The following is a 52,185-nucleotide window of genomic DNA, read 5'->3' on the forward strand; positions in this document are numbered from 1 at the left end:
GGCGTACGGCACTTCGCTGAGGCTCAGTGTTCCCTCGCTACGGTGTCCATCCGGGGGCATCGCCTACGGTTTGCTTCGCTGCACCTCCTCTCGATGAATGCGGCTTCGCCGCACGGCGCTGCGCGCCTACCCCCGGATGAACACCTCCGCTCGGCCTGCCGATGGGGCAAAAAATCAAAAGCCAAAGCCAAAGCCAAAGCCAAAGCCAAAGCCAAAGCCAAAGCCAAAGCCAAAGCAAGATCAAAAGCCAGATCAAGAGCCCCTCACCCTAGCCCTCTCCCGGAGGGAGAGGGGACTGATTGAGGTGTTTGGGGGGAGCTACGCCGACGTGCGATACCGCGTTGAACTCAGGCTTTGAAAAGCACCGAAATCAGCACCCTCTCCTTCCACTCCCGGAGGGAGAGGGAACTGATCGTGGTGTTTGGGGGAGATACGCCGACGTGCGATACCGCGTTGAACTCAGATTCTGAAAAGCTCACAAATCGGCTCCCTCTCCCTCGGGAGAGGGCTGGGGTGAGGGGCAGCAACAACGCAAATCAAAAGCCGAACATCCGCCCTTAACCACTCAATAGGCCGAGTGTCAGCTCGCCTGCTCTTGATCTTGATCCTCGGGCGACGTCGGAAGGCTGAGTGGAGGGATTGATCCGGGCGTGGGAGCGCAGCGACCGTTTGGCGCAGCCAAATACAGCGAGAGGAGGTGCAGCGAAGCAAACCGTAGGCGCTGCGCCCGGATCGATCCCGCAGCGAAGGAACCCCGAGCCCCAGCGAGCGGGCCGCACGTAGGAGCAAGCGTTTTTTTGCTTACTTTTTTAGGCGTTTGTAAAAAAAGTGAGTCGCCGTAAGGGCGAAACCCTAAGAAGCCGTTACCGCAGCAACGGATATGTACACAACTCTAGCCGATAACCGCCCAATAAAAATGCCCCGATCTCTCAACCGGGGCATTCAGCACAACATTTACAAAACCATCAAACCATCAATGCGAAACCGCCCCGCTCGCCCCCAACCCAGTCTGCGAACGCACAAACTGCGGGAAGAACAGCGCCCGCTCTTTGTCCGCTGCCGCCGACTTGTCAGTGATCGAGAATAACCAGATCCCCACAAAGGCAATGATCATCGAGAACAGCGCCGGGTACTCGTAAGGGAAGATCGCCTTCTCATGATGCAGAATCTGCACCCAGATGGTCGGGCCGAGGATCATCAAGCCAACCGCACTCACCAGACCCAACCAGCCGCCAATCATCGCGCCACGGGTGGTCAGCTTCTTCCAGTACATCGAAAGCAGCAGTACCGGGAAGTTACAGCTCGCCGCGATCGAGAACGCCAAGCCAACCATGAACGCAATGTTCTGGCTTTCGAACAGGATGCCCAAGCCGATCGCCAACACCGCCAAGGCAATGGTGGTGATCTTCGACACACGAATCTCGTCCTTCTCGTTCGCCTTGCCCTTCTTGATCACACTGGCATACAGGTCGTGAGAAACCGCTGAAGCACCGGCCAGCGTCAGGCCCGCCACAACCGCCAGAATGGTCGCGAACGCCACCGCCGAGATAAAGCCGAGGAAGATACTGCCACCGACCGCGTTGGCCAGGTGCACCGCCGCCATGTTGTTGCCGCCCAACAGCGCGCCAGCCGCATCTTTGAAGGCCGGGTTAGTGCTGACCAGCAGGATCGCGCCGAAGCCGATGATGAAGGTCAGGATGTAGAAGTAACCAATGAAGCCAGTTGCGTAGAGCACGCTCTTGCGGGCTTCTTTTGCGTCACTCACGGTGAAGAAGCGCATCAGAATGTGTGGCAGGCCAGCAGTACCGAACATCAACGCCAGACCCAGCGAGAAGGCCGAAATCGGGTCCTTGACCAGGCCGCCCGGGCTCATGATCGCTTCGCCCTTGGCGTGAACCTTGATCGCTTCGGAGAACAATGTGTTGAAGTCAAAGCCTACGTGCTTCATCACCATCAGCGCCATGAACGAGGCACCGGACAGCAACAGCACAGCCTTGATGATCTGCACCCAGGTGGTCGCCAGCATGCCGCCGAACAGCACGTACATGCACATCAGCACGCCAACCAGAATCACGGCAACGTGGTAGTCCAGACCGAACAACAGCTGAATCAGCTTGCCGGCACCAACCATTTGCGCAATCAGGTAGAACGCCACCACCACCAGCGAACCGCAGGCAGACAGGGTGCGAATCTGGGTTTGCCCGAGGCGGTAGGACGCCACGTCGGCAAAGGTGTATTTACCCAGGTTACGCAGACGCTCGGCGATCAGAAACAGAATGATCGGCCAGCCCACCAGGAAGCCGATCGAGTAGATCAGGCCATCGTAGCCGGAGGTGAACACCAGCGCGGAAATCCCCAGAAAGGACGCCGCCGACATGTAGTCACCGGCAATCGCCAGACCGTTCTGGAAACCGGTGATCTTGCCGCCCGCCGCATAGTAGTCGGCCGCCGAGTTGTTTTTCTTTGAGGCCCAGTAGGTGATGTAGAGCGTCGCACCAACGAACGCCACGAACATCAGGATCGCAGGAATATTCAGCGGCTGTTTGGCCACCTCTCCCGTCAACGCGTCAGCCGCCCAGACACCCGGTGCGAACGCTGCAACGCTCAATAAAGCCAGTAGACGCCGGATCATTGCTGAGCCTCCTTGAGAATCGCATTGTTCAGGTCGTCAAACTCGCCATTGGCGCGGCGCACGTAGATACCGGTCAGGATGAAGGCAGACAGAATCAGCCCGACACCGATCGGGATACCCCAGGTTATGGATGATTCAGGACTGATCTTCGCGCCCAGAATATGCGGCCCGTAAGCAATCAGAAGGATGAATGCGGAGTAAAGCCCGAGCATGATTGCCGAGAGAATCCAGGCGAATCGTTCCCTTTTCTGTACCAGCTCCTTGAATCGGGGACTGTTTTGAATCGAGAGGTAAATGCTGTCGTTCATTGTTTTTATCCTCGCAGCACAAATTATTGTTGGAACATAGCTAATGTATGCGGCTGCGGGAGCGGGAACAGACGACCTTAGTAGTAGAACGCCATGACGTAATCGCCATTCTTCGGTACCCCCAAAACAACTGTAGGAGTGAGCCTGCTCGCGATGGCGTCGTATCAGTCGACATTTTCATCAACTGACAGGACGCTATCGCGAGCAGGCTCACTCCTACAGAGGTACGGCGGTGTTGCTTTTATTTGGTCCAGTCAGCCACGCGATCCGGGTGCTTGGCGACCCAATCCTTGGCCGCTGCGTCAGGCTTGGCACCGTCCTGAATCGCCAGCATCACTTCGCCGATTTCGTCTTTCGATGCCCACTGGAAGTTCTTCAGGAACTTGGCCACTTCCGGTGCTTTGGTAGCGAGTTCTTTGCTGCCGATGCTGTTCACGGTTTCAGCTGCGCCGTACACGCCTTTCGGGTCGTCGAGGAAGCGCAGTTTCCACTTGGCGAACATCCAGTGCGGCACCCAACCGGTGACGGCGATGGATTCGTTTTTCTTCTCGGCACGGGTCAGCTCGGCAATCATGCCGGCGCCGGAACTGGCTTTGAGCGAATACTTGTCGAGGCCGTAATCCTTGATCGCCTGATCGGTCTTGAGCATTACGCCTGAACCGGCGTCGATGCCGACGATACGGTTTTTGAAGGTGTCATCGGTTTTCAGGTCTTCGATCGACTTGGCTTTGACGTATTCCGGCACGATCAGGCCGATTTTTGCATCCTTGAAGTTCGGGCCGTAGTCGACGACCAGATCCTTGTTCTTCGTCCAGTATTCACCGTGGGTCACAGGCAGCCAGGCCGAGAGCATGGCGTCGAGTTTGCCGGTGGCAACGCCCTGCCACATGATCCCGGTGGCGACGGCTTGCAGCTTAACGTCGTAGCCGAGTTTCTGTTTGATCACTTCGGCCGCCACGTGGGTGGTCGCGACGCTGTCGGACCAGCCGTCAACGTAACCGATGTTCAGGGTCTGTTTTTCTGCGCTGGCGAAAGTGGAGCTCATCGCAAGCACCAGAGCGGCACCTGCGCCTAAAAGTCGTCGCATCTTCATCGTTACTTCCCCGAAATGCTGCGCCCGACGGATGCCGGGCATCGTCAACGTATTGTTATGGTGCACAGCGCCCCCATCACGCCTGACCGCAAACCAACTCGAACATCAGCGGAGTACTGATGCCTTGATCATCAACCTGACGCCTCAGGCGACCTGCTCTGTCAGCGACCTCAAGGCAACGAGAAACGACATCAGAAGGCCATTAATCGCGGCTTTATAAATGACGCCAAATAATCCGCCCGAACTTTGCATGTGCAAATCATGCAGGCCACCAACCTCTCTATAAATGCAGGTAACATGCGTCGCTTTGCAGCCACTCGGCCCGACCATGTCCGCGACGTCCCGCTTTCCTTTCCCTGCTTATTTATTTGCCTGCCTGCTGGGCCTGTTTGCCCTCGGTGGCTTCTGGTACGGCCTCGGCAAACCGGTGATACTGCCGGACGCTGCGACGCCGACGCACAAGCTGCAATGCGCGTCCTACACGCCGTTCGACAAAGACCAATCGCCGTTCGACGTGCCATTCAAGCTGCGCCCCGAGCGCATGGACGCCGACCTCGCATTGCTGGCGACACGCTTTGAGTGCATTCGCACCTATTCGATGACAGGCCTCGAGGCGCTGCCGGATCTGGCGCGCAAACACGGCTTGAAATTGATGATCGGCGCCTGGGTCAACAGCAACCCGGTGGACACCGAGAAAGAAGTCGACCTGCTGATCGCCTCGGCCAACGCCAACCCGGACGTGGTCAGCGCGGTGATCGTCGGCAACGAAGCCTTGCTGCGCAAAGAAGTTACCGGCACGCAACTGGTCCGCCTGATCAACAAGGTCAAGAGCCAGATCAAGCAACCGGTCACTTACGCCGACGTCTGGGAGTTCTGGCTCAAGCATCCGGAAGTCGCGCCAGCAGTGGACTTCCTGACCATTCACTTATTGCCGTACTGGGAAGATGACCCGTCAAACATCGACGCAGCTCTGCAACATGTCGCGCAAGTTCGCCAGGTGTTCGGCAATAAATTCGCGCCCAAAGACGTGATGATCGGCGAAACCGGCTGGCCGAGCGAAGGCCGTCAGCGCGAAACCGCCCTGCCGAGCCGGGTCAACGAGGCCAAATTCATTCGTGGTTTTGTCGCAATGGCCGAGCAAGAAGGCTGGCATTACAACCTGATCGAAGCGTTTGACCAGCCGTGGAAGCGCGGCAGTGAAGGCGCGGTCGGTGGCTATTGGGGGCTGTTTGATGCGGATCGTCAGGACAAAGGCGTACTCGCCGGGCCGGTAACCAATGTGCCGTTCTGGAAGGAATGGCTGGCGGTTGGTGGTTTGATTTTCCTCGGCACACTGATCCTTGGCGGTCGCGTTCGCACCACGCGCTCGGCGCTGGTGTTGCCGCTGCTGGGCGCCCTCGGCGCTTGCTCGATTGGCGCCTGGGGTGATCTGGCGCGAGTGACCACAAGGTTTACCGGCGAATGGCTGTGGGTCGGCTTGCTGACAGCGTTGAACCTGTTGGTGTTGGCACATGCGGCGCTGGCGCTCAGTGCGCGTACTGGCTGGCGTCAACGTGCGTTCAATCTGCTGGAGCGGCGTGCCGGCTGGCTGGTTGCGGCGGCAGGTTTTGCTGCGGCGGTGATGATGCTCGAGATGGTCTTCGATCCGCGTTATCGCAGCTTTGCCAGCATGGCGTTCGTGCTGCCGGCGCTGGTGTATCTGTGCCGTCCGGTGAGTGTGCCGCGTCGCGAAATTGCTCTGCTGACGTTTATTGTTGGTGCGGGGATTGCGCCGCAGTTGTATCAGGAAGGGTTGCAGAATCAGCAGGCGTGGGGCTGGGCGTTGGTGAGTGGCTTGATGGTGGCTGCTTTGTGGCGCTGCCTGCGCGTTCACAAGATTTAATATTCATCGACTGAAATGCCCAATCGCGAGCAGGCTCACTCCTACAGTTTGGAATGCGTTCCCCTTGTAGGAGTGAGCCTGCTCGCGATAGCTGACGATCAGGCGCTACGGGACTCGCGGACCAACCGCAACCCGGCAATCACCAACGCAAACACCGCCAACGTAGTGTTGTACAACGCCAGCGCCGGCACCCCGAACACCAGCGCCAGTACCGCCAGCCACCACCCTGCCCGCCCGGGCAAGACAAAACCGACCAACGCCGCCCCCAACGCTGCCCAGCCCAACACCTTGAAGTGAATCATCAAACCAAGGTTCGAGCGCACCTGGCATTCCCAGCGACTGGCCTCATCCACGCAGATACCGACCCACTGCCCGTCCTCCATAAAGCCATACCGCGCGGCATAACTGGCAGCCAGCCACAACGGCAACAGAACAAGCAGCAAAATCACGGGCAAGCGGCGGGACATGAAACACTCCAATCTTCGGAAATCGTCGGCCAGCTTAATCTGCAGCCAGCCGTGTGCAAGAACTAACAACTGTTAACTGTTCATTCAGTCGGTGCAAAGTGTATCGTCCAGCTACTATTACTCCGAATTCTGCCTGTTTGGTGCCGCAGCATGGCACTTTGGCGCAAACCCGGTGGTCATAGCCTGCGAACTTCATTCGGCACCTTCCTCTAAGGGATCTAGTCATGCTCCGTTCCTTGCGCTTCGCCGCGCTGTTCAGCGGCCTTATTTTGAGTGCGTCCGCACTGGCGGTGGATATCGATGCCGCCAGTTATGGCTACCCCCTGACCAACCCGTTCGAGGCGACCATCGCCACGACGCCGCCGGACTTGCGCCCGGAATTGCCGCTGGACGACGACATCAATCAGTCGGACCGCAGCCTGACGTTGCGCCCGGAGCGAGAGTTCATCTTGCCGGACAACTTCTGGGCGGTAAAAAAGCTCACCTACCGCATCGCCACCCAGGACAAGCCGGCGCCGTTGATCTTCCTGATCGCAGGCACCGGCGCGCGTTATGACAGCACACTCAACGAATACCTGAAAAAGCTCTACTACAAGGCCGGCTACCACGTCGTGCAGCTGTCGTCGCCGACCAGTTTCGACTTCATCAGTGCCGCCTCGCGCTTCGCCACGCCGGGCGTGACCAAAGAAGACGCCGAAGACATGTACCGGGTGATGCAGGCCGTGCGCGCGCAAAATCCGAAAGTGCCAGTGACCGAGTATTACCTGACCGGCTACAGCCTCGGCGCCCTTGATGCTGCATTCGTTGCGCACCTGGACGAAACCCGTCGTAGCTTCAACTTCAAGAAAGTCCTGCTGCTCAATCCGCCGGTGAACCTCTACACCTCGATCACCAACCTCGACAAACTGGTGCAAACCGAAGTTAAAGGTATCAACACCAGCACCACGTTCTATGAGTTGGTGCTGAGCAAGTTGACTCGCTACTTCCAGCAGAAAGGCTACATCGACCTCAACGATGCATTGCTTTACGACTTCCAGCAGTCCAAGCAGCACCTGACCAACGAACAGATGGCGATGCTGATCGGCACCTCGTTCCGTTTCTCGGCGGCCGACATTGCCTTCACGTCGGACCTGATCAACCGTCGCGGCCTGATCACGCCACCGAAATTCCCCATCACCGAAGGCACCAGCCTCACGCCGTTCCTCAAGCGTGCGCTGCAATGCGACTTCGATTGCTACCTGACCGATCAGGTGATTCCGATGTGGCGTGCACGCACCGACGGCGGCAGCCTGCTGCAACTGATCGATCAGGTCAGCCTGTACGCGCTCAAGGATTACCTGCACGACAGCCCGAAAATCGCCGTAATGCACAACGCCGACGACGTGATCCTCGGCCCGGGCGACCTCGGCTTCCTGCGCAAGACCTTCGGTGATCGCTTGACCGTTTATCCACTGGGCGGCCATTGCGGCAACATTAACTATCGCGTCAACAGCGACGCCATGCTGGAGTTCTTCCGTGGCTAAATATCTCCTGCTGATTGCTGCGCTCCTCTGCACAGGCGTGGTCCAGGCCGACAACAGTAAAGCCAACGCGCCGGTTGTGGTCGACAGCGACGGCTTCAAAGAGCCGCTGTCCAAACTCAAATTCAACCCAGGCCTGGATCAACGCGAATTCGAGCGTTCGACGCTCAACGCGCTGAACGTCTATGACCCGCTGGAATCGTGGAACCGCCGGGTTTACCACTTCAATTACCGCTTCGACCAATGGGTATTTCTGCCGGTGGTCGATGGCTATCGTTACGTCACGCCAAGCTTTGTGCGCACTGGGGTAAGCAACTTCTTCAATAACCTCGGCGATGTACCGAACCTGCTGAACAGCCTGTTGCAGTTCAAGGGCCAGCGCTCGATGGAAACCACCGCACGCCTGCTGCTCAATACCACCATCGGTATTGCTGGCTTGTGGGATCCGGCGACCGCCATGGGCCTGCCGCGCCAGAGCGAAGACTTCGGTCAGACCCTGGGCTTCTATGGTGTACCGGGTGGCGCCTACTTCGTACTGCCGATCTTCGGCCCGTCGAATATCCGTGATACCGCGGGTCTGGCCGTGGACTACACCGCCGAATCGGCGATCAACTTCCTCAATGTCTCGGAAGTCAGCTCCAACCATCCGGAAGTCTGGGCCCTGCGTGCCGTCGACAAGCGCTACCAGACCAGCTTCCGTTATGGCCAGATGAACTCACCGTTCGAGTACGAGAAGGTGCGCTACGTGTATACCGAGGCGCGCAAGTTGCAGATCGCCGAATAGTTTTCGGCAGGTACAAAAAAGGGCCATTCGATGCGAGTCGAATGGCCCTTTTTCATGGCACAACAAAAGATCAAACTGTAGGAGTGAGCCTGCTCGCGATAGCGGTGTGTCAGGCGACACTTGTGGGGCTGATACACCGCTATCGCGAGCAGGCTCACTCCTACAAGGGTTTTGTGTTGAATGTCAGTTTTTCAGGGATTTCCAGATTTTGCCGACGACAGAAACCACCGCCAACACCACCGCACCGGCAATGATCCCCGCCACACCATTAAGCAACATCGGCACCGCAAACCCGACACTGCCGGCCGCCGCGCCTACGCCTTCAATCCAGTCATGCACCACCGGCACGCCGTGGGTGAGGATGCCGCCGCCGACCAGGAACATCGCTGCCGTACCGACCACCGACAGGGTTTTCATCATGTACGGTGCCGCGCTCAGAATGGCGCTGCCGACTTTCTTCGCGACCTGCCCAGGCTTCTGGGTCAGCCACAAACCAAGATCGTCGAGTTTGACGATGCCCGCCACCAGGCCATAAACGCCCACCGTCATCACAATCGCAATGCCGGACATCACGATCACTTGCTGCGTCAGCGAGGCCGTTGCCACGGTACCCAAGGTGATGGCGATAATCTCTGCCGAGAGGATGAAGTCAGTGCGAATCGCGCCCTTGATCTTGTCTTTCTCATACGCCACCAGATCAGTCGCCGGATCGGCTACCGCCTCAGTCAGTTGCGCATGTTCGATCTCGTCTTCTGCCTTGCTGTGCAGAAATTTGTGCGCGAGTTTCTCGAACCCTTCGAAACACAAGTAAGCACCGCCAACCATCAACAGCGGCGTCACCAGCCATGGCACGAACGCACTGATCGCCAGCGCCGAGGGCACCAGAATCAGCTTGTTGACGAACGAACCCTTGGCCACGGCCCAGACCACAGGAATTTCCCGCTCGGCACGCACGCCGGAGACCTGCTGGGCGTTGAGCGCCAGATCGTCGCCGAGCACGCCGGCGGTCTTCTTGGCGGCCATTTTGCTCATCAACGCCACGTCGTCCAGCACGGTGGCAATATCGTCGACCAGCACCAGCAAACTGCTTCCTGCCATGAATCCTGTTTCCTTTTATGTATGAATGTTGCGAAGCATAACGCGACCTTAGACCACGCGGGGCATTCTTGAGCGTCGCGCGAGGCCGGTGCTACCATGCGCAACCGCCAGAACAGGCAAGGAACCACCGGGTTTATGAGCACAATCCGCGAGCGCAACAAAGAACTGATCCTGCGTGCCGCCAGTGAGGAGTTTGCCGACAAGGGCTTCGCTGCGACCAAAACCAGCGACATCGCCGCCAAGGCGGGATTGCCCAAGCCCAACGTCTACTACTACTTCAAGTCCAAGGAAAACCTTTACCGCGAGGTATTGGAAAGCATCATCGTGCCGATTCTGCAGGCGTCGACGCCGTTCAATCCCGACGGTGTGCCGAGCGAAGTGCTGAGCGGCTACATCCGCTCGAAGATCCGCATCTCCCGCGACCTGCCCTTCGCCTCGAAAGTATTCGCCAGCGAAATCATGCACGGCGCCCCGCACCTGAGCGCCGACCTGGTCGAGCAGCTCAACGGCCAGGCCAAGCACAACATCGACTGCATCCAGAGCTGGATCGATCGCGGCCAGATCGCCCCGATCGACCCTAATCACCTGATGTTCAGCATCTGGGCCGCAACCCAGACCTACGCCGACTTTGACTGGCAGATTTCTGCTGTGACCGGCAAGGACAAGCTGGACGAGGCGGATTACGAGGCGGCGGCACAAACGATTATCCGGTTGGTGTTGAAGGGGTGTGAGCCGGATCAGTAAGACCGCGGTGATGCTATCGCTGGCAAGCCAGCTCCCACAGGGATTTGTGTTGTTTGCAAAATTTGTATCCAACACAGAACTGGCTTGCCAACTCTCACAATCACTCATGCAGAACTGCAAAATCTTTGTCCAGCACAAAAACCTGTGGGAGCTGGCTTGCCAGCGATGAAGGCAACTCGGTTTCATATCAAATCCAAATGGCATCCCACAGCGGATAATCACCCAGCTTTTCCACCAAGCCTGCCCGCAATGGGTTGGCCACTACATACCGCGCCATCTTCACCAAATCCTCCTCCCGCCGCAGTGCACGATCATGAAAGCCTTGCTGCCAAAGCGGCCCGCTTCGACCGCTGCACTCGTTCACGTCCCGAGCAATCAAAGATTTGGTTTCCCTCATCAGCCTTCTGAGCGAACAGTTTTCCAGCTCAATCAACCAATGAAAATGATCCGGCATGACTACCCATGCCAACGACTTTGCCAGTCCAACATTTTGCGCGCGACGAAATTGATGAACGACCAATCTGCCCAGAGAGAAATTGGCGAAGATGGGTTTTCGATCAAGAGTGTTCGTGGTCAGTAGATAGATGCGGTTGGGCTCGGCATAGCGACCGGCTCGCAGACGATGTGAAGCAGGAAGATCAGGCAATCCATTGCCCCTTCATGATGGGTTCATCAGAAGGCTAGTCCTCTGTGGTCTATACGGCGGGCTGGTCTTTTTTCTTGATGTGTCAGTCAGGCCGCCATCGCTGGCAAGCCAGCTCCCACAGGTTTTTGTATTGGTTACAAAATCTGAACAAGACAAAAAACCTTGTGGGAGCTGGCTTGCCAGCGATGACAATCGATCAGACGCTAGCGATCAAACCGATACACCCACATCTCAAACCTCCTCCCCCATCAACCAGCGCAACGCCTGCGGCAGCGAGGTGCTCCAGTCGTCCGGGAAAGTATGTCCAGCCTCATGAGTGCGGGATTTGACCTCGTTGCCGTCGCTGAACAATTGGCGGAAATCGGCGCTCATCTGTAGATTGCCCGGCCCTTCTTTTTTGCCATTGATGACAAACACACGCTTGCCGCGCGCCTTGCTTTCGGTGGGCGTCGGTTGATTGCCGCCGGGTGACAGCAGCAGTGCGCCGGCGTAATCGTCCGGGTGTTGCGCCAATAGCGCGCCGGCGTGTTGCGAACCTTGCGAGAAGCCCATCAGGAACACGCGTTTGCGATCGATGCATTGCTGGGCTTCGAGGGCTTTGAGGCCTTTCTGCACGGTTTGATGGGTGCCTTCGAAACCGGGGCCGATCCAACGGAAGCTGTCGACCGCGTTGATCATTTGCGTGCCGTTGATCCCCAGAATGATTGCGCCGGTGTCGGCCAGCGGCTGGTAGTCTGCATCCAGCTCACCATTGACACCGTAACCGTGCAGCCACACCACCACCGGGCGGCAGGCTTTGGGCGCAGGGATCTTCGCCGACGGATTGAGCACGGAAATCGCGCCAACCTTGCCCTCGGCGATTTTCTTGTAACGCTGCTGCGCGCTGGCCAGTACGGATTTGTAGGTGGCGGTGTCGCGGAGCTCGGAGAAGTCTTCGTCCCCTGCCAGCAGCGGGCCGAACCACAGGCCACGGTCATCGGCCTCCTGCAGATAGCGCAGCGCCAGTCGATCATCGCCACGGCGGGCAAACAGCGCCGCCACCTGATAAGGCGCCAGCAGTTGCTTGGGATCTTCACGGGAGGCTGCCAGGTAAACCGCAATTGCCTGCAACGTGTCGGTTTCTTCGAGCTTCTCGGCCCGCTCCATCAACTCCGGTACATCGTCGGCGTTGAGCAGTGCAGAAACCACCGGACTCAGCGCGTTAAAGGCGATTTCGTCGGCGTCGGGGGCTTCCGTCGCATGCAGGACGGGCGTGCAGAGGGTGATGGCGGCGGCCATCGTCATGGCAAATAGCGTTTTCACGCAGATCTTCCTTGATACATAAACGAGAGGGGCGGCAGTCTATAGACCCCGCCCCGCTTCGTCATCATCACGCCATCAGACGTGTTGATTTATTTTCCGGTCAGGCCGCCACCCCCGCATCCGCCCTCAACTCCAACGCCTCCACCGCTTTAATCGCCACCTGCTCATCGATATCCGACAAATCCCCGCTGATGCCGATCGCGCCCAGCACATTCCCTGCCTGATCCCGAATCAACACACCACCCGGTGCCGGCACGACGCTGCCCTGGCCCATGCTGTTGAGTGCGGCAATGAAGGCTGGCCGTTGTTGCGCGTCGAGTGCCAGCAGGCGTGAGCCTTTGCCCAGCGCGATGGCGCCCCAGGCTTTGCCGATGGCGATGTTCGGGCGCAGCAGGCTGGCGCCGTCTTCGCGTTGCAGGGTGATCAGGTGGCCGCCGGTATCGAGTACCGCGATGGTCAGGGGGGCGGCGTTGATGCCGCGCCCTGCGTTGATGGCTTCGTTGACCAGGTTGACTGCGACTTTCAAGGTTAAAGCGCTCATGGTGCCGTCCTCATTTTGTTATAGGGAAAGTCGTGGGGCTGCGCTTTTCTGCCGCAGCCCGATGCAACAAATAGAACACAATGAGTTATTTTTTTGTATACAATAATTCTCGAAAAGCGCCACATGCGACGAAAAGCCACACTCAGAAAGGCTTCCGACGAATGAAACAGGCGCTTGAGAAAATGGATTGACCTGCGCCGTCCGCCGTGAATACACTCTGCGCAAAGCCACTTGTATACAATTACAAAACGTAAAGAGGCACAAAACCATGAGCAAAATGAGAGCAATCGAAGCCGCCGTTCTGGTGATGCGCCGTGAAGGGGTTGATACCGCTTTTGGCATCCCGGGCGCTGCCATCAACCCGCTGTACTCCGCCTTGCAGAAAGTCGGTGGCATCGATCACGTCCTTGCTCGCCACGTTGAAGGCGCCTCGCACATGGCCGAGGGCTACACCCGCACCAAGGCCGGCAACATCGGCGTGTGCATCGGTACTTCCGGCCCTGCCGGTACCGACATGGTCACCGGGCTCTACAGCGCCTCGGCCGACTCGATTCCAATCCTCTGCATTACCGGCCAGGCACCCCGCGCCCGTATGCACAAGGAAGACTTCCAGGCTGTCGACATCACCAGCATCGTCAAGCCAGTCACCAAGTGGGCAACCACTGTTCTGGAGCCGGGCCAAGTGCCTTACGCGTTCCAGAAAGCGTTTTTTGAAATGCGCTCCGGCCGTCCAGGCCCGGTGCTGATCGACCTGCCGTTCGACGTGCAGATGGCCGAAATCGAATTCGACATCGACGCTTACCAGCCGCTGCCATTGGCCAAACCGACCGCGACCCGCATTCAGGTCGAGAAGGCTTTGGCTCTGCTTGATCAAGCTGAGCGCCCACTGTTGGTAGCCGGCGGCGGCATCATCAACGCCGACGCCAGCGATCTGCTGGTTGAATTCGCGGAGCTGACCGGCATCCCGGTGATCCCGACCCTGATGGGCTGGGGCACCATCCCGGACGATCACCCGCTGATGGTCGGCATGGTCGGCCTGCAGACTTCGCACCGTTACGGCAACGCCACCATGCTGAAATCCGACGTGGTGTTGGGGATCGGTAACCGTTGGGCCAACCGTCACACCGGTTCGGTTGACGTGTACACCGAAGGCCGCAAGTTCATTCACGTCGACATCGAAGGCACGCAGATCGGGCGTGTGTTCACGCCGGATCTGGGCATCGTTTCCGACGCTGCTGCCGCACTGACCGTGTTCATCGAAGTGGCCCGTGAATGGCAAGCCGCCGGCAAGCTGAAAAACCGCAGTGCCTGGCTGCAAGACTGCCAGCAGCGCAAAGCCAGCCTGCACCGCAAGACCCACTTCGACAACGTGCCGGTCAAACCACAGCGCGTTTACGAAGAAATGAACCAGGTGTTCGGCAAGGACACCTGCTACGTCAGCACCATTGGTCTGTCGCAGATTGCCGGCGCGCAGTTCCTGCACGTCTACAAGCCGCGTCACTGGATCAACTGTGGCCAGGCCGGCCCGTTGGGCTGGACCATTCCGGCAGCGCTGGGCGTGGTGAAGGCCGATCCGAGCCGGAAAGTCGTGGCCCTGTCGGGGGACTATGACTTCCAGTTCATGATCGAAGAACTGGCGGTCGGCGCTCAGTTCAAACTGCCGTACATCCACGTCGTGGTGAACAACTCGTACCTGGGTCTGATCCGTCAGGCACAGCGCGGCTTCGAAATGGACTACTGCGTGCAGCTGTCCTTCGATAACCTGAACGCGCCGGAACTCAACGGTTACGGTGTTGACCACGTCGCAGTGGCTGAAGGCCTTGGCTGTAAGGCGCTGCGTGTATTCGAACCATCGGAAATCGCCCCTGCCCTGCGCAAGGCCGAACAGATGATCGAAGAGTTCAAGGTGCCGGTGATCGTCGAGATCATTCTGGAGCGTGTGACCAATATCTCCATGGGTACCGAGATCAACGCCGTCAACGAATTCGAAGACCTGGCGCTGGTCGGCAACGATGCGCCAACGGCGATTTCGCTGCTTGATTGATCGTAATTAGCTCCCTCTCCCTCCGGGAGAGGGCTGGGGTGAGGGAAAGGTTTTGCGGTGATCGCAAAATTCGGATCAGACTCAGGATCCCCCTCACCCTAACCCTCTCCCCCAGGAGAGGGGACTGATCGCGAACATTCTGACCAACCGTGTCACATCCGTTTTTTAGGAGACCACCATGCCGCGTTTCGCAGCCAACCTGTCCATGCTGTTCACCGAACAGGATTTCCTTGCCCGTTTCGACGCCGCCGCCAAGGCTGGCTTCAGCGGTGTCGAGTACCTGTTCCCGTACGACTTCAGCTCTGCCGAAATCAAGGCCAAACTCGACGCCAACGGTCTGACCCAAGTGCTGTTCAACCTGCCGGCCGGTGACTGGGCCAAGGGCGAACGTGGTATCGCGTGTTTGCCAGATCGGGTCGAAGAGTTCCGCGCCGGTGTCGATCTGGCGATTGCCTACGCACAAGTGCTGGGCAACACCCAGATCAACTGCCTGGCCGGTATCCGTCCGCAAGGCGTTGACGATGCCACGGTAGAAAAGACCTTCGTCGCCAACCTGAAATACGCCGCCGACAAGCTGCAGGCAGCGGGCATCAAACTGGTGATGGAAGCGATCAACACCCGCGACATCCCGGGCTTCTACCTGAACAACACGGCGCAAGCCCTGTCGATTCGCGAGCAGGTCGGCAGCGCCAATCTGTTCCTGCAATACGACATTTATCACATGCAAATCATGGAAGGCGATCTGGCCCGCACCCTGCAATCGCACCTGGGCGAGATCAACCATGTGCAGCTCGCGGACAACCCGGGGCGCAACGAACCCGGCACCGGTGAAATCAACTACCGCTTCCTGTTCGAACACCTCGACCGCATCGGTTATCAGGGTTGGGTGGGTTGCGAATACAAGCCGCTGACCAACACCGAAGCAGGCCTCGGCTGGCTGAAAACCCACAACGCAATCTGACGCAGATCCCCTGTAGGAGTGAGCCTGCTCGCGATGAATTCACCTCGGTACACCTGATGTACCTCAGCGCCTGAATCGCGAGCAGGCTCACTCCTACATAAAAGCAACAGCTTTCCCCTATTTGCTTGAGCAAGACAAAAACAAGAGGATTTTCTCATGGCTAAAATCGGATTTATCGGCACCGGCATCATGGGCCACCCAATGGCTTCGAACCTGCAGAAAGCCGGTCACAGCCTGTTCCTGTCGGCGCACCACGACGCCGCCCCTACCGACCTGGTTGCCGCTGGCGCCGTCGCCCTGGCCAACCCGCGCGAAGTCGCGCAGGAAGCTGAATTCATCATCGTCATGGTCCCGGATACCCCGCAGGTCGACGACGTACTGTTCCGCGCTGACGGCGTTGCCGCTGGCCTGAGCAAAGGCAAAATCGTTATCGACATGAGCTCGATCTCGCCGACCGCCACCAAGGCATTCGCAGCGAAGATCAACGAGAAAGGCGCGCAATACCTCGACGCACCGGTATCCGGTGGTGAAGTCGGCGCCAAGGCCGCGACCCTGAGCATCATGATCGGTGGCGACGCCGATGCCTTCGAACGCGCGCTGCCGCTGTTCCAGGCCATGGGCAAGAACATCACCCTGGTCGGTGGCAATGGCGACGGTCAAACCGCCAAAGTCGCCAACCAGATCATCGTTGCCCTGAACATTCAGGCCGTCGCCGAAGCCCTGCTGTTCGCTTCGAAAAACGGTGCCGATCCAGCCAAGGTGCGTGAAGCGCTGATGGGCGGTTTCGCCTCCTCGAAGATCCTCGAAGTGCACGGCGAGCGCATGATCAAAGGCACCTTCGATCCAGGCTTCCGCATCAGCCTGCACCAGAAAGACCTGAACCTGGCCCTGCAAGGCGCCAAGGAGCTGAACATCAACCTGCCGAACACCGCCAATGCCCAGCAAGTGTTCAGCACCTGCGCAGCGATCGGTGGCAGCAACTGGGATCACTCGGCGCTGATCAAAGGTCTGGAACACATGGCCAACTTCTCGATTCGCGACAACAAATAAGCCTTCATCAAACCTGTAGGAGTGAGCCTGCTCGCGATGAAGTCACCGCGGTGAGTCAGATTTACCGCGCCGCCTGGATCGCGAGCAGGCTCACTCCTACAAGGGATCTGAGTTGCCCTTTCGAATAACAAGAATTCCGGGAGCCCGCCATGTCGGTCGATCCGCAACAACTGCTGCGCGAGCTGTTTGCCACAGCCATCGACGCGGCCCATCCGAACCAAGTCCTCGAAGCCCATTTGCCTGCCGATCGCAGCGGTCGGGTGATCGTCATCGGTGCCGGCAAAGCCGCCGCCGCCATGGCGCAAGTGGTCGAGCGCTGCTGGGAAGGTGAAGTGTCTGGCCTGGTGGTGACCCGTTATGGTCACGGCGCCCCGTGCGAAAAAATCGAAGTGGTCGAAGCCGCGCACCCGGTGCCGGACGCTGCCGGCCTGGCCGTGGCCAAACGTGTGCTCGAACTGGTCAGCAACCTGACTGAAGACGACCGCGTGATCTTCCTGCTCTCCGGTGGTGGCTCGGCCCTGCTGGCGTTGCCGGCCGCAGGCATCACCCTCGCCGACAAGCAGTCGATCAACAAAGCCCTGCTCAAATCCGGCGCGACCATCGGCGAGATGAACTGCGTGCGCAAGCACCTCTCGGCGATCAAGGGTGGCCGTCTCGGCAAGGCCTGCTGGCCTGCCACTGTTTATACCTACGCGATTTCCGATGTCCCGGGCGACCTCGCCACGGTCATCGCTTCCGGCCCGACCGTGGCCGACCCGAGCACTTCTGCCGAAGCCCTGGCAATCATCAAGCGCTACGGCATCGAGATCCCTGCTTCAGTGCGCAACTGGCTGCAAAGCCCGGAGTCGGAAACCGTCAAACCCGGTGACCCGAGCCTCGCTCGCAGCCACTTCCAGTTGATCGCCCGTCCTCAGCAATCGCTGGATGCCGCCGCAGTGAAATGCCGTCAGGCCGGTTTCAGCACGCTGATCCTCGGCGACCTCGAAGGTGAGTCGCGCGAAGTGGCGAAAGTCCACGCCGGTATCGCCCGCCAGATCATCAACCACGGCCAGCCATTGGCGGCGCCGTGCGTGATTTTGTCTGGCGGCGAAACCACCGTGACCGTGCGCGGCAATGGCCGTGGCGGACGCAACGCCGAATTCCTCTTGAGCCTCACCGACAACCTCAAAGGCCAGCCCGGCGTCTACGCGCTGGCCGGTGACACCGACGGCATTGATGGCTCGGAAGACAACGCCGGCGCGATCATGACCCCGGACAGCTACGCCCGCGCCGCCGCCCTCGGTTTGAGCGCCAGCGACGAGCTGGATAACAACAACGGCTACGGCTATTTCGCGGCGCTCGATGCGCTGATCGTCACCGAGCCGACCCGCACCAACGTCAACGACTTCCGCGCCATTCTGATCCTTGAGAGCTGCAAATCATGACGCCTGATAAAAAGGTCAAAATCCTCGCCACCCTCGGTCCTGCTGTCGATGGCATCGAAGACATCCGTGAACTGGTCGAGGCCGGGGTGAATATCTTCCGCCTGAACTTCAGCCACGGCGATCATGCCGACCACGCCAAGCGCTATCAGTGGATCCGCGAAGTCGAGCGCCAGCTCAACTACCCGCTGGGCATTCTGATGGACTTGCAGGGGCCGAAACTGCGCGTCGGCAAGTTCGCCGACGGCAAGGTGCAGCTGCATCGTGGTCAGGCGTTCCGTCTCGATCTGGACGCGACACCGGGCGATGAGCGCCGGGTCAATCTGCCGCATCCGGAGATCATCGAAGCGCTGGAAGCGGGCATGGATCTGCTGCTCGATGACGGCAAACTGCGTCTGCGTGTGGTCAGCAAATACGCCGACGCGATTGATACTACCGTGCTCAACGGCGGCGAACTGTCGGACCGCAAAGGCGTCAACGTACCGCAAGCAGTGCTCGACCTCAGCCCGCTGACCGCCAAGGATCGTCGCGATTTGAGCTTCGGTCTGGAGCTGGGTGTGGACTGGGTCGCGCTGTCGTTTGTGCAGCGCCCGCAAGACATCGTCGAAGCCCGCGCACTGATCGGTGACAAAGCCTTTCTGATGGCGAAAATCGAGAAGCCTTCCGCCGTTGAGCAACTGCGCGAAATCGCTGAATTGAGCGACGCGATCATGGTTGCTCGTGGCGACCTCGGCGTCGAAGTGCCGGCGGAAAGCGTGCCGCAGATTCAGAAAAACATCATCACCACCTGCCGCGAACTGGGCAAACCGGTGGTGGTGGCGACGCAAATGCTCGAGTCGATGCGCTTCTCCCCTGCCCCGACCCGTGCCGAAGTGACTGACGTTGCCAACGCCGTGGCCGAAGGTGCTGACGCGGTGATGCTGTCGGCAGAAACCGCCTCCGGTGAATACCCGCTGGAAGCCGTGCAGATGATGAGCAAGATCATTCGTCAGGTGGAGAACGGCCCGGATTATCAGACTCAGCTCGACGTCAGCCGGCCAAAGGCGGAAGCGACCGTTTCCGATGCGATCAGCTGCGCGATCCGTCGTATCAGCAACGTGCTGCCGGTGGCGGTGCTGGTCAACTACAGCGAGTCGGGTGCATCGAGTTTGCGTGCGGCGCGGGAACGGCCGAAAGCGCCGATCCTCAACCTGACGCCGAACCTGCAGACCGCACGGCGTTTGAGCGTGGCGTGGGGGATTCACTCGGTGGTCAATGATCGTCTGCGCCAGGTGGATGAAGTCTGCTCGACCGCGCTGGAAATCGCCCAGGCCCAAGGCATGGCCGAGCGCGGGGACACGCTGCTGATCACGGCCGGCGTGCCGTTTGGCCAGCCTGGATCGACTAACTCGCTGCGTATTGAAACATTGATTTAAGCCCCCCACCATGATCGTTCCCACGCTCTGCGTGGGAATGCGGCCCGGGACGCTCTGCGTCCCAAGAGCAGACGCAGAGCGTCCTTTGAGGCATTCCCACGCAGACGGTTCGACGCCTCGACGTGGGAACGATCAGTACCGAATGAACTGCCATGCCTGCCAATCATTTCAACACCCACTGCCCCGACTGGGCCGAGGCTTTGCTCAACGGTTTCAGTCAAATATTCCTCCAGCGCCATCCGCTGTGCGGCCTGCTGTGTCTGTTGGCGATCCTGCTGACCGCACCGGTGCTGTTCGCCGGCGCGCTGCTCGGTGCCGTCGCCGGTTTGCTCACGGCGCAACGGCGTAACTACGCCAAGGCTGATCGTCAGGCCGGATTGTTCAGCTACAACGGCATCCTGCTCGGCCTGCTGCTGAGCCTGTATTTCCCTTGGTCGCCGCTGCTGCCGCCGCTGATTCTCGCCGCCGGCGGCTTGAGCGCCATGGCCACGCAGCAATGGCTCAAACATGTGTACCGCAGCCGATCGATTCCGGCCTACACCTCGCCGTTCGTGGCGCTGAGCTGGGTTCTGCTGCTGTTCGCCGAACCGTCAGCGCCGATGGCGCACATCGAGATGAACACGCTGAATCTGCTCGCCGCCGAACTGCGCGGTCTGGGTCAAGTGATGTTTCTCGGTCATCCGCTGGCCGGCGCGCTCATCGCCATTGGTTTGCTGATGGCTGATCGCCGGGCGTTTTGCTGGGCAATGCTGGCGTCAGCCATCGGTCTGGCCTCAAGCCTGCTGCACCACGAAACCAGCGCTGCGCTTTTAGGTTTGGGCAGCTACAACGCCGTGCTGGCCGCCCTCGCCTTCAGTGCGCAACGCCAACACCCGTGGCTTCCACTGCTCGGCATCGTGCTGGCGCTGCTGGTTACACCGCTGTTTGCAGCGGTGGGTCTCGCTACTTTAACCGCGCCATTCATCCTCGCCGGCTGGCTGATCCGCGCCGGCATCCAGATGCTCGGCAAAACCCCGGTTGAGCGTGCGCCTTGCGCTCATGGGGAGAATCAACCTAGGCTGCGCTGATCTTCGATTCAGGCGTTATCCATGGACAGCAGCAACAATTGGCGCGAACGGCTTTACGTGATGATTTTCCAGAGCGACACCCTTGCCGGGCGTCGCTTCGACGGCATCCTGCTGTTGATCATCCTCTCCAGTCTGGTGATCGTGATGCTCGACAGCATCGACAGCATTCACCAGAACTACGCCGACGTGCTGGCCTACATCGAATGGGGCTTCACGATCATCTTTCTCGGCGAGTACATCCTGCGTCTGTATTGCTCACCGAAGCCGTTGCGCTACGCCTTCAGCTTTTACGGGCTGGTGGATTTGCTGGCGATCGTGCCAGGCATCCTCGCCCTGTATTACAGCGATGCGCAGTACCTGCTGATCATTCGGATCATCCGCATGCTGCGGATTTTCCGCGTGCTCAAGCTCAGCCCGTACCTCAAGCAAGCCAACTATTTGATGTCGGCGCTGCGTGGCAGCAAGCAGAAAATCGTGGTGTTTCTGGTCAGCGTCTGCACGCTAGTGACGGTGTTCGGCACCCTGATGTACGTGATCGAAGGCCCGGAACATGGCTTCACCAGCATTCCCAAAGGCATCTATTGGGCGATCGTCACGTTGACCACCGTGGGCTTCGGCGACATCGTGCCGAAGACGCCGCTGGGCCAGGTGATTTCGTCGCTGGTGATGATCACCGGTTACTCGATCATCGCCGTGCCGACGGGGATTTTTACCGCCGAACTGGCCAACGCCATGCGCGGTGAACAGCTGCAACACGACTGCCCGGTGTGCAAGAAAAACAGCCACGAGCATGGCGCGGCGTTCTGCTCGCGATGTGGCAATGCCTTGTTCAAGAAACTGGAATAAGCAAAGAGCTTTTTAATCTTTAAACGACTATGCGCGCGCCGTTATAGTCAGTGGCAATTGAACATCACCCCCTGCTCCTACACAGATAAAACAAGGAATGCGCAGTGAAAAAACTCTTTGGCGCCTCACTTCTCGCCGCCGGCCTGGCCTTGGCCAACATCGCCCAGGCAGCCCCGACGCTGCTCAACGTTTCCTACGACGTGATGCGCGATTTCTACAAGGACTACAACACTGCGTTCCAAAAACACTGGCAAGCCGAGCACAACGAAAACATCACCGTGCAGATGTCCTTCGGCGGTTCGAGCAAGCAAGCGCGCTCGGTGATCGATGGCCTGCCGGCTGACGTCATCACCATGAACATGGCCACCGACATCAACGCCCTCGCCGACAACGGCAAACTGGTCCCGGAAAACTGGGTCACGCGCCTGCCGAACAACAGCGCGCCGTTCACTTCGGCCACCGTGTTCATCGTGCGCAAAGGCAACCCGAAAGCCCTGAAAGACTGGCCGGATCTGCTCAAGGACGGCGTGCAAGTGATCGTGCCAAACCCGAAAACCTCGGGTAATGGCCGCTACACCTACCTGTCGGCCTGGGGTTATGTGCTGAAGAACGGCGGCGACGAGAACAAGGCCAAGGACTTCGTCGGCAAACTGTTCAAGCAGGCGCCAGTGCTGGACACCGGTGGCCGCGCCGCCACCACCACGTTCATGACCAACCAGATCGGCGACGTGCTGGTGACCTTCGAAAACGAAGCCGAAATGATTGCCCGCGAGTTTGGTCGTGATCAGTTTGAAGTGATCTACCCGAGTGTTTCCGCTGAAGCCGAGCCACCGGTGTCGGTGGTCGACAAAGTGGTCGACAAGAAAGGCTCGCGTGCGGCGGCGGATGAATACCTGAAGTTCCTGTGGTCGCCGGAAGGTCAGGAAATTGCGGCGGCGAACTACCTGCGCCCGCGTGATCCGGCGGTGTTGGCGAAGTACACCGATCGCTTCCCGAAAGTTGACTTCCTTTCGGTGGAGAAGACCTTTGGTGACTGGCGTACGGTGCAGAAGACTCACTTTAATGATGGTGGGGTTTTCGATCAGATCTACAGCGGCCAGTAACACCTGACCTCATGTAGGAGCTGCCGCAGGCTCGGGCCGCGTTCGGACGATCTTTTGACTTTGATGTTTAGAAGCAAGATCAACAGATCGCAGCCTTCGGCAGCTCCTACAGGGGGAATTGGGTGAACCATTACATCGGTGGGGTGACGCCGTCCTTGCCGGCAGAAATCGACTGCGCCGTCAGCGTGCCATCCGCGCTCTGCGTCACGAACGTCACAATCTTCACCCCAACCTTCAGCAAACTCCGATCCCCCGGCACCAGATTGACGATCGGCACATCCTCCGGCACCAGTATCTTTTGCTGTCCGCCCTTGTAATTCACCGTCAGCACCCGCCCGTTGCTCACCACCAGATCGCCGACGCTGCCATTGGTCATGCTGCTGCCCTTGGCCAGATCGAACGGCCGATGACCGTCGCCGCTACCCGCCAGCTCCGGCGGAAACACATGCACTTCCAGCGCCTTGAGCGTGCCATCCTCCTGCGACATCGCCGCCGAACCGATGTAGCTGCCGGGCTTGATGTCTTCGATATTGGCCAGGGTGACGGCGCGAATTTTGGTGTCGCCGGTCAAGTGAATCACCACGTTCTCGCCGCTGTTGACTTTGACTTTCAAGCTGTCTGCGCTGACCCCGGTGATCTCGCCGCGTACGCCGAGGCGCATCCCCGGTGCATCAGCGGCCTGCACGCTCGTCGCGCCGAGCAGACTGATCAGGACAATCGTTGCGGTATGGCGAAGCGTCTGACGAAACATTGCATTCCTCCGGTGATCTACGTGGAACAACCGATGCAAACATAAGCACGCTATCGAAGAAGATGTAAGTGAATGTATCATCAGCCCTCAACGGTCGGACGCAAGGTTCGCCCCGAATGGCCACGGCCGTCATTACCCGACGTAATAACTGATATCAACCGAAGGCTGCTTCTGCCCGTTCGGTTTGTCCCTTAGCCTCACCGCATTCCTTTCGCTGGATCGAGTAACTCCTATGATCGCCACGACTCACGCAATGACCCGAGGCATGGTGCTGCTGTTCGCCTTCTGCTGCGGCGCCATCGTTGCCAACATCTACTATGCGCAGCCAATCATCGGCCTGATCGCGCCGGACATTGGCCTGAGCGACACCATGGCCAGTTTCATCGTTTCGCTGACGCAGATCGGCTATGCGCTGGGCCTGTTTTTTTTGGTGCCGCTGGCGGACCTGCTGGAAAACCGTCGGTTGATGATCATCACCACCGTGGTGGCGATTGCCAGCCTGTTGGCGGCGGCGTTTACCGATCAGCCTAATGTATTTCTGCTGATCTCGTTGTTGGTCGGCTTCAGCTCGGTGTCGGTGCAGATTCTGATTCCTCTGGCGGCGCACCTTGCTCCGGAGGAATCCCGTGGCCGTGTGGTCGGCGGGATCATGGGCGGTTTGTTGCTGGGGATTCTGTTGGCGCGACCGGTATCGAGCGTGGTTGCAGATCACCTCGGCTGGCGGGCGATGTTCATGATTGCTGCGGCACTGATGGCAGCGATCAGCGTGGTACTGGCGCTGACCGTGCCCAAGCGCCAACCGGATCACAGCGCCACGTATGGCCAACTGCTTGGCTCGTTGTGGACGCTGCTGCGCCAACAACCGGTGCTGCGTCAACGCGCGTTTTATCAGGGCTGCATGTTCGCAACCTTCAGCCTGTTCTGGACCGCCGTGCCGCTGGAACTGGCCCGCAACCATGGCCTGTCACAAAGCGAGATCGCGATCTTCGCCCTGGTCGGCGCCATCGGTGCCATCGCCGCGCCGATCAGCGGGCGCCTGGCCGACGCCGGCCACACCCGCATCGCTTCGCTGCTGGCCATGCTGTTCGCCAGCCTGAGCTTCCTGCCCGCCTTCATCCACCCGGCCTACAGCGTCATCGGCCTGGCCGTGACCGGCGTGGTGCTCGACTTCTGCGTGCAGATGAACATGGTCCTCGGTCAGCGCGCGGTCTACTCGCTGGACGCAAAGAGCCGTGGTCGTTTGAACGCGCTGTACATGACCAGCATCTTCATCGGCGGCGCCTTCGGCTCGTCGGTCGCCAGTGCGTTGTATGAGCATGGCGGCTGGTTGTGGATCGTGATTGTCGGCAGTGCGTTCCCGCTGTTGGCATTGTTGCGGTTTTTGAGTGTTTCGCAGCGTGGTTCATTGGCGACTGCGTGAAGCGTCAAAAGCTTCGCGAGCAGGCTCGCTCCCACAGGTTATTCACTGAGCCTGGGGGAGCGAGGAAGCTTAATAACGAACCAGTTTCTCCATTGCCGCATCCGCCAGAAAGGAGGAGCGGCTTTTGACATTGTGTTCGCGCACATAACGATCGATGCGCTGAATCACGTAACCGGGCAGCGTTACGTTGACCTTCTCGGTCTTGCCCAGATACGGCGAAATGTCCAGCTCGAGCATGCCCCATCCCATATCGGCAAAGTCCGGATTACTGCGATGAGCAGATGCCGAAGTCGGCATAGGAATCGACTCCCCGTCTGCCGCGATCTCCTGCAGCATGATGTGGGCGACTTCAACCGCAGCCTTGTAGGCATCTTCAAAGCTATCCCCTGCCGTTACTGCGCCGGGAATATCAGGGATCTGAATACCGATGGCGGTATTTTCATCACCCCATTCGATGCAGATTGGATATTGCATTACGGATCTCCTTCATAACTGGCTGGCGGGTTGTACAACCCGGCACGCCTCCTGATGCTTTTGACCGTCCCCAGTGGCAAATCCTTTTTCGGGTGAGGAACGGGAATCGTGTACGGGTTGTATCGGTGCCTGAAGATGTGATGACTGCCAGTGACCCGATCCAGCGTCCAGCCTGCATCCTCCAACTCCTTGATCAATAGCCTGCTCTGCACCAACCGCCTCCTTGCCTTGGCCTCACAAAAATAACTCTAGAGTTATATTTACTCAAGCATAGAAATTCTGGAAGCGACGCCCGGTTGTTTTACAGAATGTGATTGATTGCATCGCAACCGGACCCGATTACACTCAGCGGCTCACATCCAAAGCCCTGAACAATGGAAGACCAGAAGGGATTGTTATGGCAATGGCAGTTTCTACCTTCAGAACAGAGTGGCTTCATCACCGGGCAGACATTGTTCGTCGATGGCGGCTCCTAGGTCGGTAAAGCCTCGTTTTAATCAATACGACTCCCCTGTAGGAGTGGACGCTGCCGGATAACGATGTGTGGGCGGTTTTTCCGACGGGGCAGATGGCGAGTGCCAAGGCAAGGGCGATTGTTGAGTGTGTCCACGGGCTTCTAGTGAGCAACCATTGACGCGTAACGTTTCGTTTATTGCGATTTTCGTTTAATTCGAATAACGTCCCGACATTGTCTTTTCAGAAAGCTGGAAAACCATCATGTCGATTGTTATTCATCCGCCGGTCACCCTCCCCGTAGAGCGCGAGATCAAAGCCGCCATCGAGGGCCAGCGTGCCTTGGCCGCTTACCTCGCTACCCAATTCGAAACCCAGCACATACATATCTTCGATGAGCAGAACGAAGCTCATCGTGTCGAGTTGCCAACGTCCGCCCTGCGCTTGCTTGCTGACATTCTTACAGCGCTGGCAGAGGGCAACGCCGTTAAAGTCGTGCCAGTACACGCCGAACTGACCACCCAAGAAGCCGCCGACCTGCTCAACGTCTCACGCCCGCACATGATTAAACTGCTGGAAAGTGGCGAGATTTCCTACCACAAAACCGGCAAGCACCGACGTGTGCGCTTTGCCGATCTGATGGATTATAAGACCCGGCGTGACAGCGCCAGCGAGCAGGCAATGATGCTTCTCGCAGAGCAGGCACAAGCGTTAAGGACAGGTTACGAGTGAGGCATTCCTCTTTCACTGCTGTATACGATGCATGTGTTTTGTACCCAGCCCCATTGAGAGACTTTTTGATGTGGTTAGCCCTCTCAGGGCTATTCCGGGCACGATGGACCAAGGAGATTCACGGCGAATGGAAACGCAATCTGTTGAAGAACCGCACTGACCTGACAATCGAGCAATTGGATCGCACCTCGGAGCTGATGGATCAGGCGATTCCCGATGCCTGCGTCTACGACTATGAAAATTTGGTCAGTGGATTGTCATTGCCCGATCTGGATGACCGCCATGTTCTGGCAGCAGCGATTCGTTGCAATGCTGGCGTGATCGTGACGTTTAATTTGAAAGATTTTCCCGACAAATACCTCGCCCCTTTCGGTATTGAGGCGCAACACCCGGATGAGTTCGTCGAAAACCTGTTTCATCTGGATTCGGCAGCCGTTGTCGCAGCCGCGCAGCACCAACGCAAACAATTGAAAACACCCACGATGGACGTCGAATCGTTTCTGAATTTGCTACAACGTCAGGGGTTGAAGAAGTCGATTCAAGCGCTCGGCAGCTACCGCGCGATCCTGTGAAATCACCAGCGCAATCGACAGACAAAAAAAAGGCGATCCGAAGATCGCCGTTTTCATTTACTGCCCGAATTTCTTGCCCAACCCCGGTGGCACGCCGTGAATGTTGGTGTCTTCCCACGGGCCGTTGGGGCTGACGGAACGGCTCCAGCCGTTGTTCCAGCGGTAGTAGGTGCGCTGGCGGTAGAAGGTGTTGGTCTGGTCGTCGAGGACGTAGACGCCGAGCTTCTGGTCCCAGTGGCTGTTGCCGCCCGGTGGCGGTGCGAAGCTGGCCGAGGTGCGCGGCACCGGTTTGGCCGGTTTCGCCGGGATGTTTTTGCCCGGTGTTGGCGAAGTCGACGGGGTCGGGCTCGGTTGCGACGGCGGAATCGGCGGCAGGTTGGTGGTCGGTTCCGGTCGTTGCACCGCACATGCACTCAAGCCCAGGGCCAGTGTGAGGACTGTGATTCGGGCGATGGTGTGCATGGCGGTGCTTTCCTGTTGTGTCCGGCTATTTGTCCGGGCTGTCGATGGTCAGTTTTTGTAGCGCAGTGGTGCTGCTGGCCAGTGGGCCGCTGCGACCGACCCACTCGCCGGCAGTCGGTTGGCCGGCGCGGGAGATGCGCGCAACCAGTTGGACTTCAGGGAAGTTCGACAGTTTCAACTGCGGCATCATTGCGTCGGCATCGCCCAGTTCGACGGTGACTGGCAGATCGGCCACGGTCAGGCGTTTGGCCGCCAGCGGTGCCGGCGGGCCGGACGTGGCGCGGGCGAAGATGAACACGCTGTCACCCGGCTGCACTTTGCCTTTGAGCTCGCTGGCCAGATCGACGCTGACTTTCAACAGCGCAGTTTTTGCGGCTACCGGTGCCTGAGCGACCTTGCCGCCGCTGGCTTCGAGACGCTCGGCGGCACGTTTGATCCCGCCTTGCAGCGCGGCGCGGGAACTGTCCTCCGGCGGCAGTTGCGCCAGCAAGCGGTTCCAGTAATCGATGGCTTGCTGATAACGCTCGCCTTCAAACGCAGCGATGCCAAGCAGACCGAGGCTGGTGACTTCTTTCGGATCGGCCTTCAGCGCTTCGTCGGTCAACGCCTGGATCTTTGCCGACCACTTTTTGCCGTCAGCAAAATACTGCGCCTGCGCCCACTGGCCGAGCAGTTCCGGCTGGCGACCGGCAAGGTTGGCAGCGCGTTCGAACATCTTTGCTGCGTCCGCCGGACGCTCTTGCGCCATGTAGGTACGGCCGAGGAAATACAGGCCTTCGGCAGAGTCCGGTTGTGCCGCGACGGCACGCTCCAGACGCTGGGTCATCTCTTCCATCGACTGCGGCGCCTGGGCGAATTCGCGGGTCAGTTCGACTTTGTCGGCAGCACCGAAATGCAGATACAGGCCCAGGCCCAGCACTGGCACAAGGACTGCCGCCAGCAGCGGCAATGGTTTACCCAGTTTCGAGATACGCGGTGCGGCAACCCCTTCGGTATCTGCCAGCAACTCACGCGCCGCCTCGGCGCGGCCGCTGTCCATTTGCGCAGCGTCGAGCACGCCTTCGGCCTGTTGCGCTTGCAACTCGGCGACACGCTCCTGATACAACGCGACGTTCAGGGCAGTCCGATCCTCTTCACGCTGGGCGCGACGCTCACGCAAAACCGGGATCAGCAGAAAACTCAGGGCGACCAGAAGCAACAGCCCTGCGGCAAGCCAGAAATCAATCATTCTTGGTTTTTATCCAACAGTTGGTCGAGGCGCTGACGCTCTTCACTGGACAGCGCTTGCGGAGTCTCGGCGCGCTGACCGCGACGACGGCGGACGATCACCGCGATCACCACCAGACCACCGAGCAGCAGGCCGGCCGGGCCGAACCACAGCAGCGCAGTCTTGGCGTTGAGCGCCGGTTTGTAGCGGACGAAATCACCGTAGCGATCGACCATGAAATCGATGATCTGCTGATTGTCCTTGCCTTCGCCGAGCATGCGGAAAATCTCTTTGCGCAGGTCGGCGGCAATCGGCGCGTTGGAGTCAGCGATGTCCTGGTTCTGGCACTTGGGGCAGCGCAGCTCTTTGGTCAGCTCGCGGAAACGCTCGCGATCAGCTTCTTTGGCGAACTCATACGTATCGATGGCCGCATGGGCGACACCGGCCAGACTCAAGCCCAATACCAGCGCCGCTAAAAAACGCTTCATGGCGTGGCCTCATCGACCAGCGCCTGATACTTGGCCGCGAGTTTTTCGCGCCAGACCTGCTCATCGATCACGCCGACATACTTGTCGCGGATGATGCCCTTGGCGTCGATGAAGAAGGTCTCCGGCGCACCGTAGACACCGAGATTGAGGCCCAGCGAGCCTTCGTCGTCACGAATGTCCAGCACGTACGGATTGTGGAATTCGGCCAGCCACTTCAAGGCATCGGCATTGGTGTCCTTGTAGTTGATGCCGTAGATCACCACGCCGCGCTCGGCGAGTTTGTTCAGCACCGGATGCTCGACCCGACAGGAAATGCACCAAGTACCCCAGACGTTGACCAGCGCCGGTTTGCCGAGGATGTCGGCCTTGGTCAGGCTCTTGTCGCCCTGCACGTTTGGCAGGGAAAACTCCGGGAACGGCTTGTTGATCATCGCCGACGGCAACTCCGCCGGATCGAGGTACAGACCGCGATAAAGAAATACCGCCACCAGCAGGAAAATCGCCAGTGGCACCAGCATCAACCAACGTCTCATGCAGCCGCTCCTGTCATGCCCAGCGCTTCACGCACCTTGGCTTTCACCTTGACCCGATAACGTCGATCCAGCGCCGCCAGCAAACCACCGAACCCGGTGAGCAAACCGCCGAACCAGATCCAGCGCACGAACGGTTTAACGTGCACCCGAACCGCCCACGCGCCGTTGTCCAGCGGCTCGCCCAATGCGACATACAAGTCACGAGTGAAACCGGCGTCAATGCCCGCTTCGGTCATTACCGAGTTCTGCACGGTGTACAGACGTTTTTCCGGATGCAGCACGCTGATTTCCTTGCCATCGCGAATGACCCGAATGGTGCCTTTGTCGGAGGTGAAGTTCGGCCCTTCGAAGTGCTTGGCGCCTTCGAAGACGAAGTGATAACCGGCCAGGTCCATCGACTCGCCCGGCGCCAGACGCAGATCGCGTTCGGCACTGTTCTGACTCGACAACACCACGCCCAGCGCACACACGGCGATGCCGAGGTGGGCAATCTGCATGCCCCAATAACTGCGGGTCAATGTTGGCAGGCCTTTGATCAGGCCTTTGTGACGGGTCTTGTCGACGATGTCACGGACACCGGCGAGCAACACCCATGCGGCGAGCAGGAAAGTCGCGATCACTGCCCAATTGAAATCGCCATAAGCGACACCGGCAACCACCGCCAGCGCAACGCTACCCAACAGCACTGGGGTCAGCATGCTCGCCAGCCATTTCACCGGCGTGTCCTTCCAACGGACGATCACGCCGACCGCCATGACCAGCATCAGCAGCGCCATCAACGGAATGAACAGCGCGTTGAAGTACGGCGGGCCAACCGACATCTTCGCGCCGCTGAGGGCATCGAGAATCAGCGGGTACAGGGTGCCGAGCAGGATCATCGACGCAGCCACCACCAGCACCAGGTTGTTACCCAGCAGCAGGGTTTCCCGCGACCACAGGTTGAAGCCGACCTGACTCTTCACGACCGGTGCGCGCAGGGCGAACAGCGTCAGCGAGCCGCCGACCACAAACAACAGGAAGATCAGGATAAACACGCCGCGCTCGGGATCGGAGGCAAACGCGTGCACTGAGGTCAGTACACCGGAACGTACGAGGAACGTCCCGAGCAGGCTCAGTGAGAACGCGGCAATCGCCAGCAACACCGTCCAGCTCTTGAACACGCCACGTTTTTCCGTGACCGCCAGCGAGTGGATCAGTGCGGTGCCGACCAGCCAAGGCATGAAGGAGGCGTTTTCCACCGGGTCCCAGAACCACCAGCCGCCCCAGCCGAGCTCGTAATAAGCCCACCAAGAACCGAGGGTGATGCCGATGCCGAGGAACGCCCAGGCGACGATGGTCCACGGGCGCGACCAGCGTGCCCACGCGGCATCAAGGCGACCGCCCATCAACGCCGCAATGGCGAAGGCGAACGCCACCGAAAAGCCGACGTAGCCCATGTACAACATCGGCGGGTGAACGATCAGGCCGATGTCTTGCAGCAGCGGATTAAGGTCAGCGCCATTGCTCGGCATTTGCGGCAGGATGCGTTTGAACGGGTTGGACGTAAGGATCAGGAACAGCAGGAAACCGGTGCTGATCATGCCCATCACCGCCAGCACGCGGGCGAGCATGACTTGCGGCAACTGGCGGGAGAACACCGACACGGCGAAGGTCCAGCCGCCGAGGATCAGGGCCCACAGCAGCAACGACCCTTCATGCGCGCCCCACACCGCGCTGAATTTGTAATACCACGGCAACGCGGTGTTGGAGTTGTTCGCGACGTAGGCGACGGAGAAGTCGTCGGTCATGAACGCGTAGGTCAGAATGCCGAACGCGAACAGCAAAAAGGCAAACTGCCCCCATGCGGCCGGCTGGGCCAGACTCATCCAGAAACGGTCACCGCGCCATGCCCCAACCAATGGCACCACGGCCTGCACCAGCGCAAAGCACAGCGCCAGAATCATCGCCAGGTGGCCCAACTCAGGAATAAAAATTGCCGACGTCATCGATCAACCCTCCTTTGCAGGCGTTGGTGCGGATTGACCGCTGTCTTTCAAGGCTTTGGTCACTTCCGGCGGCATGTACTTCTCGTCGTGCTTGGCCAGCACTTCATCGGCTACCACTACGCCATCGGCGTTGATCTTGCCCAGCGCCACAATACCCTGCCCTTCGCGGAACAGATCCGGGAGGATGCCGCGATAGGCGATGGTCACGGATTTGTTGAAGTCGGTGACGACGAATTTGACGTCGAGCGAATCCGGCGAGCGTTGCAACGAGCCGGCCTCAACCATGCCGCCAGCGCGGATGCGCGTGTCTTGCGGTGCTTCGCCATTGGCGATCTGGGTCGGGGTGTAGAACAGATTGATGTTCTGCTGCAGGGCGCTGAGGGCCAAACCGACGGCAGCGCCGACCCCGACCAGAATGGCCAGAATGATGATCAGACGTTTCTTGCGCAGCGGATTCACTTGCCGTTCTCCCGGCGCAGACGACGCGCCTCTTGTTGCAGATACCGCTTGCGGGCCAGGATCGGCGCCGCCACGTTGAAAGCCAGCACCGCCAGACAGATGCCATAGGCCGACCAGACATACAGGCCATGATGGCCCATGGCGAGGAAGTCGCCGAATGAAGCAAAACTCATCGAGCGGCCTCCAGGCTGCGCTGCACTTGTTCTTTCACCCAACTGGCGCGGGATTCGCGCTTGAGTACTTCGAGGCGCATGCGCAGCAACAGCACGGTGCCGAAGAAGCAGTAGAAACCCAGCACGGTCAGCAACAGCGGCAGCCACATCTCGGCGGGCATCGCCGGTTTTTCCGTGAGGGTGAAGGTCGCGCCCTGGTGCAGGGTGTTCCACCACTCCACCGAATATTTGATGATCGGGATGTTGATCACACCGACGATGGCCAGCACCGCGCAGGCCTTGGCGGCGCTGTCACGGTTGCTGATGGCATTGCCCAGGGCGATCACGCCGAAATACAGGAACAGCAGAATCAGCATCGAGGTCAGGCGCGCGTCCCAGACCCACCACGAACCCCAGGTCGGCTTGCCCCAGATCGCCCCGGTGACCAGCGCCACGGCGGTCATCCACGCGCCGATCGGTGCGGCGCATTGCAGGGCGACGTCGGCCAGTTTCATTTTCCACACCAGCCCCACCACACCGCAAACCGCCAGCATCACGTAGATCGACTGAGCGAGCATCGCGGCGGGTACGTGGATGTAGATGATGCGAAAGCTGTTGCCTTGCTGATAATCCGGCGGCGCGAAGGCCAGGCCCCAAACGACGCCGACGCCAATCAGCAGCAACGCTGCGATGCTCAACCACGGCAGGAACTTGCTGCTGATGCCGTAGAACCACTTGGGCGAGCCGAGCTTGTGAAACCAGGTCCAGTTCATACTGTTTCCATCACGGATGCTCTTCGCTATGAAGAGCCAGGGTCTTTACTGATCAAAAAATGATCAGACCTCATTATTCGCCGACGCTGATCTTCAGGCCAGCGGCTATTGCAAAGGGTGTCAGGGTGATCGCCAGAGCGGTCAGGCTACCAAGCCACAGCAGATACCCGGTCGCCGGCATGCCTTGGAGGGCGGCCTGCAAGGCGCCACTGCCGAGGATCAACACCGGGATGTACAACGGCAGAATCAGCAGCGCCAGCAACAGGCCGCCACGTTTCAAACCGACCGTCAATGCCGCGCCCACCGCGCCGAGCAAGCTCAGCACTGGTGTGCCCAACAACAACGAAAGCAGCAAAACCGGCAGGCAGGCGACGGGCAAACCGAGCATCAACGCCAGCAAGGGTGAGAGCAAAACCAGAGCCAGACCGGAGAAAAGCCAGTGTGCCAGCACCTTGGCCAAGACCAGAAGTGGCAGCGGGTGCGACGAAAGGACCCACTGTTCCAGGGAGCCGTCTTCGAAATCACTGCGGAACAGCCCGTCCAGCGAGAGCAGGACCGACAAAAGCGCCGCCACCCAGACTAACCCGGGGGACAGGTTTTGCAACACTTGAGTTTCCGGGCCGACGGCCAGCGGGAACAAAGCAATGACGATAGCGAAAAAAATCAGCGGATTGGCCAGTTCCGCCGGGCGGCGAAACAGCAGTCGGGATTCACGGGCAACCAGCAGGCCGAACACACTCATACTGCCCAGTTCCCCAGATCGATGTCGCGATAACCGGCCGGCATCCGGCTCAGTGTGTGGTGCGTGGTCAAGACCACCAGACCGCCGCGCTCACAGTGTCCGGCCAGATGTTCTTCGAGTTGCGCCACGCCCTGCTTGTCGAGGGCGGTAAACGGCTCATCGAGAATCCACAGCGGCGGGCTGTCCAGATACAGGCGCGCCAGCGCCACGCGGCGTTGCTGACCGGCAGAAAGACTGTGGCAGGGAACATCTTCGAAACCGCGCAATCCTACTGCTGCCAAGGCTTGCCAGATGGCGTCGCGTTCGGCGGGATGATGCAGGGCGCAGAGCCAGGAGAGGTTCTCTTCCGGGGTCAGTAGATCCTTGATCCCGGCAGCGTGGCCGATCCACAGCAGGTTGCGTGCAAGTTCGCTGCGCTGTTCGGTCAGCGGCCGGCCATTGAGCAGGACCTGACCGTCGGTCGGCTGCATCAACCCGGCCAGCAAACGCAATAAACTGGTTTTACCGCTGCCGTTGGGCCCGCTGATCTGCACCATATCGCCACTGGCGAGTCTCAATTCGAGATTTTCGAAGAGCAGCCGCAGATCACGCTCACACGCGAGGGCAACGGTTTGCAGGACAGGACTGGTCAAGGGATCACGGGCCTTATACGGTTCAAGTCGGCTCTGGCGCGGCCGTTAAAGAGGTGCAGCATAAATGCATTGACGGCTCGATCCAGAGAGCTGGGTCAAACAATTGCTATGTTTTTTATTCGAAGCGCAAGACGGGCGGCATTATACATGGCGTGCCTTACTCTCAAGAGTGCATTTTCCTCAGGTTGTGTCCGCGTATGACAGGCGAAATGAACATCCTCCCGCTCCCGCCCACCACCCCGGCGACGGTTCGCCCGCAGGTGGGTGAACTGCTCAAGCTGCTGACACCGGTCGAGGGCTTGATCGGCGCCGGGCAAAGCGCCAAGGCTGAGGTGTTGTCGCTCAAACAGGCGGATCAGACCTTTCAGTTATTGCTCAAGGTGACTGTCGACGGCGGCCGTCAGACCACCGTGCAAGCGACCAGCAACCTGCCGTTGCCGCAAGGCACCAGTCTGGCGATCACTCAGCCCTCGGCGGGCAACCTGGCGATTACCGTGCAGCAAGCGATTGCCAGCAGCGTCGCCGCCCTCACCCGCATTGACACCGCGCAATTGCCAGTCGGCACGCTGCTGCAAGGCAAAGTGCTGACCTCGCAGGCGCTGCCACAGACGCCGGGGCAAGCAGCAGTGTTTCGCTCATTGGTCAGTCTGCTCAACACCGCACAGAGCGGCAGCACGCTGACCATCGACAGCCCGCAGCCGCTGCGCATTGGCACCCTGCTGTCGGCATTGGTCGAAGATACACAAACCCTGAAATTCCTGCCCATGAGCAGCCGCCAGGAACAACTGGCCGTCAGTCAGCAACTGCTCGGCCAGCAAAGTCGTCAGGCATCCCTGACAGGGTTGCTGAATGCTTTGCAGAATCTGCCGAGCGATACCGATCAGACATCGCAGGATTTACGCGCGGTGGTCGACAAACTCCTTGCCAGCCTCCCGGACGTGCAACAACTGAGCACCGCCAAAGGCGTCGCACTGGCGCTGGCCAACAGCGGCGCGTTCCTCGAAGCCAAACTGCTGACCGGACAAACCCCGACGCTGGCCCCGGACATGAAAGCCGATCTGCTCAAGCTGATCGCGCAACTGACCCCGGGCCTGCCGAGCAGCACCAGTTTCAACGCGATCATCGCCGCCAACACCCTGGCGCAAGCGCTGCCGAGTTTCGTCCGCAACGCCCTCGGCATGCTCGGTCAGGTCAGCGCCAAACCGGTACCGAGCAGCTTCCCGCTGCCCGAGCGTTTGCTGCAAAGCCTGGACGGCGAAGGTGATCTGGAACAGTTACTACGCCTCGCCGCCGCAGCGGTTTCGCGCCTGCAAAGCCACCAACTGTCGAGCCTGGAACAGACCGGCGTTACCGACGACGGGCGTCTGCTCAGCACCTGGCAGCTGGAGATCCCCATGCGCAACCTGCAGGACATCGTGCCGTTGCAGGTCAAGTTCCAGCGTGAAGAAGCGCCGGAGCGCGAACCGCAACCGAACGAGCGTCGCGATGAGCGCGAGCCGAAACAGCAACTGTGGCGTGTAGACCTCGCATTCGACATGGAGCCGCTCGGGCCGATGCAGATTCAGGCGCAGTTGATTGCCGGCAGCCTGTCGAGCCAACTGTGGGCCGAACGGCCGTACACCGCTGACCTGATCGAAAACAACCTGTTCGCCCTGCGCCAGCGCCTGCTTGATCGCGGGTTGAACGTCGGCGACATCGACTGCCATCTCGGCACCCCGCCGCAAGGCAACCAAACCCGTCTCGAACATCGCTGGGTCGACGAAACCGCATGAACGATTCCACTGCCCCACGCCAGGCCATCGCCCTCAAATATGACGGCAACCACGCGCCGACGCTCACTGCCAAGGGTGACGAAGAACTGGCCGAAGAAATTTTGCGCATTGCTCGCGATTGCGAAGTGCCGATCTATGAGAACGCCGAGTTGGTGCGCTTGTTGGCGCGGATGGAACTGGGCGACAGCATTCCCGAGGAGCTGTACCGGACGATCGCCGAGATCATCGCGTTTGCGTGGAATCTGAAGGGCAAATTCCCTGAGGGGCAGGACCCGAATGCGCCGATGGTCGAGAAGGACGTCACCGAGCGTGGGGATGACTATTGATCGTTCCCACGCTCTGCGTGGGAATGCCGCCCGTGACGCTCTGCGTCACATTTCACAGGCGGAACGCGGAGCGTCCCAAGATGCATTCCCACGCAGAGCGTGGGAACGATCCCTGTACGACCATCAGTTCTTGTGAAGCTTGCGCATCAACTCCGCCTCAGCCTGGGTCAACCCACACGACTGAGTCAGCTCATCAACGCTCGCACCCATGCCCACCAGTTTCGCCGCCTGGGCGAATGACAGGCTCGATGGATCGCGCTGTTCCAGCTGAACGATTTTGTCCGGCAACGGACTGACTACCGCGCGCAGTTCGTGCAGGGCTTCGCCCATGCGCACGTTGCCGTTCTGGTAATCGTCGACACGCTTGGCCAGGTCCTTGATGCGCTGATCACGCAGCGCATCGCCCTGAGCCTGTTGCGCAGCGATTACCCGCTGCGCCTTGATGTACGACACAAACATTGCCAGTGTGCCTGCCCAGAATAGGAACAGGACAATGACCGCAACTTCGAGAATCAATCAGATATTCTCCAGGTCCGACCATTCTTCTTCGCTCATCATCTTGTCCAGCTCGACCAGGATCAGCAACTCGTTGTTCTTGTTGCACACGCCCTGGATGAACTTGGCCGACTCTTCGTTACCGACGTTCGGCGCGGTCTCGATTTCCGACTGACGCAGGTAAACCACTTCGGCCACGCTGTCGACCATGATGCCAACGACTTGCTTGTCGGCTTCGATGATGACGATACGGGTGTTGTCACTGATCTCGCCGCTGTTCAGGCCGAAGCGCTGGCGGGTGTCGATCACGGTGACCACGTTACCGCGCAGGTTGATGATGCCCAGCACATAGCTTGGCGCGCCCGGCACCGGAGCGATCTCGGTGTAGCGCAGCACTTCCTGCACGCGCATCACGTTGATGCCGTAGGTTTCGTTATCCAGTTTGAAGGTAACCCATTGCAGGATCGGATCTTCAGAACCTTTTGCATTCGTCGCCTGACTACTCATACCCTGACCCCTCGAAAAAACCGCGCTGGGCGGTGTGTGTTCTGTGTGGCGGCATTCAACAATGCCGTCGCCTGATTGTTATGTCGGCTGCTATGTCGGTTTATGTAGCGGCTTGTGGCCGCCGAGGTGCTTTGCCCCACCGCTGGCGATCAACTCGGCCAGTGCGGAAACGTCAAGCAATGCACACATGTGCTCAATCACGGTGCCGGCGAGCCATGGCCGCTGACCCCGGTGACTTCTCCATTTGATTTCATTCGGGTCCAGACGCAACGAGCGGCTGACCTGATGCACCGCCAGCCCCCACTCGTAACCTTGTACCGAAATCACGTACTGCAAGCCCTGACGGAAGTCATCGCGATAGCGATCCGGCATGACCCAGCGCGCGGTGTCCAAGACTTTCAGGTTGCCGGCCTGGCTAGGCAGGATCCCGAGGAACCATTCCGGCTGACCGAACAACGGCGTCAGCTCATGGCCGGCCAGCGAATAGATCGAGCCGAGGCACACCAGCGGCACCGCGAGGGTCAGGCCGGCGACGTCGAACAGCAGGCATTCGAAGGCTTCAGAGGCCCAGGCCGGGCGACCATCGGTTTCCACCGGTGGCGGCGTGTTGTTCGGCGGCAGATGCACTTCGACCAGCGGCGGCACCAGCGTCTGCTCGACAGGCGCGGGCGCAACCGGAGCTGGAGCGGGCTCGACCACGGCCGGTTCCGGCGCAGTTTTCAGCAGTTGGGTTTGCAGCAGCGGCGCCAAAGTCGAAACGGACGCGCGAACCGGCTCGGCTTCTTCGATCAATGCAATCGGTGCTTTGGTCACCGCTGCGGCGGCAGGCGCGGCAACCGGCGCAGCAGGCCGGGCAGCCTTCTGCGCATCACGCGCCTGCTCTTCCAGTACCGCTGCCTGGAACTCGTCCAGCGCCTCAGTGCTTTCGACAACTTCAGGCTGCGCCTCAATGACCGGCGGCAGCTCCTCAGGAATTTCCTGCAGCAAATTATCCAGATAAGACTGCAACGCCAATTGCGGACGCGAGGTGAGCTTGACTGGGCGATTCATACGCAACCCCATGTAGGAGCTGCCGCAGGCTGCGATCTTTTGATCTTTTCAGGAACGCCACAAAGCAAGATCAAAAGATCGCAGCCTTCGGCAGCTCCTACACAAGTCAAAATCATTCAAGCCACCTGCGGAACAAGTTGTTGCGCCAACAGGTGCTTGAGCAGCGCGCGGTAGGCCAGCACGCCACGGCTCTTGCCGTCGAATTGCGAAGGCGTGACACCGGCCCGGCTGGCGTCGCGCAGACGAGTATCGACCGGGATGTAACCCTGCCAGATCTCCTCGGGGAATTTGTCCCGCAGCACGCGCAAGGTATGCATCGATGCCTGTGTACGGCGATCGAACAGGGTCGGCACGATGCTGAACGGCAGCGCCTGTTTGCGCGAGCGGTTGATCATCGCCAGGGTGTTGACCATGCGCTCCAGACCTTTGACGGCCAGGTGTTCGGTCTGCACCGGGATCACCAGCTGCTGGCTCGCCGCAAGCGCATTGACCATCAGCACGCCGAGCAACGGCGGGCTGTCGATCACCGCGTAATCGAAGTCCTGCCACAGTTGCGCCAGACTCTTGGCGATCACCAGACCCAAGCCACTCTGCCCCGGCGACTGACGCTCAAGGGTCGCCAGTGCGGTGCTCGATGGCAGCAGGGAAATTCGCTCGTCGCTGGTCGACAACAGCAACTGCCCCGGCAGGCCTTGCGGCACGCTGCCCTTGTGCAGAAACAGGTCGTAGTTGCTGTGTTCCAGGCTGTCGGGATCGTAGCCGAAATAGCTGGTCATCGAGCCGTGCGGGTCGAGATCGACCACAACCACGCGCTTGCCCGCCTCGGCCAGCAATCCGGCTAAAGCGATGGAAGATGTGGTTTTACCGACACCACCCTTTTGATTGGCGACTGCCCAGACTCTCATTCAGTTCGTTCCTCCCGGCCGATATGCTCGACCGAGACATAGCTCAGCGTGTTAATGCGGGTGACGGAGAATTGACGGCACTCTCGCGTCCCGGCGTCTTGACCGGGGTCGGTGCAGTTTGTGTGCCAGCACGCTTCAATGCGGCGTCCGGTTGCGCATTGGCGGTTCCGGTGCCCGTGAGGCTGCGACGTACATCGAGATTGCGCGAGACCACCAGAACCACCCGGCGGTTTTTCCCCCGGCCTTCAGCGGTAGCGTTGTTGGCCACCGGTTGAAACTCGCCGTAACCCACCGATGCCAATCGGCCAGGGTTCACACCCTGCATCGCCAGCATGCGCACGATGCTCGCCGAACGCGCCGAAGACAGCTCCCAGTTGGTCGGGTACTGCGCGGTGCGGATTGGCTGATCGTCAGTGAAACCTTCAACGTGGATCGGGTTATCAAACGGTTTCAGAATCGCCGCCACCTTGTCGATGATGTTGAAGGCGATGTCGCTCGGCATGGCGTCGCCACTGCCGAACAACAGGCTGGAGTTGAGTTCGATCTCGACCCACAGCTCGTTGCCACGCACAGTCATCTGGTTGGAGCTGATCAGGTCACCGAAGGCGGCGCTGATGTCATCGGCGATGCTTTTCAGCGGATCGCTGGCGCCGGCGATACCGGCGTCGATCTGCTCGGCGTCCTTGACCAGTGGCTTGGCCGGGGTCACGGTTTTCGGTCGTTCGTCGCCGATCTGGATCGGTTTGAGCGCGCGATCGGAGTCTTTGAAGACGCCGACCAGCGCTTCGGAAATCTCTTTGTACTTGCCTTCGTTGATCGACGAAATCGAGTACATGACTACGAAGAACGCGAACAGCAACGTGATGAAATCCGCGTAGGACACCAGCCAGCGCTCGTGATTGACGTGTTCTTCCTGATGCCTGCGACGAGCCATGAGGTTATTCCCTTAATCCATGAAGCCTTGCAGCTTCAACTCAATGGAGCGAGGGTTTTCACCTTCGGCGATCGACAAAATGCCTTCCAACAACATTTCGCGATAACGCGACTGCCGCAACGCGATTGACTTCAATTTGGCTGCCACCGGCAGCAGGATCAGGTTGGCACTGGCCACGCCATAGATGGTCGCGACAAAAGCCACAGCAATGCCGCTGCCCAACTGGGTCGGATCAGCAAGATTGCCCATCACGTGGATCAGGCCCATCACCGCACCGATGATGCCGATGGTCGGCGCGTAACCGCCCATGCTTTCGAAGACTTTCGCCGCTTCAATGTCGCGCGCTTCCTGGGTGTAGAAATCCACTTCAAGGATGCTGCGGATCGCTTCCGGCTCAGCGCCGTCGACCAGCAGTTGCAGGCCTTTGCGCGAGTAGTTGTCAGGTTCGGCATCCGCCACGCCTTCCAGACCGAGTAGGCCTTCCTTGCGCGCAGTGAGGCTCCAGTTGACCACGCGATCAATGCCGCCGGCCAAGTCCACACGCGGCGGGAAGAAGATCCACGCCAGAATCTGCATGGCGCGTTTGAACGCGCTCATCGGCGATTGCAGCAGTGCGGCACCGATGGTGCCGCCCAGTACGATCAATGCCGCCGGGCCGTTGGCCAGCGCACCGAGGTGACCACCCTCAAGGTAGTTACCACCGATGATGGCGACGAACGCCATGATGATCCCGATAAGGCTTAAAACATCCATCAGATACACGCCTCGACAATGTGCTTGCCGATGTCGTCGAGGCTGTACACCGCGTCGGCGAGGTCAGCTTTGACGATAGCCATCGGCATGCCGTAGATCACGCAACTGGCCTCATCCTGCGCCCAGATCGAGCTGCCACCCTGCTTGAGCAGGCGCGCGCCTTCACGGCCATCGGCGCCCATGCCGGTCAACACCACCGCCAGAACTTTGTCGCCGTAGGACTTGGCTGCGGAACCGAAGGTGATGTCCACGCACGGCTTGTAATTCAAACGCTCGTCACCCGGCAGAATCTTCACCGCGCCACGGCCGTCGATCATCATTTGCTTGCCACCCGGTGCCAACAGCGCCAGGCCCGGACGCAGGATGTCGCCATCCTCGGCTTCCTTGACGCTGATGCGGCAGAGCTTGTCGAGACGTTCGGCAAAAGCCTTGGTGAACGCCGCCGGCATGTGCTGGATCAGCACGATCGGCGCGGGGAAGTTCGCTGGCAACTGCGTCAACACGCGTTGCAGCGCAACCGGGCCGCCCGTCGACGTACCAATGGCAACCAGTTTGTAGGCTTTGCGTTTCGGCGCGGGCGACGAAGCGCTGGCGGCCGGGGCGCGAGTCGGTGCCGGCGCTGGAGCCGGACGTGCCGGCGCGCTGGTGCTGTGACTGCTGCCGTGGCTGCCGAAACTCGACGGCGCCGGAGCAGGCGTCGGTGCTGGTGCAGCCGCTGGAGCCGGCGCGCTATAAGCACTGAAACGACGATTACTGCGCGAGATGCTATGGACCTTCTCGCACAGCAGTTGCTTGACCTTCTCGGGATTGCGCGAGATGTCTTCGAAATTCTTTGGCAGGAAATCCACCGCGCCGGCGTCCAGCGCATCGAGGGTGACCCGGGCGCCTTCGTGCGTCAGCGAGGAGAACATCAACACCGGGGTCGGGCAGCGCTGCATGATGTGCCGCACCGCCGTGATGCCGTCCATCATCGGCATCTCGTAGTCCATGGTGATCACGTCCGGCTTGAGCGCCAGCGCCTGATCGATCGCCTCTTTACCGTTGGTTGCGGTGCCGACCACCTGAATGCTCGGATCCGCAGAAAGAATTTCCGAGACGCGGCGGCGGAAAAAACCCGAATCGTCCACCACCAGGACTTTGACTGCCATAAACACTCCATTAGGTGCAGCGGGACGTCATCGCCCCGCCGCCCCGGATTCAAATACGCCGTGCGGCGTAACGCTTGAGCATGCTTGGAACATCGAGAATCAGCGCGATGCGGCCGTCACCGGTAATGGTGGCGCCGGACATGCCCGGAGTGCCCTGCAGCATTTTGCCCAATGGCTTGATGACCACTTCTTCCTGGCCGACCAGTTGATCGACGACGAAGCCGATCCGCTGCGTGCCCACCGAAAGGATCACCACGTGGCCTTCACGCTGCTCTTCGTGAGCGGCGGAGCTGACCAGCCAGCGCTTGAGGTAGAACAATGGCAGCGCCTTGTCCCGCACGATCACCACTTCCTGACCGTCGACGACGTTGGTGGTCGACAGGTCGAGGTGGAAGATTTCGTTGACGTTGACCAACGGGAACGCAAACGCCTGATTGCCGAGCATGACCATCAGGGTTGGCATGATCGCGAGGGTCAGCGGCACCTTGATGACGATCTTCGAGCCCTGGCCCTTGGTCGAGTAGATGTTGATCGAACCGTTGAGCTGGGAAATCTTGGTCTTCACCACGTCCATGCCGACACCACGGCCAGACACATCGGAGATCTCGGTCTTGGTCGAGAAACCCGGGGCGAAAATCAGGTTGTAGCACTCGGTATCGCTCAAGCGATCGGCCGCGTCCTTGTCCATCACACCGCGTTTTACCGCGATGGCGCGCAGGACGTTCGGATCCATGCCTTTGCCGTCATCGGAAATCGACAGCAGGATGTGGTCGCCCTCTTGCTCGGCCGCCAGCACCACGCGACCGCCACGGGCCTTGCCCGACGCTTCGCGTTCTTCCGGCGACTCGATGCCGTGGTCGACAGCGTTGCGCACCAAGTGGACCAGCGGGTCGGCCAGGGCCTCGACAAGGTTTTTGTCGAGGTCGGTTTCTTCACCCACCAGTTCCAGGTTGATCTCTTTCTTCAGCTGACGCGCCAGATCTCGAACCAGACGCGGGAAGCGCCCGAAGACCTTCTTGATCGGCTGCATCCGCGTCTTCATGACGGCGGTCTGCAAGTCAGCCGTGACCACGTCGAGGTTCGACACGGCCTTTTGCATGGCTTCATCGCCGCTGTTCAGGCCCAGGCGCACCAGACGGTTACGCACCAGTACCAGTTCGCCGACCATGTTCATGATTTCGTCGAGACGTGCCGTGTCGACGCGCACGGTGGTTTCGGCTTCGCTCGCCGGTTTTTCCGCTGGCGGTGTCGCCGGCGCACGGGCCGGAGCCGGTGCAGCAGCGGCAGCCGGTTTTGGCGCTTCGGCTTTCGGTTCAGGCTTGGCAACAGGCTTGGGCGCTGGCGCTGCGGCCGGCGCCTTGGCAGCAGGCGTGGCGACGGTCGAAGCACTGCCAGCAGCGGCGGTGCCGACTTCGGTGAACTTGCCTTTGCCGTGCAATTCGTCGAGCAGCGATTCGAACTCGTGATCGCTGATCAGATCGCTGCCGGCCGCCGCAGCAGCCGGTGCGGCTGGCGCAGGTGCCGAGGCAATCGCCGACTCCAGCGCATCCACGGCAAAGTTGCCCTTGCCGTGCAACTGATCGAGCAAGGCTTCGAATTCGTCGTCGGTGATGTCGGAGCTGTCGCCCTTGGCCGGCGCCGCAGGGGCTGCTGCAACTGGCGCAACTGCGTCCACGGCGAACTGGCCCTTGCCGTGCAACTGATCGAGCAACGACTCGAACTCGGCATCGGTGATTTCATCGCTCGCGGCTTCATTGGCCGTTTGCGCAGGTGCAGCAGCGGCCGGGGCTTCGGCTTCGGCCTTGACGGCGTTCAGCGAATCCAGCAGCTGTTCGAATTCGTTATCGGTGATGTCGCCCGACGCGTCGCCTTCGACGACCAGTTCTTCGATCATCTCGGCCACCGGCGAAGCCGGAGCAGCGTCTGCCGATTGCGGTTCGGCCAGGCGCGCCAGGGCGGCCAGCAGTTCCGGGGTGGCAGCAGTGATCGGCGCACGCTCGCGGACTTCGCTGAACATGCTGTTCACCGCGTCCAGTGCTTCGAGGACAACGTCCATCAGTTCTGCATCAACGCGACGCTCACCCTTACGCAGGATGTCGAACACGTTTTCGGCGATGTGACAGCACTCCACCAGCTCATTGAGCTGAAGGAAGCCGGCGCCCCCTTTTACAGTGTGGAAACCGCGAAAAATTGCGTTGAGCAGATCTGCGTCATCCGGACGGCTTTCCAGCTCGACCAGTTGTTCGGACAGTTGCTCAAGAATCTCGCCGGCCTCAACCAGGAAATCCTGAAGGATCTCTTCATCGGCGCCGAAGCTCATTAATGGGGTGCTCCTACAGGTCTAAAAACCCAAAAAACCCAAATTCCAAAACTCTAGAATCCAAGGCTGGATAACAAATCGTCCACATCGTCCTGACCGGACACAACGTCTTCTCGTTTATCGGCATGAATCTGCGGACCTTCACCCTGCGAGAGATGTTTTTGTGGATCTTTTTCTGCAAGCATCGCGGCACGGTCATGTTCAATGCCCGCAAAGCGGTCAACCTGACTGGCCATGAGGACAAGTTTGAGCAAATTGCTTTCGACTTCGGTGACCAATTGGGTCACACGCTTGATCACCTGACCGGTCAGGTCCTGGTAATCCTGGGCCAGCAGGATGTCGTTGAGATTGCTCGACACCGCACGGTTGTCCGTGCTGCTGCGTGACAGAAAACCGTCGACCCGGCGCGCCAGTTCGCGGAACTCTTCAGCTCCGACTTCACGACGCATGAAGCGACCCCAATCGGCACTCAAGGTCTGGGCTTCATCAGCCAGACTGTTGACCACCGGCGTGGCGCTTTCCACCAGATCCATGGTGCGGTTGGCCGCGGCTTCTGTCAGCTTGACCACATAGCCCAGGCGTTCGGTGGCGTCGGTGATTTGCGACACTTCCTCGGCCTGCGGCATGTTCGGATCGATCTGGAAGTTGACGATCGCACTGTGCAGTTCACGTGTGAGCTTGCCCACTTCCTGGTACAGGCCACGGTCACGGGTCTGATTGAGCTCATGGATCAGTTGCACAGCGTCGCCGAACCTGCCTTTTTCAAGGCTCTCGACCAGTTCGACCGCGTGTTTTTTCAGGGTCGACTCGAAATCGCCCTGTGAAGATTCGTTATGCTCCATAGCTCCCCCGCGCGTTCATCAGCCGATGCGTTCGAAAATCTTCTCGATTTTGTCTTTCAACGCCTGAGCCGTGAAAGGTTTGACTACGTAGCCGTTCACACCGGCCTGAGCGGCTTCGATGATCTGCTCGCGCTTGGCTTCAGCCGTCACCATCAGTACCGGCAGGTGCTTGAGCTTTTCATCGGCACGCACGTGACGCAGCAGGTCGATACCGGTCATGCCCGGCATGTTCCAGTCCGTTACCAGAAAGTCGATGCTTCCGCTGTTGAGCACCGGGATGGCGGTAGTGCCATCGTCGGCCTCGACGGTGTTGGTGAACCCAAGATCACGCAGCAGGTTCTTGATGATCCGCCGCATCGTTGAGAAGTCATCAACGATGAGGATTTTCATGTCTTTGTTCAATTCGACCTCCAAGCAGTCTTAAACGCGCCCAGCACCTGGACGCGCCACTTCAATCAATCGGCGCAGCACTCAAAGACTGTCTGGAGCACAACAGAGCAAGACCGGTGCCGTTCATCACCGCACCAGCCTCGTTCGCAGTGTCCCCACACTGCCTTCAGCGCGCTCGCCACTCCCCCAAACGCCCCCGCAAACGGGCCGCGCACTGGCTGTGTAACTGGCTGACCCGCGATTCACTGACGCCAAGGACTTCACCGATTTCCTTGAGGTTCAGCTCTTCGTCGTAGTACAGCGCCAACACCAGTCGCTCACGCTCCGGCAAATTGGCAATCGCGTCCGCCAGCGCTGCCTGGAAGCGTTCATCCTCCAGATCGCGCGACGGCTCAAGATGAGCACTGGCGCCATCCTCGTGCAGCCCTTCGTGTTCGCCGTCCTGCAACAGGTCGTCGAAACTGAACAGGCGGCTGCCCAAGGTGTCATTCAAAATCCCGTAGTAATCGTCGAGACTCAATTGGAGTTCGGCTGCAACCTCGTGATCTTTAGCGTCACGGCCGGTTTTAGCTTCAATTGAGCGAATTGCGTCACTGACCATACGGGTATTGCGGTGAACCGAGCGTGGAGCCCAGTCCCCTTTGCGCACTTCGTCGAGCATCGCGCCGCGGATTCGAATGCCCGCATACGTTTCGAAACTGGCGCCTTTGCTGGCGTCATACTTGGTCGAGACTTCGAGCAGGCCGATCATCCCGGCCTGGATCAGGTCTTCGACCTGCACACTCGCCGGCAACCGCGCCAGCAAGTGATAGGCAATGCGTTTGACCAGTGGCGCGTAACGCTCGATCAGCTCGTACTGAGCGTCGCGTGCCGACTTCTTGTAGTAATTCATACCGCTAGCGGTCATAACACGGGCCCTGCCGTTTGCTGCACGAGACGCTCGACGAAAAATTCAAGGTGGCCGCGCGGGTTGGCGGGCAGCGGCCAGGTGTCGACCTTCTGTGCAATGGCCTTGAACGCCAGCGCGCACTTGGAGCGCGGGAAGGCTTCGTAGACTGCACGCTGCTTCTGCACCGCTTTGCGTACGCTTTCGTCGTAAGGCACGGCGCCGACGTATTGTAGAGCGACGTCAAGGAAACGATCCGTGACCTTGGTCAACTTGGCGAACAGGTTGCGCCCTTCCTGCGGGCTCTGCGCCATGTTGGCGAGGACGCGGAAGCGGTTCATGCCGTAATCGCGGTTGAGCAATTTGATCAGCGCGTAGGCGTCAGTGATCGAGGTCGGCTCGTCGCAGACCACCAGCAACACTTCCTGCGCTGCGCGTACGAAACTGACTACCGAGTCACCAATACCCGCAGCGGTGTCGATCACCAGTACGTCGAGATTGTCGCCGATGTCGCTGAACGCCTGAATCAGACCGGCATGTTGCGCCGGGCTCAGGTGGACCATGCTCTGCGTGCCGGACGCCGCCGGGACGATGCGAATGCCGCCGGGGCCTTGCAACAGGACGTCGCGTAGCTCGCAGCGGCCTTCGATGACGTCAGCCAGCGTGCGTTTAGGGGTCAGACCCAACAAAACGTCGACGTTCGCCAGTCCCAGGTCGGCGTCCAGCAGCATGACCCGACGGCCAAGCTCTGCCAGCGCCAGGGACAAGTTCACTGACACGTTAGTCTTGCCGACGCCACCTTTGCCGCCGGTCACCGCGATCACCTGTACGGGATGCATGCTGCCCATGTTATTTCTTTACCTTGTCTTGCATAGACGGAGGCCACATTACTGGCTGCGCGTTCACAACCGGAACAATGCATGGCAGACCATCGATGTAGGTACAAAAACTGTTCATGAATACCTCAGCCTACCTGCTTGGTCGGGCTGTGATAGATATCAGCGAACATGTCAGCCATGGCTTCTTCGCTGGGTTCTTCCTGCATTTGCACGCTGACGGCGCGGCTGACCAGTTGATGACGGCGCGGCAGATGCAAATCATCCGGAATCCGTGGGCCATCGGTCAGGTACGCGACCGGCAATTCATGACTGATCGCCAGGCTCAACACTTCGCCCAGGCTTGCTGTTTCATCCAGTTTAGTCAGGATGCAGCCAGCTAGCCCACAACGCTTGTAACTGTGATAAGCGGCCGTTAGAACCTGTTTCTGGCTGGTGGTTGCCAGCACGAGATAATTTTTTGAACGGATGCCACGCCCAGCCAGACTTTCCAGCTGCATGCGCAGGGCTGGATCGCTGGCTTGCAGGCCGGCAGTATCGATCAATACCACGCGCTTGCGCAGCAGTGGATCCAGTGCCTGAACCAGCGACTGGCCCGGATCGACGTGAGTCACCGGCACATTGAGAATACGGCCCAGCGTCTTCAGTTGTTCCTGCGCGCCGATGCGGAAGCTGTCCATGCTCACCAGCGCGACATTCTGCGCGCCGTACTTGAGCACATAACGCGCAGCCAGTTTGGCCAGCGTGGTGGTCTTGCCCATGCCGGCAGGGCCGACCATCGCAATCACACCGCCCTCTTCCAGCGGCTCGACTTCCGGTACGGCAATCATCCGCGCCAGGTGCGCAAGCAACATGCGCCAGGCCTGACGCGGCTCTTCGATATCGGTGATCATCGCCAGCAGATCGCGCGACAACGGCCCGGACAGACCGATACGTTGCAGACGGCGATACAGGTTGGCTTGCGCCGGACGGCTGCCTTGCAGCTGATTCCAGGCCAGGGTGCCGAGCTGAACTTCCATCAGCTCGCGCAGGCTGTTCAATTCAAAGCGCATCGAATCCAGTGCACGCGGATCCACGCCGCCGGAGGACTGCGCAGGCGCCGGCGCCGGGCGCGCCGGAGCGGCGTAGGTCGGTTCGCTCAGCGGTTCGGCAGCGGTCAGTGGCAGGCCAGCCGTCAACGGCAGCCCGGCAAAGATCTGGCGATTGCTATTGCCGTCGGCTTCGCCACGCAGGCTCAACTCGGCCTGGGCGGTGACGATGCGCGACTGGGTCTTGCGCAGCTCGTCTTCGAGTTCCATGTTCGGAACCCGTGGCGCGAGCGCCGACAGTTTGTAATCCAGTGCCGCCGTCAGTTCGACACCGCCGGCAATGCGGCGATTGCCAATGATGGCGGCATCAGCGCCCAGCTCATCACGAACCAGCTTCATGGCCTGACGCATATCGGCGGCAAAGAAACGCTTAACTTGCATAAACCACTACCTCAGCCGTTGGGCCCTACTGTCGCAACGATGGTCACTTGCTTGTTGTCCGGTATTTCCTGGTAGGCCAGCACATGCAATCCAGGGACTGCGAGGCGGCCGAAGCGCGAAAGCATCGCGCGCACCGGACCTGCTACCAACAGGATAACCGGCTGACCTTGCATTTCCTGACGCTGCGCCGCTTCGATGAGCGAACGCTGCAGCTTCTCGGCCATGCTTGGCTCCAGCAGAACGCCCTCTTCCGAGCCTTGTCCTGCCTTCTGCAGACTATTGAGCAATATTTGTTCCAACCTTGGCTCCAAGGTGATCACAGGCAGCTCCGACTCAGTGCCTACAATGCTTTGGACGATGGCGCGGGATACGCCGACCCGCACCGCAGCCACCAACGCGGCAGTATCTTGACTCTTGGCGGCGTTGTTGGCGATGGCTTCGGCGATGCTGCGGATGTCGCGCACCGGCACGTGTTCAGCGAGCAACGCTTGCAGCACTTTGAGCAACTGCGACAACGTGACCACGCCCGGCACCAGCTCTTCTGCCAGTTTCGGCGAGCTTTTGGCCAGCAATTGCATGAGTTGCTGCACTTCCTCGTGGCCGATCAGCTCACTGGAGTGCTTGTACAGAATCTGGTTCAAGTGCGTGGCAACCACGGTGCTGGCGTCAACCACCGTGTAACCGAGGGATTGTGCCTGGGCGCGCTGGCTGATTTCGATCCACACCGCTTCCAGACCGAAAGCCGGATCTTTGGCGTTGATACCGTTGAGCGTGCCGTAGACCTGGCCCGGGTTGATCGCCAGTTCGCGATCCGGGTAGATCTCGGCTTCGGCGAGGATCACCCCCATCAGGGTCAGGCGATAGGCGCTTGGCGCCAGATCGAGGTTGTCGCGGATGTGCACGGTCGGCATCAGGAAGCCCAGATCCTGCGAGAGCTTCTTGCGCACGCCCTTGATCCGCGCCAGCAATTGCCCGCCCTGGTTGCGATCCACCAGCGGGATCAGGCGATAACCGACCTCCAGCCCGATCATGTCGATCGGCGTCACGTCATCCCAGCCCAGCTCCTTGGTTTCCATGGCACGGGCCGGCGACGGCAGCAGTTCCTGCTGACGCTTGACCTCTTCCAGCGCGACCACTTTGGCGACGTTCTGCTTCTTCCAGAACAGGTAGGCGCCGCCAGCGGCCAGTGCCGCCATGCTCAGGAAGGAGAAGTGCGGCATGCCCGGCACCAGGCCCATGACCGCCATCAGGCCGGCAGCCACCGCCAGCGCTTTTGGCGAGGCGAACATCTGGCGATTGATCTGCTTGCCCATGTCTTCCGAACCGGAAGCACGGGTCACCATGATCGCCGCTGCTGTAGATAACAACAGTGATGGCAATTGCGCCACTAAACCGTCACCGATGGTCAGCAAAGCGTAAACCTTGCCGGCATCACCGAAGCTCATGTTGTGCTGAAAGATACCGACGGCCATGCCGCCAATGAGGTTGATGAACAGAATCAGCAGGCCGGCGATGGCGTCACCACGGACGAACTTGCTGGCACCGTCCATCGAACCGTAGAACTCGGCCTCTTGGGCAACTTCCTGACGGCGCATCTTGGCCTGATTCTGATCGATCAGACCGGCGTTGAGGTCGGCGTCGATCGCCATTTGTTTGCCGGGCATTGCATCGAGGGTGAAACGCGCGCTCACCTCGGAAATCCGCCCGGCACCCTTGGTGACCACGACAAAGTTGATGATCATCAGGATCGCAAACACCACGATACCGACCACGTAGTTACCGCCGATCACCACCTCACCGAAGGCCTGGATCACCTTACCGGCAGCGGCGTGGCCGTCCTGACCGTGGAGCATCACAACGCGCGTCGACGCTACGTTCAACGCCAGCCGCAGCAAGGTCGCGACCAGCAGAATGGTCGGAAACACGGCGAAATCCAGCGGCCGCAGTGCGTACACGCAGACCAACAGGACGACGATCGACAGGGCAATGTTGAAGGTGAAGAACACGTCGAGCAGGAACGGCGGAATCGGCAACATCATCATTGCCAACATAACCAGCAGCAACAACGGCACGCCCAGATTGCCTCGACTGAGGTCGGCAACATTCGTGCGAGCAGTGTTGAATAACTGAGAGCGATCCACCGGTTTTCCCCGTTCCTTTAAAGCAAACTTTTGACGCCCAGAGCGGGCTCACGGCGGGTACTGCAAGAAGCTTTCCAACTTTTGCCGGGGAGTGAAATCGGGAGAGAAAACATGACTCATGCAGGAGTGAGCCTGCTCGCGATAGCGGTCTGTCTGGTTCGAATCCATCGACTGAAAAAGCCCCATCGCGAGCAGGCTCACTCCTACAGGGGGACCGCATTCCAAATGTGGGAGCGAGCTTGCTCGGGAAGGGGCCAGTGCAGTCAGCGCAATGCGCTTCTTAAACTCTGGCGTTTAAAAGACACCTCCAGACACGCCTTTGAGGCTACAAATCCTTGCGCCTTTGCCTACAGCCAAGCCAGAATCCGCCGGCTTGTGCGCTTTGGGGTCGGGTTCTATTGTGGGTCGGTCGCTGACGAATCAGCGATCGGGTTTAGCGACTCGAACTCAAGTCAAAGGTGCATCGGCGTTCCAGGCTTCGTTGCGGATCTGTATTTTCGCGATTTCGTCATGGTGGCTGTATGCGGGAGACCTTCGGGTCTGCCGGGTGCCTTTGACCGGTTCGCTAACCTGCGTACAGCCGCCACCCCTCCTGTTTAGCGACAGGTTGTAGCGGCTCCACCTCAAAGGAGCTTCACCATGATCAAACCAA

The 52,185-nt window shown here is 59.6% G+C and carries 53 protein-coding genes and 1 pseudogene; 18 read left to right on the forward strand and 36 right to left on the reverse strand.

Annotated elements, in window-relative coordinates; genetic code table 11:
• Window positions 1–973: 973 nt before the first annotated feature.
• From CQ009_RS28950 to CQ009_RS28965, 3 genes are all read right to left on the reverse strand, one after another.
• Window positions 974–2,632: a cation acetate symporter gene (locus CQ009_RS28950; RefSeq protein ID WP_064390905.1), complete on the reverse strand. Its 1,659-nt coding sequence runs from the start codon at window positions 2,630–2,632 to the stop codon at window positions 974–976.
• The gene (locus CQ009_RS28955; RefSeq protein WP_016987516.1) at window positions 2,629–2,940 is read right to left on the reverse strand and encodes a DUF485 domain-containing protein; all 312 of its coding nucleotides are present in this window, start codon (window positions 2,938–2,940) and stop codon (window positions 2,629–2,631) included. Before CQ009_RS28955 ends, CQ009_RS28950 begins: the two co-directional genes overlap by 4 nt.
• Before the next feature lie 241 nt (window positions 2,941–3,181).
• The gene (locus tag CQ009_RS28965) at window positions 3,182–4,033 is read right to left on the reverse strand and encodes a glycine betaine ABC transporter substrate-binding protein (protein ID WP_105709413.1); all 852 of its coding nucleotides are present in this window, start codon (window positions 4,031–4,033) and stop codon (window positions 3,182–3,184) included.
• Window positions 4,034–4,319: 286 nt separating this feature from the next.
• On the opposite strand from CQ009_RS28965, the gene CQ009_RS28975 reads away from it, so the two are divergent.
• Window positions 4,320–5,915, forward strand: coding sequence for a glycosyl hydrolase family 17 protein (locus CQ009_RS28975; protein WP_105709414.1), 1,596 nt, complete (start codon window positions 4,320–4,322; stop codon window positions 5,913–5,915).
• A gap of 98 nt (window positions 5,916–6,013) precedes the next feature.
• On the opposite strand, the gene CQ009_RS28980 is transcribed toward CQ009_RS28975, so the two are convergent.
• On the reverse strand, window positions 6,014–6,382 hold the full coding sequence (locus tag CQ009_RS28980; RefSeq protein WP_064390902.1) for a hypothetical protein: 369 nt from the start codon (window positions 6,380–6,382) through the stop codon (window positions 6,014–6,016).
• A 224-nt stretch (window positions 6,383–6,606) separates the two neighbouring features.
• Between CQ009_RS28980 and CQ009_RS28985 the strand changes: the two genes are divergently transcribed.
• Entirely contained in the window at window positions 6,607–7,905 is a 1,299-nt protein-coding gene (locus CQ009_RS28985; RefSeq protein ID WP_064390901.1) for a hypothetical protein, read from the forward strand.
• On the forward strand, window positions 7,898–8,686 hold the full coding sequence (locus CQ009_RS28990; protein ID WP_064390900.1) for a VacJ family lipoprotein: 789 nt from the start codon (window positions 7,898–7,900) through the stop codon (window positions 8,684–8,686). The genes CQ009_RS28985 and CQ009_RS28990 overlap by 8 nt, the downstream gene beginning before the upstream one ends.
• Before the next feature lie 183 nt (window positions 8,687–8,869).
• On the opposite strand, the gene CQ009_RS29000 is transcribed toward CQ009_RS28990, so the two are convergent.
• Window positions 8,870–9,784: a DUF808 domain-containing protein gene (locus CQ009_RS29000; protein ID WP_105709415.1), complete on the reverse strand. Its 915-nt coding sequence runs from the start codon at window positions 9,782–9,784 to the stop codon at window positions 8,870–8,872.
• A gap of 135 nt (window positions 9,785–9,919) precedes the next feature.
• Here CQ009_RS29000 and CQ009_RS29005 point away from each other — a divergent pair, with 135 nt between their 5' ends.
• The gene (locus CQ009_RS29005) at window positions 9,920–10,528 is read left to right on the forward strand and encodes a TetR/AcrR family transcriptional regulator (protein WP_008083515.1); all 609 of its coding nucleotides are present in this window, start codon (window positions 9,920–9,922) and stop codon (window positions 10,526–10,528) included.
• A gap of 187 nt (window positions 10,529–10,715) precedes the next feature.
• Here the strand turns inward: CQ009_RS29005 and CQ009_RS29010 are convergent, their stop codons facing one another.
• The 3 genes from CQ009_RS29010 to CQ009_RS29020 all read right to left on the reverse strand — a co-directional run bounded on the left by CQ009_RS29010 (window position 10,716) and on the right by CQ009_RS29020 (window position 13,017).
• On the reverse strand, window positions 10,716–11,174 hold the full coding sequence (locus CQ009_RS29010; RefSeq protein ID WP_064390897.1) for a transposase: 459 nt from the start codon (window positions 11,172–11,174) through the stop codon (window positions 10,716–10,718).
• A gap of 231 nt (window positions 11,175–11,405) precedes the next feature.
• Window positions 11,406–12,476, reverse strand: a complete 1,071-nt coding sequence (locus CQ009_RS29015; protein ID WP_146117578.1) for an alpha/beta hydrolase — start codon at window positions 12,474–12,476, stop codon at window positions 11,406–11,408.
• A 100-nt stretch (window positions 12,477–12,576) separates the two neighbouring features.
• Window positions 12,577–13,017: a heme-binding protein gene (locus tag CQ009_RS29020; RefSeq protein ID WP_038363926.1), complete on the reverse strand. Its 441-nt coding sequence runs from the start codon at window positions 13,015–13,017 to the stop codon at window positions 12,577–12,579.
• Between the two features lie 268 nt (window positions 13,018–13,285).
• Between CQ009_RS29020 and gcl the strand changes: the two genes are divergently transcribed.
• From gcl to CQ009_RS29065, 8 genes are all read left to right on the forward strand, one after another.
• Entirely contained in the window at window positions 13,286–15,061 is a 1,776-nt protein-coding gene (gcl, locus tag CQ009_RS29025) for a glyoxylate carboligase (RefSeq protein ID WP_105709417.1), read from the forward strand.
• 178 nt (window positions 15,062–15,239) lie between these two features.
• A complete protein-coding gene (gene hyi / locus CQ009_RS29030) occupies window positions 15,240–16,022 on the forward strand; it encodes a hydroxypyruvate isomerase (RefSeq protein ID WP_105709418.1) in 783 nt (260 codons plus the stop codon).
• Between the two features lie 156 nt (window positions 16,023–16,178).
• Window positions 16,179–17,072 (forward strand): 2-hydroxy-3-oxopropionate reductase, encoded by an 894-nt coding sequence (locus tag CQ009_RS29035; RefSeq protein WP_105709419.1) that lies wholly within the window; start codon window positions 16,179–16,181, stop codon window positions 17,070–17,072.
• Between the two features lie 149 nt (window positions 17,073–17,221).
• Window positions 17,222–18,496, forward strand: coding sequence for a glycerate kinase (locus CQ009_RS29040; RefSeq protein ID WP_105709420.1), 1,275 nt, complete (start codon window positions 17,222–17,224; stop codon window positions 18,494–18,496).
• Window positions 18,493–19,908 carry a pyruvate kinase gene (gene pyk, locus CQ009_RS29045; protein ID WP_105709421.1) on the forward strand — a complete coding sequence of 472 codons (1,416 nt, stop codon included), beginning with the start codon at window positions 18,493–18,495 and terminating at the stop codon, window positions 19,906–19,908. The genes CQ009_RS29040 and pyk overlap by 4 nt, the downstream gene beginning before the upstream one ends.
• A 152-nt stretch (window positions 19,909–20,060) precedes the next feature.
• Complete coding sequence (locus CQ009_RS29055; protein ID WP_105709423.1) at window positions 20,061–20,975, forward strand: urea transporter; 915 nt, start codon at window positions 20,061–20,063, stop codon at window positions 20,973–20,975.
• A gap of 21 nt (window positions 20,976–20,996) precedes the next feature.
• The gene (locus CQ009_RS29060; RefSeq protein ID WP_064390891.1) at window positions 20,997–21,821 is read left to right on the forward strand and encodes an ion transporter; all 825 of its coding nucleotides are present in this window, start codon (window positions 20,997–20,999) and stop codon (window positions 21,819–21,821) included.
• Between the two features lie 104 nt (window positions 21,822–21,925).
• Window positions 21,926–22,924 carry a sulfate ABC transporter substrate-binding protein gene (locus tag CQ009_RS29065; protein ID WP_105709424.1) on the forward strand — a complete coding sequence of 333 codons (999 nt, stop codon included), beginning with the start codon at window positions 21,926–21,928 and terminating at the stop codon, window positions 22,922–22,924.
• 130 nt (window positions 22,925–23,054) lie between these two features.
• On the opposite strand, the gene CQ009_RS29070 is transcribed toward CQ009_RS29065, so the two are convergent.
• Complete coding sequence (locus CQ009_RS29070) at window positions 23,055–23,675, reverse strand: DUF5666 domain-containing protein (protein WP_105709425.1); 621 nt, start codon at window positions 23,673–23,675, stop codon at window positions 23,055–23,057.
• Window positions 23,676–23,907: 232 nt separating this feature from the next.
• On the opposite strand from CQ009_RS29070, the gene CQ009_RS29075 reads away from it, so the two are divergent.
• Window positions 23,908–25,095, forward strand: a complete 1,188-nt coding sequence (locus tag CQ009_RS29075; RefSeq protein WP_105709426.1) for an MFS transporter — start codon at window positions 23,908–23,910, stop codon at window positions 25,093–25,095.
• 69 nt (window positions 25,096–25,164) lie between these two features.
• Here CQ009_RS29075 and CQ009_RS29080 read toward each other — a convergent pair whose 3' ends face one another.
• On the reverse strand, window positions 25,165–25,569 hold the full coding sequence (locus CQ009_RS29080) for a type II toxin-antitoxin system HicB family antitoxin (protein ID WP_064390887.1): 405 nt from the start codon (window positions 25,567–25,569) through the stop codon (window positions 25,165–25,167).
• Window positions 25,569–25,781, reverse strand: coding sequence for a type II toxin-antitoxin system HicA family toxin (locus CQ009_RS29085; protein ID WP_064390886.1), 213 nt, complete (start codon window positions 25,779–25,781; stop codon window positions 25,569–25,571). Before CQ009_RS29085 ends, CQ009_RS29080 begins: the two co-directional genes overlap by 1 nt.
• A 185-nt stretch (window positions 25,782–25,966) precedes the next feature.
• Between CQ009_RS29085 and CQ009_RS30595 the strand changes: the two are divergent.
• The 3 genes and pseudogenes from CQ009_RS30595 to CQ009_RS29105 all read left to right on the forward strand — a co-directional run.
• A pseudogene (locus CQ009_RS30595) lies at window positions 25,967–26,045 on the forward strand (short-chain dehydrogenase); the annotation flags it as partial.
• A 241-nt stretch (window positions 26,046–26,286) separates the two neighbouring features.
• Window positions 26,287–26,754 carry a helix-turn-helix domain-containing protein gene (locus tag CQ009_RS29100; RefSeq protein WP_007919953.1) on the forward strand — a complete coding sequence of 156 codons (468 nt, stop codon included), beginning with the start codon at window positions 26,287–26,289 and terminating at the stop codon, window positions 26,752–26,754.
• Window positions 26,751–27,326, forward strand: coding sequence for a PIN domain-containing protein (locus CQ009_RS29105; protein WP_105709427.1), 576 nt, complete (start codon window positions 26,751–26,753; stop codon window positions 27,324–27,326). The genes CQ009_RS29100 and CQ009_RS29105 overlap by 4 nt, the downstream gene beginning before the upstream one ends.
• Window positions 27,327–27,383: 57 nt before the next feature.
• On the opposite strand, the gene CQ009_RS29110 is transcribed toward CQ009_RS29105, so the two are convergent.
• The 10 genes from CQ009_RS29110 to ccmA all read right to left on the reverse strand — a co-directional run bounded on the left by CQ009_RS29110 (window position 27,384) and on the right by ccmA (window position 34,759).
• A complete protein-coding gene (locus CQ009_RS29110) occupies window positions 27,384–27,788 on the reverse strand; it encodes a hypothetical protein (RefSeq protein WP_105709428.1) in 405 nt (134 codons plus the stop codon).
• Between the two features lie 25 nt (window positions 27,789–27,813).
• The gene (ccmI, locus tag CQ009_RS29115) at window positions 27,814–29,016 is read right to left on the reverse strand and encodes a c-type cytochrome biogenesis protein CcmI (RefSeq protein WP_105709429.1); all 1,203 of its coding nucleotides are present in this window, start codon (window positions 29,014–29,016) and stop codon (window positions 27,814–27,816) included.
• A complete protein-coding gene (locus CQ009_RS29120; RefSeq protein WP_105709430.1) occupies window positions 29,013–29,483 on the reverse strand; it encodes a cytochrome c-type biogenesis protein in 471 nt (156 codons plus the stop codon). Before CQ009_RS29120 ends, ccmI begins: the two co-directional genes overlap by 4 nt.
• Window positions 29,480–30,016 (reverse strand): DsbE family thiol:disulfide interchange protein, encoded by a 537-nt coding sequence (locus CQ009_RS29125; RefSeq protein WP_105709431.1) that lies wholly within the window; start codon window positions 30,014–30,016, stop codon window positions 29,480–29,482. The genes CQ009_RS29120 and CQ009_RS29125 overlap by 4 nt, the downstream gene beginning before the upstream one ends.
• Window positions 30,013–32,001: a heme lyase CcmF/NrfE family subunit gene (locus CQ009_RS29130; RefSeq protein ID WP_105709432.1), complete on the reverse strand. Its 1,989-nt coding sequence runs from the start codon at window positions 31,999–32,001 to the stop codon at window positions 30,013–30,015. Before CQ009_RS29130 ends, CQ009_RS29125 begins: the two co-directional genes overlap by 4 nt.
• A 3-nt stretch (window positions 32,002–32,004) precedes the next feature.
• The gene (ccmE, locus tag CQ009_RS29135; protein WP_105709433.1) at window positions 32,005–32,460 is read right to left on the reverse strand and encodes a cytochrome c maturation protein CcmE; all 456 of its coding nucleotides are present in this window, start codon (window positions 32,458–32,460) and stop codon (window positions 32,005–32,007) included.
• A complete protein-coding gene (ccmD, locus tag CQ009_RS29140) occupies window positions 32,457–32,633 on the reverse strand; it encodes a heme exporter protein CcmD (RefSeq protein ID WP_064390881.1) in 177 nt (58 codons plus the stop codon). Before ccmD ends, ccmE begins: the two co-directional genes overlap by 4 nt.
• The gene (locus CQ009_RS29145; protein WP_105709434.1) at window positions 32,630–33,385 is read right to left on the reverse strand and encodes a heme ABC transporter permease; all 756 of its coding nucleotides are present in this window, start codon (window positions 33,383–33,385) and stop codon (window positions 32,630–32,632) included. The genes ccmD and CQ009_RS29145 overlap by 4 nt, the downstream gene beginning before the upstream one ends.
• 73 nt (window positions 33,386–33,458) lie before the next feature.
• On the reverse strand, window positions 33,459–34,127 hold the full coding sequence (gene ccmB / locus CQ009_RS29150) for a heme exporter protein CcmB (RefSeq protein ID WP_034151525.1): 669 nt from the start codon (window positions 34,125–34,127) through the stop codon (window positions 33,459–33,461).
• Window positions 34,124–34,759: a cytochrome c biogenesis heme-transporting ATPase CcmA gene (ccmA, locus tag CQ009_RS29155; protein ID WP_064390879.1), complete on the reverse strand. Its 636-nt coding sequence runs from the start codon at window positions 34,757–34,759 to the stop codon at window positions 34,124–34,126. Before ccmA ends, ccmB begins: the two co-directional genes overlap by 4 nt.
• A gap of 197 nt (window positions 34,760–34,956) precedes the next feature.
• Between ccmA and CQ009_RS29160 the strand changes: the two genes are divergently transcribed.
• Window positions 34,957–36,531 (forward strand): flagellar hook-length control protein FliK, encoded by a 1,575-nt coding sequence (locus CQ009_RS29160; RefSeq protein WP_105709435.1) that lies wholly within the window; start codon window positions 34,957–34,959, stop codon window positions 36,529–36,531.
• Entirely contained in the window at window positions 36,528–36,857 is a 330-nt protein-coding gene (locus tag CQ009_RS29165; protein WP_105709436.1) for an EscU/YscU/HrcU family type III secretion system export apparatus switch protein, read from the forward strand. The genes CQ009_RS29160 and CQ009_RS29165 overlap by 4 nt, the downstream gene beginning before the upstream one ends.
• 123 nt (window positions 36,858–36,980) lie before the next feature.
• Here the strand turns inward: CQ009_RS29165 and CQ009_RS29170 are convergent, their stop codons facing one another.
• The 15 genes from CQ009_RS29170 to CQ009_RS30160 all read right to left on the reverse strand — a co-directional run.
• On the reverse strand, window positions 36,981–37,373 hold the full coding sequence (locus CQ009_RS29170) for a DUF2802 domain-containing protein (protein ID WP_102900473.1): 393 nt from the start codon (window positions 37,371–37,373) through the stop codon (window positions 36,981–36,983).
• Window positions 37,374–37,859, reverse strand: a complete 486-nt coding sequence (locus tag CQ009_RS29175) for a chemotaxis protein CheW (RefSeq protein ID WP_007919980.1) — start codon at window positions 37,857–37,859, stop codon at window positions 37,374–37,376.
• A gap of 90 nt (window positions 37,860–37,949) precedes the next feature.
• A complete protein-coding gene (locus CQ009_RS29180; RefSeq protein ID WP_105709437.1) occupies window positions 37,950–38,909 on the reverse strand; it encodes a CheW domain-containing protein in 960 nt (319 codons plus the stop codon).
• Between the two features lie 116 nt (window positions 38,910–39,025).
• Entirely contained in the window at window positions 39,026–39,814 is a 789-nt protein-coding gene (locus tag CQ009_RS29185; protein ID WP_007919990.1) for a ParA family protein, read from the reverse strand.
• A 43-nt stretch (window positions 39,815–39,857) separates the two neighbouring features.
• Window positions 39,858–40,748: a flagellar motor protein MotD gene (gene motD / locus CQ009_RS29190; protein ID WP_064390875.1), complete on the reverse strand. Its 891-nt coding sequence runs from the start codon at window positions 40,746–40,748 to the stop codon at window positions 39,858–39,860.
• 12 nt (window positions 40,749–40,760) lie between these two features.
• Window positions 40,761–41,501: a flagellar motor protein gene (locus CQ009_RS29195; protein WP_008077689.1), complete on the reverse strand. Its 741-nt coding sequence runs from the start codon at window positions 41,499–41,501 to the stop codon at window positions 40,761–40,763.
• Window positions 41,501–42,649 (reverse strand): chemotaxis response regulator protein-glutamate methylesterase, encoded by a 1,149-nt coding sequence (locus CQ009_RS29200; RefSeq protein ID WP_105709438.1) that lies wholly within the window; start codon window positions 42,647–42,649, stop codon window positions 41,501–41,503. The genes CQ009_RS29195 and CQ009_RS29200 overlap by 1 nt, the downstream gene beginning before the upstream one ends.
• 49 nt (window positions 42,650–42,698) lie before the next feature.
• Window positions 42,699–44,969: a chemotaxis protein CheA gene (locus CQ009_RS29205; protein ID WP_105709439.1), complete on the reverse strand. Its 2,271-nt coding sequence runs from the start codon at window positions 44,967–44,969 to the stop codon at window positions 42,699–42,701.
• A gap of 53 nt (window positions 44,970–45,022) precedes the next feature.
• Complete coding sequence (locus tag CQ009_RS29210; RefSeq protein ID WP_007920000.1) at window positions 45,023–45,811, reverse strand: protein phosphatase CheZ; 789 nt, start codon at window positions 45,809–45,811, stop codon at window positions 45,023–45,025.
• An 18-nt stretch (window positions 45,812–45,829) separates the two neighbouring features.
• Window positions 45,830–46,201: a chemotaxis response regulator CheY gene (locus CQ009_RS29215; protein ID WP_024012118.1), complete on the reverse strand. Its 372-nt coding sequence runs from the start codon at window positions 46,199–46,201 to the stop codon at window positions 45,830–45,832.
• Between the two features lie 166 nt (window positions 46,202–46,367).
• Window positions 46,368–47,108, reverse strand: a complete 741-nt coding sequence (gene fliA, locus CQ009_RS29220; protein WP_007920004.1) for an RNA polymerase sigma factor FliA — start codon at window positions 47,106–47,108, stop codon at window positions 46,368–46,370.
• Window positions 47,105–47,935: a flagellar synthesis regulator FleN gene (gene fleN / locus CQ009_RS29225; RefSeq protein WP_003222917.1), complete on the reverse strand. Its 831-nt coding sequence runs from the start codon at window positions 47,933–47,935 to the stop codon at window positions 47,105–47,107. The genes fliA and fleN overlap by 4 nt, the downstream gene beginning before the upstream one ends.
• A gap of 116 nt (window positions 47,936–48,051) precedes the next feature.
• On the reverse strand, window positions 48,052–49,392 hold the full coding sequence (gene flhF, locus CQ009_RS29230) for a flagellar biosynthesis protein FlhF (RefSeq protein WP_008077677.1): 1,341 nt from the start codon (window positions 49,390–49,392) through the stop codon (window positions 48,052–48,054).
• Window positions 49,393–49,403: 11 nt separating this feature from the next.
• Window positions 49,404–51,533 carry a flagellar biosynthesis protein FlhA gene (flhA, locus tag CQ009_RS29235; protein WP_064390872.1) on the reverse strand — a complete coding sequence of 710 codons (2,130 nt, stop codon included), beginning with the start codon at window positions 51,531–51,533 and terminating at the stop codon, window positions 49,404–49,406.
• A 447-nt stretch (window positions 51,534–51,980) separates the two neighbouring features.
• Window positions 51,981–52,185: hypothetical protein (locus tag CQ009_RS30160; RefSeq protein WP_218276287.1), on the reverse strand; the 205-nt coding region annotated here is incomplete at its 5' end.

The organism is Pseudomonas sp. MYb2, from assembly GCF_002979955.1.
Classification (GTDB): domain Bacteria; phylum Pseudomonadota; class Gammaproteobacteria; order Pseudomonadales; family Pseudomonadaceae; genus Aquipseudomonas.

Excerpts from the sequence above, each read along its gene's own strand:
- CQ009_RS28950 (WP_064390905.1), bottom strand. The coding sequence starts at position 2,632 with ATGATCCGGCGTCTACTGGCTTTATTGAGCGTTGCAGCGTTCGCACCG.
- CQ009_RS28955 (WP_016987516.1), bottom strand. The coding sequence starts at position 2,940 with ATGAACGACAGCATTTACCTCTCGATTCAAAACAGTCCCCGATTCAAG.
- CQ009_RS28965 (WP_105709413.1), bottom strand. The coding sequence starts at position 4,033 with ATGAAGATGCGACGACTTTTAGGCGCAGGTGCCGCTCTGGTGCTTGCG.
- CQ009_RS28975 (WP_105709414.1), top strand. The coding sequence starts at position 4,320 with ATGCAGGTAACATGCGTCGCTTTGCAGCCACTCGGCCCGACCATGTCC.
- CQ009_RS28980 (WP_064390902.1), bottom strand. The coding sequence starts at position 6,382 with ATGTCCCGCCGCTTGCCCGTGATTTTGCTGCTTGTTCTGTTGCCGTTG.
- CQ009_RS28985 (WP_064390901.1), top strand. The coding sequence starts at position 6,607 with ATGCTCCGTTCCTTGCGCTTCGCCGCGCTGTTCAGCGGCCTTATTTTG.
- CQ009_RS29000 (WP_105709415.1), bottom strand. The coding sequence starts at position 9,784 with ATGGCAGGAAGCAGTTTGCTGGTGCTGGTCGACGATATTGCCACCGTG.
- CQ009_RS29005 (WP_008083515.1), top strand. The coding sequence starts at position 9,920 with ATGAGCACAATCCGCGAGCGCAACAAAGAACTGATCCTGCGTGCCGCC.
- CQ009_RS29020 (WP_038363926.1), bottom strand. The coding sequence starts at position 13,017 with ATGAGCGCTTTAACCTTGAAAGTCGCAGTCAACCTGGTCAACGAAGCC.
- gcl (WP_105709417.1), top strand. The coding sequence starts at position 13,286 with ATGAGCAAAATGAGAGCAATCGAAGCCGCCGTTCTGGTGATGCGCCGT.
- hyi (WP_105709418.1), top strand. The coding sequence starts at position 15,240 with ATGCCGCGTTTCGCAGCCAACCTGTCCATGCTGTTCACCGAACAGGAT.
- CQ009_RS29035 (WP_105709419.1), top strand. The coding sequence starts at position 16,179 with ATGGCTAAAATCGGATTTATCGGCACCGGCATCATGGGCCACCCAATG.
- CQ009_RS29040 (WP_105709420.1), top strand. The coding sequence starts at position 17,222 with ATGTCGGTCGATCCGCAACAACTGCTGCGCGAGCTGTTTGCCACAGCC.
- pyk (WP_105709421.1), top strand. The coding sequence starts at position 18,493 with ATGACGCCTGATAAAAAGGTCAAAATCCTCGCCACCCTCGGTCCTGCT.
- CQ009_RS29055 (WP_105709423.1), top strand. The coding sequence starts at position 20,061 with ATGCCTGCCAATCATTTCAACACCCACTGCCCCGACTGGGCCGAGGCT.
- CQ009_RS29060 (WP_064390891.1), top strand. The coding sequence starts at position 20,997 with ATGGACAGCAGCAACAATTGGCGCGAACGGCTTTACGTGATGATTTTC.
- CQ009_RS29070 (WP_105709425.1), bottom strand. The coding sequence starts at position 23,675 with ATGTTTCGTCAGACGCTTCGCCATACCGCAACGATTGTCCTGATCAGT.
- CQ009_RS29075 (WP_105709426.1), top strand. The coding sequence starts at position 23,908 with ATGATCGCCACGACTCACGCAATGACCCGAGGCATGGTGCTGCTGTTC.
- CQ009_RS29080 (WP_064390887.1), bottom strand. The coding sequence starts at position 25,569 with ATGCAATATCCAATCTGCATCGAATGGGGTGATGAAAATACCGCCATC.
- CQ009_RS29100 (WP_007919953.1), top strand. The coding sequence starts at position 26,287 with ATGTCGATTGTTATTCATCCGCCGGTCACCCTCCCCGTAGAGCGCGAG.
- CQ009_RS29110 (WP_105709428.1), bottom strand. The coding sequence starts at position 27,788 with ATGCACACCATCGCCCGAATCACAGTCCTCACACTGGCCCTGGGCTTG.
- ccmI (WP_105709429.1), bottom strand. The coding sequence starts at position 29,016 with ATGATTGATTTCTGGCTTGCCGCAGGGCTGTTGCTTCTGGTCGCCCTG.
- CQ009_RS29120 (WP_105709430.1), bottom strand. The coding sequence starts at position 29,483 with ATGAAGCGTTTTTTAGCGGCGCTGGTATTGGGCTTGAGTCTGGCCGGT.
- CQ009_RS29125 (WP_105709431.1), bottom strand. The coding sequence starts at position 30,016 with ATGAGACGTTGGTTGATGCTGGTGCCACTGGCGATTTTCCTGCTGGTG.
- CQ009_RS29130 (WP_105709432.1), bottom strand. The coding sequence starts at position 32,001 with ATGACGTCGGCAATTTTTATTCCTGAGTTGGGCCACCTGGCGATGATT.
- ccmD (WP_064390881.1), bottom strand. The coding sequence starts at position 32,633 with ATGAGTTTTGCTTCATTCGGCGACTTCCTCGCCATGGGCCATCATGGC.
- CQ009_RS29145 (WP_105709434.1), bottom strand. The coding sequence starts at position 33,385 with ATGAACTGGACCTGGTTTCACAAGCTCGGCTCGCCCAAGTGGTTCTAC.
- ccmB (WP_034151525.1), bottom strand. The coding sequence starts at position 34,127 with ATGAGTGTGTTCGGCCTGCTGGTTGCCCGTGAATCCCGACTGCTGTTT.
- CQ009_RS29160 (WP_105709435.1), top strand. The coding sequence starts at position 34,957 with ATGACAGGCGAAATGAACATCCTCCCGCTCCCGCCCACCACCCCGGCG.
- CQ009_RS29165 (WP_105709436.1), top strand. The coding sequence starts at position 36,528 with ATGAACGATTCCACTGCCCCACGCCAGGCCATCGCCCTCAAATATGAC.
- CQ009_RS29175 (WP_007919980.1), bottom strand. The coding sequence starts at position 37,859 with ATGAGTAGTCAGGCGACGAATGCAAAAGGTTCTGAAGATCCGATCCTG.
- CQ009_RS29180 (WP_105709437.1), bottom strand. The coding sequence starts at position 38,909 with ATGAATCGCCCAGTCAAGCTCACCTCGCGTCCGCAATTGGCGTTGCAG.
- CQ009_RS29185 (WP_007919990.1), bottom strand. The coding sequence starts at position 39,814 with ATGAGAGTCTGGGCAGTCGCCAATCAAAAGGGTGGTGTCGGTAAAACC.
- motD (WP_064390875.1), bottom strand. The coding sequence starts at position 40,748 with ATGGCTCGTCGCAGGCATCAGGAAGAACACGTCAATCACGAGCGCTGG.
- CQ009_RS29195 (WP_008077689.1), bottom strand. The coding sequence starts at position 41,501 with ATGGATGTTTTAAGCCTTATCGGGATCATCATGGCGTTCGTCGCCATC.
- CQ009_RS29200 (WP_105709438.1), bottom strand. The coding sequence starts at position 42,649 with ATGGCAGTCAAAGTCCTGGTGGTGGACGATTCGGGTTTTTTCCGCCGC.
- CQ009_RS29205 (WP_105709439.1), bottom strand. The coding sequence starts at position 44,969 with ATGAGCTTCGGCGCCGATGAAGAGATCCTTCAGGATTTCCTGGTTGAG.
- CQ009_RS29210 (WP_007920000.1), bottom strand. The coding sequence starts at position 45,811 with ATGGAGCATAACGAATCTTCACAGGGCGATTTCGAGTCGACCCTGAAA.
- CQ009_RS29215 (WP_024012118.1), bottom strand. The coding sequence starts at position 46,201 with ATGAAAATCCTCATCGTTGATGACTTCTCAACGATGCGGCGGATCATC.
- fliA (WP_007920004.1), bottom strand. The coding sequence starts at position 47,108 with ATGACCGCTAGCGGTATGAATTACTACAAGAAGTCGGCACGCGACGCT.
- fleN (WP_003222917.1), bottom strand. The coding sequence starts at position 47,935 with ATGGGCAGCATGCATCCCGTACAGGTGATCGCGGTGACCGGCGGCAAA.
- flhF (WP_008077677.1), bottom strand. The coding sequence starts at position 49,392 with ATGCAAGTTAAGCGTTTCTTTGCCGCCGATATGCGTCAGGCCATGAAG.